The 57671-nt window shown below is 71.3% G+C and carries 47 protein-coding genes (2 of these 47 only partly in view); 21 read left to right on the forward strand and 26 right to left on the reverse strand.

The features are described from left to right. The 11 genes from WMF29_RS09690 to WMF29_RS09740 all read left to right on the forward strand — a co-directional run. Nucleotides 1–503, forward strand: partial view of a HEAT repeat domain-containing protein gene (locus WMF29_RS09690; protein ID WP_437328557.1) — the 3' portion only. It extends 2134 nt beyond the left edge of the window; the window shows 503 of its 2637 coding nt (coding positions 2135–2637); the start codon falls outside the window, past its left edge; its stop codon occupies nt 501–503. A gap of 30 nt (nt 504–533) precedes the next feature. Then, nucleotides 534–2291, forward strand: a complete 1758-nt coding sequence (locus tag WMF29_RS09695) for a hypothetical protein (RefSeq protein ID WP_437328558.1) — start codon at nt 534–536, stop codon at nt 2289–2291. 207 nt (nt 2292–2498) lie between these two features. Beyond that, nucleotides 2499–2825: a TerB family tellurite resistance protein gene (locus WMF29_RS09700; RefSeq protein ID WP_437328559.1), complete on the forward strand. Its 327-nt coding sequence runs from the start codon at nt 2499–2501 to the stop codon at nt 2823–2825. A gap of 132 nt (nt 2826–2957) precedes the next feature. Next, nucleotides 2958–3461, forward strand: a complete 504-nt coding sequence (gene purE, locus WMF29_RS09705) for a 5-(carboxyamino)imidazole ribonucleotide mutase (RefSeq protein WP_173427451.1) — start codon at nt 2958–2960, stop codon at nt 3459–3461. Between the two features lie 55 nt (nt 3462–3516). After that, entirely contained in the window at nt 3517–4725 is a 1209-nt protein-coding gene (purK, locus tag WMF29_RS09710) for a 5-(carboxyamino)imidazole ribonucleotide synthase (protein WP_437328560.1), read from the forward strand. A 354-nt stretch (nt 4726–5079) separates the two neighbouring features. Further along, nucleotides 5080–6459 carry a DUF5050 domain-containing protein gene (locus WMF29_RS09715; RefSeq protein ID WP_437328561.1) on the forward strand — a complete coding sequence of 460 codons (1380 nt, stop codon included), beginning with the start codon at nt 5080–5082 and terminating at the stop codon, nt 6457–6459. Nucleotides 6460–6992: 533 nt separating this feature from the next. After that, nucleotides 6993–8372: a DUF5050 domain-containing protein gene (locus tag WMF29_RS09720; protein WP_437328562.1), complete on the forward strand. Its 1380-nt coding sequence runs from the start codon at nt 6993–6995 to the stop codon at nt 8370–8372. Between the two features lie 220 nt (nt 8373–8592). After that, nucleotides 8593–9306: a hypothetical protein gene (locus WMF29_RS09725; RefSeq protein ID WP_437328563.1), complete on the forward strand. Its 714-nt coding sequence runs from the start codon at nt 8593–8595 to the stop codon at nt 9304–9306. After that, nucleotides 9303–10367 carry a hypothetical protein gene (locus WMF29_RS09730; RefSeq protein WP_437328564.1) on the forward strand — a complete coding sequence of 355 codons (1065 nt, stop codon included), beginning with the start codon at nt 9303–9305 and terminating at the stop codon, nt 10365–10367. Before WMF29_RS09725 ends, WMF29_RS09730 begins: the two co-directional genes overlap by 4 nt. 38 nt (nt 10368–10405) lie before the next feature. Beyond that, nucleotides 10406–11386, forward strand: coding sequence for a hypothetical protein (locus tag WMF29_RS09735; RefSeq protein WP_437328565.1), 981 nt, complete (start codon nt 10406–10408; stop codon nt 11384–11386). A gap of 94 nt (nt 11387–11480) precedes the next feature. Beyond that, entirely contained in the window at nt 11481–11984 is a 504-nt protein-coding gene (locus tag WMF29_RS09740; RefSeq protein ID WP_437328566.1) for a hypothetical protein, read from the forward strand. 210 nt (nt 11985–12194) lie between these two features. Here the strand turns inward: WMF29_RS09740 and WMF29_RS09745 are convergent, their stop codons facing one another. Further along, nucleotides 12195–12764: a hypothetical protein gene (locus tag WMF29_RS09745; RefSeq protein WP_272101493.1), complete on the reverse strand. Its 570-nt coding sequence runs from the start codon at nt 12762–12764 to the stop codon at nt 12195–12197. Between the two features lie 312 nt (nt 12765–13076). On the opposite strand from WMF29_RS09745, the gene WMF29_RS09750 reads away from it, so the two are divergent. Next, a complete protein-coding gene (locus WMF29_RS09750) occupies nt 13077–13481 on the forward strand; it encodes a GFA family protein (RefSeq protein ID WP_437328567.1) in 405 nt (134 codons plus the stop codon). Between the two features lie 92 nt (nt 13482–13573). Here the strand turns inward: WMF29_RS09750 and WMF29_RS09755 are convergent, their stop codons facing one another. Beyond that, nucleotides 13574–15187, reverse strand: coding sequence for a hypothetical protein (locus WMF29_RS09755; protein WP_437328568.1), 1614 nt, complete (start codon nt 15185–15187; stop codon nt 13574–13576). Nucleotides 15188–15335: 148 nt separating this feature from the next. Then, nucleotides 15336–16493 (reverse strand): multiheme c-type cytochrome, encoded by a 1158-nt coding sequence (locus WMF29_RS09760; protein ID WP_437328569.1) that lies wholly within the window; start codon nt 16491–16493, stop codon nt 15336–15338. 151 nt (nt 16494–16644) lie between these two features. Between WMF29_RS09760 and WMF29_RS09765 the strand changes: the two genes are divergently transcribed. Next, nucleotides 16645–17310: a hypothetical protein gene (locus WMF29_RS09765; RefSeq protein WP_437328570.1), complete on the forward strand. Its 666-nt coding sequence runs from the start codon at nt 16645–16647 to the stop codon at nt 17308–17310. 12 nt (nt 17311–17322) lie between these two features. Here WMF29_RS09765 and WMF29_RS09770 read toward each other — a convergent pair whose 3' ends face one another. Beyond that, nucleotides 17323–18303, reverse strand: a complete 981-nt coding sequence (locus WMF29_RS09770) for a 2-dehydropantoate 2-reductase (RefSeq protein WP_437328571.1) — start codon at nt 18301–18303, stop codon at nt 17323–17325. 217 nt (nt 18304–18520) lie between these two features. Between WMF29_RS09770 and WMF29_RS09775 the strand changes: the two genes are divergently transcribed. Next, a complete protein-coding gene (locus WMF29_RS09775; protein ID WP_437328572.1) occupies nt 18521–19759 on the forward strand; it encodes an SMP-30/gluconolactonase/LRE family protein in 1239 nt (412 codons plus the stop codon). Nucleotides 19760–19985: 226 nt separating this feature from the next. Continuing rightward, nucleotides 19986–21392 carry a hypothetical protein gene (locus WMF29_RS09780; protein WP_437328573.1) on the forward strand — a complete coding sequence of 469 codons (1407 nt, stop codon included), beginning with the start codon at nt 19986–19988 and terminating at the stop codon, nt 21390–21392. Between the two features lie 76 nt (nt 21393–21468). Here the strand turns inward: WMF29_RS09780 and WMF29_RS09785 are convergent, their stop codons facing one another. Beyond that, the gene (locus tag WMF29_RS09785; RefSeq protein ID WP_437328574.1) at nt 21469–21894 is read right to left on the reverse strand and encodes a putative metal-binding motif-containing protein; all 426 of its coding nucleotides are present in this window, start codon (nt 21892–21894) and stop codon (nt 21469–21471) included. A 233-nt stretch (nt 21895–22127) separates the two neighbouring features. Here WMF29_RS09785 and WMF29_RS09790 point away from each other — a divergent pair, with 233 nt between their 5' ends. Together WMF29_RS09790 and WMF29_RS09795 are read left to right on the forward strand one after the other, a co-directional pair. Further along, a complete protein-coding gene (locus tag WMF29_RS09790; RefSeq protein WP_437328575.1) occupies nt 22128–23369 on the forward strand; it encodes a radical SAM protein in 1242 nt (413 codons plus the stop codon). 18 nt (nt 23370–23387) lie between these two features. After that, on the forward strand, nt 23388–24209 hold the full coding sequence (locus tag WMF29_RS09795; RefSeq protein ID WP_437328576.1) for a metallophosphoesterase: 822 nt from the start codon (nt 23388–23390) through the stop codon (nt 24207–24209). Between the two features lie 46 nt (nt 24210–24255). Here the strand turns inward: WMF29_RS09795 and WMF29_RS09800 are convergent, their stop codons facing one another. Next, a complete protein-coding gene (locus WMF29_RS09800; protein WP_437328577.1) occupies nt 24256–25041 on the reverse strand; it encodes a hypothetical protein in 786 nt (261 codons plus the stop codon). Nucleotides 25042–25346: 305 nt separating this feature from the next. Here WMF29_RS09800 and WMF29_RS09805 point away from each other — a divergent pair, with 305 nt between their 5' ends. Together WMF29_RS09805 and WMF29_RS09810 are read left to right on the forward strand one after the other, a co-directional pair. Continuing rightward, a complete protein-coding gene (locus WMF29_RS09805; protein ID WP_437328578.1) occupies nt 25347–27026 on the forward strand; it encodes a glycoside hydrolase family 30 protein in 1680 nt (559 codons plus the stop codon). Between the two features lie 284 nt (nt 27027–27310). Continuing rightward, nucleotides 27311–30670: a hypothetical protein gene (locus WMF29_RS09810; protein ID WP_437328579.1), complete on the forward strand. Its 3360-nt coding sequence runs from the start codon at nt 27311–27313 to the stop codon at nt 30668–30670. Nucleotides 30671–30727: 57 nt separating this feature from the next. On the opposite strand, the gene WMF29_RS09815 is transcribed toward WMF29_RS09810, so the two are convergent. From WMF29_RS09815 to WMF29_RS09885, 15 genes are all read right to left on the reverse strand, one after another. Continuing rightward, nucleotides 30728–31600 carry a sterol desaturase family protein gene (locus WMF29_RS09815; RefSeq protein ID WP_437328580.1) on the reverse strand — a complete coding sequence of 291 codons (873 nt, stop codon included), beginning with the start codon at nt 31598–31600 and terminating at the stop codon, nt 30728–30730. 66 nt (nt 31601–31666) lie between these two features. Next, nucleotides 31667–32794 (reverse strand): 2Fe-2S iron-sulfur cluster-binding protein, encoded by a 1128-nt coding sequence (locus WMF29_RS09820; protein WP_437328581.1) that lies wholly within the window; start codon nt 32792–32794, stop codon nt 31667–31669. 123 nt (nt 32795–32917) lie between these two features. Further along, nucleotides 32918–33838: a LysR family transcriptional regulator gene (locus tag WMF29_RS09825; protein ID WP_437328582.1), complete on the reverse strand. Its 921-nt coding sequence runs from the start codon at nt 33836–33838 to the stop codon at nt 32918–32920. A gap of 106 nt (nt 33839–33944) precedes the next feature. After that, complete coding sequence (locus WMF29_RS09830) at nt 33945–36965, reverse strand: carboxypeptidase regulatory-like domain-containing protein (protein WP_437328583.1); 3021 nt, start codon at nt 36963–36965, stop codon at nt 33945–33947. A gap of 180 nt (nt 36966–37145) precedes the next feature. After that, the gene (locus tag WMF29_RS09835; RefSeq protein ID WP_437328584.1) at nt 37146–37805 is read right to left on the reverse strand and encodes a hypothetical protein; all 660 of its coding nucleotides are present in this window, start codon (nt 37803–37805) and stop codon (nt 37146–37148) included. Then, a complete protein-coding gene (locus WMF29_RS09840) occupies nt 37778–38281 on the reverse strand; it encodes a hypothetical protein (RefSeq protein WP_437328585.1) in 504 nt (167 codons plus the stop codon). The genes WMF29_RS09835 and WMF29_RS09840 overlap by 28 nt, the downstream gene beginning before the upstream one ends. Before the next feature lie 10 nt (nt 38282–38291). Next, entirely contained in the window at nt 38292–39005 is a 714-nt protein-coding gene (locus WMF29_RS09845) for a hypothetical protein (RefSeq protein ID WP_437328586.1), read from the reverse strand. Nucleotides 39006–39327: 322 nt separating this feature from the next. After that, a complete protein-coding gene (locus WMF29_RS09850) occupies nt 39328–40476 on the reverse strand; it encodes a hypothetical protein (RefSeq protein ID WP_437328587.1) in 1149 nt (382 codons plus the stop codon). Further along, complete coding sequence (locus WMF29_RS09855) at nt 40473–41540, reverse strand: tetratricopeptide repeat protein (protein ID WP_437328588.1); 1068 nt, start codon at nt 41538–41540, stop codon at nt 40473–40475. Before WMF29_RS09855 ends, WMF29_RS09850 begins: the two co-directional genes overlap by 4 nt. Before the next feature lie 73 nt (nt 41541–41613). Beyond that, nucleotides 41614–43293 (reverse strand): protein kinase domain-containing protein, encoded by a 1680-nt coding sequence (locus WMF29_RS09860; protein ID WP_437328589.1) that lies wholly within the window; start codon nt 43291–43293, stop codon nt 41614–41616. Between the two features lie 153 nt (nt 43294–43446). Continuing rightward, nucleotides 43447–43980 carry a 2'-5' RNA ligase family protein gene (locus WMF29_RS09865; protein ID WP_437328590.1) on the reverse strand — a complete coding sequence of 178 codons (534 nt, stop codon included), beginning with the start codon at nt 43978–43980 and terminating at the stop codon, nt 43447–43449. A 477-nt stretch (nt 43981–44457) separates the two neighbouring features. Beyond that, complete coding sequence (locus tag WMF29_RS09870) at nt 44458–45468, reverse strand: hypothetical protein (RefSeq protein WP_437328591.1); 1011 nt, start codon at nt 45466–45468, stop codon at nt 44458–44460. 60 nt (nt 45469–45528) lie between these two features. Further along, nucleotides 45529–45651, reverse strand: coding sequence for a hypothetical protein (locus WMF29_RS09875; protein WP_437328592.1), 123 nt, complete (start codon nt 45649–45651; stop codon nt 45529–45531). 51 nt (nt 45652–45702) lie between these two features. Further along, entirely contained in the window at nt 45703–46092 is a 390-nt protein-coding gene (locus tag WMF29_RS09880) for a VOC family protein (RefSeq protein WP_437328593.1), read from the reverse strand. An 83-nt stretch (nt 46093–46175) separates the two neighbouring features. Beyond that, complete coding sequence (locus WMF29_RS09885) at nt 46176–47228, reverse strand: NAD(P)H-dependent flavin oxidoreductase (protein ID WP_437328594.1); 1053 nt, start codon at nt 47226–47228, stop codon at nt 46176–46178. A gap of 1601 nt (nt 47229–48829) precedes the next feature. On the opposite strand from WMF29_RS09885, the gene WMF29_RS09890 reads away from it, so the two are divergent. Then, nucleotides 48830–49507 (forward strand): hypothetical protein, encoded by a 678-nt coding sequence (locus tag WMF29_RS09890; protein WP_437328595.1) that lies wholly within the window; start codon nt 48830–48832, stop codon nt 49505–49507. Nucleotides 49508–49540: 33 nt separating this feature from the next. Here the strand turns inward: WMF29_RS09890 and WMF29_RS09895 are convergent, their stop codons facing one another. The 4 genes from WMF29_RS09895 to WMF29_RS09910 all read right to left on the reverse strand — a co-directional run bounded on the left by WMF29_RS09895 (nt 49541) and on the right by WMF29_RS09910 (nt 54976). Beyond that, nucleotides 49541–51118, reverse strand: a complete 1578-nt coding sequence (locus WMF29_RS09895) for a hypothetical protein (protein WP_437328596.1) — start codon at nt 51116–51118, stop codon at nt 49541–49543. A gap of 100 nt (nt 51119–51218) precedes the next feature. Beyond that, nucleotides 51219–52640, reverse strand: coding sequence for a cytochrome P450 (locus WMF29_RS09900; RefSeq protein ID WP_437328597.1), 1422 nt, complete (start codon nt 52638–52640; stop codon nt 51219–51221). A 246-nt stretch (nt 52641–52886) separates the two neighbouring features. Beyond that, the gene (locus WMF29_RS09905) at nt 52887–54167 is read right to left on the reverse strand and encodes a glycosyltransferase (RefSeq protein ID WP_437328598.1); all 1281 of its coding nucleotides are present in this window, start codon (nt 54165–54167) and stop codon (nt 52887–52889) included. Between the two features lie 14 nt (nt 54168–54181). Continuing rightward, complete coding sequence (locus WMF29_RS09910) at nt 54182–54976, reverse strand: OmpA family protein (RefSeq protein WP_437328599.1); 795 nt, start codon at nt 54974–54976, stop codon at nt 54182–54184. Nucleotides 54977–55191: 215 nt separating this feature from the next. On the opposite strand from WMF29_RS09910, the gene WMF29_RS09915 reads away from it, so the two are divergent. Continuing rightward, nucleotides 55192–56604, forward strand: coding sequence for an L-serine ammonia-lyase (locus WMF29_RS09915; RefSeq protein ID WP_437328600.1), 1413 nt, complete (start codon nt 55192–55194; stop codon nt 56602–56604). On the opposite strand, the gene WMF29_RS09920 is transcribed toward WMF29_RS09915, so the two are convergent. Next, on the reverse strand, nt 56585–57671 hold the end of the coding sequence (locus WMF29_RS09920; protein ID WP_437328601.1) for an AAA family ATPase. Its footprint extends 4889 nt past the window's final position; only the last 1087 of its 5976 coding nucleotides appear in the window; its start codon lies off the right edge, out of view; its stop codon occupies nt 56585–56587. The two genes, WMF29_RS09915 and WMF29_RS09920, sit on opposite strands and share 20 nt — an antisense overlap.

Below are 57671 nucleotides of genomic sequence, written 5' to 3' on the forward strand. Positions count from 1 at the left end.
CCCGCGCGGCCGCGGCGCTCTGCGCGGCGCTGCCCGACGCGCGCCCCTACGTGCGGGCCAACGCGCTCGCGGCCCTCACCGTGGCCGGCGCCCGCTGCGACGGCGGCGCGGCCCGCGACCTGCTCGCGCGCGACCCCGCCGAGGCGGTCCGCCTCGCGGCGGCCGACCACCTCGCGCGGAGCGGCGCCGACGACGATCGCCGCGCGCTCGCGCGCTGCGCCGCCGAGGACAGGAACGCCACGGTCGCCGGGCGCTGCGCCCGCCCCGCGCCGCCCCGCGCGCCGGCCGCCGCCGCCGAGGACGTCGTGGTCTTCGTCGTCCCGTTCGACGCGGGCCGGGGCGGCTCGGCCCGCGACGCGCCGGCCCCGCGCGCGCCCTTCGCGCTCGTGCGCGCGGACGGGCTCATGCGCCTCGGCGTCGCGGACCGGCGCGGAGAGCTGTTCGAGCGCGGCGCTCCCCGGGGGCCGATCCGCCTGACCGTCCCGGCCCCGCTCGTGAAGTGAGCCCGCGCCCGCCGCGCTGAGCCGGACACCATGCGAACCCGACCCGACGTCGAGCTCCGGATGTCCAGGACCGTGCACCCGGGCGACGTCGTCCTCGTCGAGCTCGTGCTCCGCTGCCGCGGGAGGACGCCGGTCGACGCGGTCGAGCTCCACCTGGAGGGCATGCAGGTCGCCCGCGTCGAGGAGCGCGTCCTCGTGCCGCCCCACTTCCTCTCGCTCGTCGCCCGCGTCTCGGGGGCGACGACGCTCCCGGAGGGCGAGCAGCGCTACCGCGCGAGCTTCCCGCTCCCGGCCGACGCGCCCTGCTCGTACCTCGGCACGCGCGCCGAGATCCGCTACGGCATCACGCTCTCCATCGCGATCCCGTGGTGGCTCGACGTCCAGGAGTCCTACGAGGTGCTCGTCACGCCCCGCCCCGTCACGCGCCCGGCCCGGTCGCCGGCCGCGGGGACCACGGCGCGTGGCGACAGCCCGTTCGTCGAGGTCTCGCTCGACGATCGCGTCTTCGCGCCGGGCGACGAGATCTCGGGGGCGGTGGCCCTCGGCAACGTGCAGGGCCGCGGCGTGCGCGGGATCGAGATCTCGCTGGTCGGCGTCGAGCGCCTCCTCAGCGCCGACCGCTCCGCGCCGAACCGCGCGACCGAGGCGCACCGCTTCACCGCCTTCCGCCGCGCGGACAGCCGCGACGAGGGGCGGGAGCTGCCCTTCCGGTTCCGGATCCCCCGCTCCGTCGCGCCGTCGTTCGACGCCGGCTGGGTCGCCCTCGTCTGGGGGCTCGAGGTGCGCGTCGACCTGGCGCGCGCGGACGGCGTCGTCCACACGACGCCGCTCGTGCTCGGCGTCTTCGACGCCCCGCCCGGCCTCGGCGCGATGCGGCGGCAGATCGGCTCCGGGCGGTGGCGCGCCGTCTGGGAGGCGGTCGGCGCGCGCCACGGCCTGTCCCTCGACGCGCTGGAGCTCCGCCTCACGGGCACGCTCTCCGGCGCCGCGGCGTCGGTGTCGATCGACGCGGGGTCCTCGTCGAGCGGCGCGCTCGTGGGCGAGCTGCGCTGGCCGTCGTGGGGGCTCGACCTGGAGGTCGGCGTGAAGCGCTTCCTGCTCGCGCTGTCGTCCGAGGACGACGAGGGCTTCGGCCGCCGTTACCGCGTGCGCGGGCGCGATCCCGGCCAGGTGCGCGCCGTCGTCGCGGGGCCGCTGCGCCGGGCGCTGCTCGCCTTCGACGACGTCCGGCTGGACGACGAGCACGTGTCGGTCCGGTCCCGGACGCCGGGCCACGATCAGCCCTGGCTCGGCGCGTTCCTGGAGCACCTCGCCGCGCTGGCGGCCGAGATCGGCGCCGTGAACGAGCGCATCCCGCCCCCCACGCCGATGGCGGGGATGCGCGCGGCCTGGGAGCGGTTCGCGGCCGAGGTCCACGGCCGCTTCGAGGTGGGCCGGATGCGCATCCGGGACGCGCAGGTCGACGGCGCCACGTTCCACGTCGACACCTGCTTCGAGCGAGGCCCCCACCCCGAGCGCTCCGAGATCACGCTGGTGGTGGATCCGCCCCTCGACGCGGCGCTCGACCCCGACGACCCCGAGCAGCTCCGCGCCGCCTCGCCCGGGGCGCGCGAGGCGGTCAAGCGCCTGCAGGCCCGCACGCGCGCGCTCCGGATCGCCCCGCACGCCATCGTGATCACGCTGCCGGCCCCGCTCGAGGACCCGGCGACCCTGCGCGATCTGCTCGGCGCTCAGCTGCACGTGGCGGCGCTCCTGCGCGGCCCGCGCGTCGCCCGCCCGTACCGCTGAGCGGCGAGGAGCGGGCGCCCGGGCGGGGGTTGCGGCGACCGCGCTCGAGCGCGCGGGCCATCATGAGGACGCGCGGGCGGGAACGCGAACGCGGGAGCGCGGCAGCGCGAGCGCGGGAAGGCGCGGAACCGGGAATCCCCTTACGCGGCGCGCGGCTCGCTGATTTCCACACAAAACGCCGGCGGATCCGGGCTAGAGTCCCCGCCCATGCTCGACAAGCTTTCTCGCGAAGAACGCCTCCAGCTGATGCGGTTCATCTGCTCGTTCGCCTGGGCCGACCTCCAGGTGCGCGACCAGGAGCGCGAGTTCGTGCGCAAGATGATCCTGCGGCTCCAGCTGGACGCCGAGGAAGCCAAGCAGGTGCGCGGCTGGCTCGAGCTGCCGCCCGCGGCCGACGACGTGGATCCGATGAAGATCCCGCGCGCGCACCGGCAGCTCTTCCTGGACGCCGCGCGCGAGATGATCTCGTCCGACGGCGAGATCGGCGAGGAAGAGCGCGAGAGCCTGAGCCTGCTGGATCAGCTCACGCGCTGACGCGGGCGCGGGGCGTGCGGTGCGTCGACCGATGACGGATGCCAATGACCGATGGATGAGGAGCCGGTGAGCGGTGGAACGATGAGCACGATGGCGCAGGGAGGGGCCGGCGAGGGCCGGACCCCGGCGGAAATGGGAGCGAGCTCGGCCGAGAAGCCCTGGGTCGGCGTGATCATGGGCGGCAAGAGCGACTACGAGCACCTCGCCGTCACGAGCGAGCTGCTCACGCAGCTCGGCATCCCGCACGAGGTGCGCGTCGTCTCGGCGCACCGCACGCCGGACCGGATGTTCGAGTACGCGAGCACGGCCGCGGAGCGCGGGATCGAGGTGATCATCGCCGCCGCCGGCGGCGCCGCCCACCTGCCCGGGATGGTCGCCGCGAAGACGGTGCTGCCCGTCATCGGCGTCCCCATCCCCGCCACGGCGCTGAACGGCATGGACGCGCTGCTCTCGATCGTCCAGATGCCGAAGGGCGTCCCCGTCGCCACGATGGCGATCGGCAAGCCCGGGGCGGCCAACGCGGCCCTGTTCGCGGCGGCGGTCCTGTCGGGCAAGCACCCGGAGCTCCGCGAGCGCCTCGCCGCCTTCCGCGGCGCCCAGGAGGCGGCGGTGCTACGCGACTCGGTCATCGTCTAGCTCGTCGGGCCTCGTCAGGCCTCCTTTCCCTCCCCCTCGTACAGGTCCTCCGGAAATGCCCATCGCTCCCGGCTCTACGCTCGGTATCCTCGGTGGCGGCCAGCTCGGCCGCATGACGGCGCTGGCCGCCCGCACGCTCGGGTACAAGGTCCACGCCCTCGACCCCGACCCGGACTGCCCGGCCCGTTCGGTGCTCGATCGCTGCATCGTCGCCTCGTTCGACGACGTTGCGCAGGCGGCGGAGCTCGCGTCGCAGTGCGACGTGGTGACGCTCGAGATCGAGAAGGTCGCCACGGACGGCCTCGTGGCCGCCGCCCGGTTCGCGCCGGTGCGCCCGTCGGCCGACGTGCTGGCCATGGTGCAGGACCGCGGCGTCCAGAAGGGGTGGCTGTCGCGCAACGGCTTCCCGGTGGGGCCCTTCCGCGAGGTCGCGACCAGCGAGCAGCTCCTCGAGGCGACGCGGGCCATGGGCGGGGCGTGCTTCGTGAAGTCGTGCGTCGGCGGATACGACGGCCGGGGCCAGCTGCGGCTCTCGGGGAACACCCGCCCGAACGATGGCGCCGACGGCGGCGCCGGCGACCTCGAGCGCGAGGCCGCGGCGCTCTTCGCGTCGCTCGGCGGCCAGCGCTGCGTGGTCGAGCAGGCGCTCGACCTCGAGGCCGAGCTCTCCGTGCTCGTCGCGCGGAGCCCGAGCGGCAAGCTCGCGGTCTACCCGCCGGCGCTGAACCACCACGTCGACCAGATCCTCGACTGGTCGCTGCTGCCGGGCCCGCTCTCGGCCGCGGTGACGGGGCAGGCGGTCCAGATCGCGCTCGACCTCGCTGTCGGCCTGCGCGTCGAGGGGCTGCTCGTCGTCGAGCTCTTCCTGCTCAAGGACGGCCGCCTGCTCATCAACGAGCTCGCCCCGCGGCCCCACAACAGCTACCACGCGTCCGAGGTCGCCTGCGCGACGAGCCAGTTCGAGCAGGCGGTCCGCGCCGTGTGCGACCTACCGCTCGGCTCGGTCGAGATCGTCCGCCCCGCAGCGATCCTCAACCTGCTGGGCGACGTCTGGCTCGGCGGCGCGCCGCCGCCGTTCGAGGCCGCGCTGGAGATCCCCGGCGTCCGGCTCCACCTCTACGGCAAGCGGGTCGCCCGCCCCGGCCGCAAGATGGGCCACCTCTCCGCCACGGGCCGCACGCCGGAGGAGGCGCTCGTCGCCGCGAAGCTCGCGATGGCCCGGCTCTCGGCGCAGGCCGGGCTGCCGCCGCTCTCCGGGCGCTGAAGCGCCGCCAGGCGAGCCTCCGCCGGCTCACGACGCTCTCCACTGCTGCCCATGATGGCGCGGCGCGCGCCGCGCCATCACGTCGACGGATTCGTCCCGTTCGCGTCGATTCATGAGCCGCGGGGGAGCCGCGGCGCAACTGCATGTTCTGGACGGCCCTGTCGGACGAAACATCGATATAGGATGTGTTCGATCCGAACACATGCCCTGGACTTCGACGAATAACTCGCACAGAGGCGCCTCTGTGGCATGTTCGAATCTTAACAGGTCGCGACCGTGGAGACTCCGGTCGTGCCCCTGCTTGCAACCCTGTCCATCGTGGGCGGCGGTGACCGCCCGCGGAGGAGCAAGTCGATGAAAAGAACCTCATTCATGGTGTTGGCGTGCGTGGCGGGCGGGCTGGGCAGCGTGTCGTGCGGGGGGGCGGACGCGGGCGACGACGCCACGCAGGAGACTGAGCCCCAGTTCTCCGTCGACGCTCAGGGCGGGGTCTTCACCGGGGATGATGGCTTCAAGATCGAAGTGCCGCCGGGGGCGGTCAGCGCGGCGACGGAGCTCACCATCGAGAGCATCGAGGACGCCCGCGAGGGCGCGGTAGGCCCCACGTACCGCCTCGGTCCGGAGGGGCAGACGTTCGCCAAGCCGATCAAGCTCACGCTGCCGATCACCGTCGAGCTCGAGGCGGAGCTCGGGGAGAATACCGTCCTCGATGCCTACGGCTTCTCCGCGCCGACGGGCTCCGACCTCTTCACGCCGCTCGAGCGTCACGAGGTCTCTGCCGCTGAGCTCATCACGGAGACCTCCTCCGTTGGCACCTTCTACGCCGGGATGATCCCGGCGGGGGTGATGGCGAGCCAGCACGCCTACCCGATGGCGCTCGCCGCCGACGAGACCTACCTCTACTTCGCGAGCGGTGGCACCGAGGCCACCGCGCCCGCGGACTCGAACGACGGGTACATCTATCGCGTCAAGCCGGGCACCACCGAGGTGGAGGCGATGACCGCAGCGGATCCCGACCCCAAGGCGCTGTGGGTCAACGCCTCCCACGTGTACTGGGCGAGCGGCGGAGACAACGATCCGGTCATCCCCTCGGCGCTCAAGCGCGTCGACAAATCGACCCTGGAGATGGAGACGCTCGTCGAGATCGGCTACGTGCTGAGCGTCACCGGAGACGAGTCGTCCGTCTATTTCGGCGATGGCGACGGACACAACATCTACAAGATGCCCCTCGACGGCGGCGCGCCCGTCGTCCTCGCGGCCGACGCGGGCGCTCCGGAGTACCTGGCGCAGGACGCAGAGAACATCTACTGGACCGGCGGCGCCACGACGAACAAGGTCTACAAGGTGGCGAAAGCGGGCGGGGACGTGACCGTCATCGCCGAGAACGAGGGCGAGCCGGCCGGGATCGCGGTGGACGCGCAGTTCGTCTACTGGGCCAACACCGGTGACGGCGGCGTGTTCAAGGCGCCGATCGCCGGAGGGGCGAAGACGCTGATCTACCAGGGGGGCTCGATGGGGGGGCTGGCCCTCAGGGGCTCGACGCTCTTCTCGACGGACATGAGCCGGAACCGCAGCGTCCAGGCCCACGATCTCGCGAGCAATTCGACCGTCGTGCTCGCGTTGGGCCAGCACTTCGCCTGGCGCATCCTCGCCCCGGAAGGTCAGGACGTGTTCTGGACCAACGGCGGTGACTACCGCTTCGAAGGCCAGATCGTGTCCTACCGCGCTCCTTGAGCGCGCGCGTCCGGCGGCGATGCCGGGCAGCATGACAGCGGGGGCGAACGCGAGGTCGCCCCGTCGCGCCGATTTGTGAGCCGCCGATGAGCCGCGGTGCAACTGCTCCTCCGGGACCAGCGTGACGGGTAGGGGGGTGGTCCCACATGCTCATGCTTGGCTTCGCTTCCGGTGACTCCGGGGCTCCGCTGTCGTGTGGACGCGACGGCGGCGCCGGGGCCGCGTGCTGCGAGCTCGGCACAGTCAATCGTCTTCACTGCCAGCGCGGAGCGCGCTCACGGCGTCTTTGTCTTCATGGCGAGCGCGTGTCGGCCGGGCGGAACCACGCGCGTTGGCCACCGGGACGGACCATCGAACCAGGAAGCAGTTGATCCGACAACACCCGAGCCCAACTCCAACGATCATCTCGTGAGAGGCGCCGCTGTGGCATGTTCGCGCCTCATCGGCTCGCGACCGTGGAGACTCCGGCCGTGCCCCTGCTTGCAACCCTGTCGATCATGGGCGGCGGCGACCGCCCGCGGAGAAGCAAGTCGATGAAAAGAATCTCATTCATGGTGTTGGCGTGCGCGGCGGGCGGGCTGGGCAGCGTGTCGTGCGGGGGGGCGGACGCGGACGACGGCGCCGCGCAGGGGAACGAGCCGCAGTTCTCGGTCGACGCTCAGGGCGGCGTGTTCACCTCGGACGACGGGTTCAAGATCGAAGTGCCGCCGGGCGCGGTCAGCGCGGCGACGGACATCACCATCGAGCGCATCGAGGGCGCACGGGAGGGCAGGGTGGGGCCCATGTACCTCCTCGGCCCGGAGGGACAGACGTTCGACAAGCCGATCACGCTCACGTTGCCGATCACCGTCGAGCTCGAGGCGGAGCTCGGGGAGAATACCTTCCTCGATGCCTATGCCTTCACCGCGCCGGCCGACGCCGATGATTTCACGCGGCTCGGGCGTCATGACGCTTCCCCTGCCGGCGTCATCACGGAGACGCCGCATTTCTCCCGCTTCCAGGCCGGGATGGTCCCGCCGGCGGCGATGGCGAGCCAGCACGCCTACCCGATGGCGCTCGCCGCCGACGAGACCTACCTCTACTTCGCGAGCGGCGGCACCGAGGCCACCGCGCCCGCGGACTCGAACGACGGGTACATCTATCGCGTCAAGCCGGGCACCACCGAGGTGGAGGCGATGACCGCAGCGGATCCCGACCCCAAGGCGCTGTGGGTCAACGCCTCCCACGTGTACTGGGCGAGCGGCGGAGACAACGATCCGGTCATCCCCTCGGCGCTCAAGCGCGTCGACAAATCGACCCTGGAGATGGAGACGCTCGTCGAGATCGGGTACCTGCTGAGCGTCATCGGAGACGAGTCGTCCGTCTATTTCGGCGATGGCGACGGACACAACATCTACAAGATGCCGCTCGACGGCGGCGTGCCCGTGGTCCTCGCGGCTGACGCCGGCATGGCCGAGCACCTGGCGCAGGACGCAGAGAACATCTACTGGACCGGCGGCGCCACGACGAACAAGGTCTACAAGGTGGCGAAAGCGGGCGGGGACGTGACCGTCATCGCCGAGAACGAGGGCGAGCCGGCCGGGATCGCGGTGGACGCGCAGTTCGTCTACTGGGCCAACACCGGTGACGGCGGCGTGTTCAAGGCGCCGATCGCCGGAGGGGCGAAGACGCTGATCTACCAGGGGGGCTCGATGGGGGGGCTGGCCCTCAGGGGCTCGACGCTCTTCTCGACGGACATGAGCCGGAACCGCAGCGTCCAGGCTCACGATCTCGTGACGAACAAGACCACCGTGCTCGCGCTGGGCCAGCACTTCGCCTGGCGCATCATCGCCCCGGAAGGTCAGGACGTGTTCTGGACCAACGGCGGTGACTACCGCTTCGAAGGCGAGATCGTGTCCTATAGCGCCCCTTGAGCGCGCGTCCGGCGGCGATTGCTGGATCAAGACAGCAGGGGCGAACGCGACGGGTGGATCCGTTCGCCCTCACCGCATTGCACCGAGGGTGGCCTCGAGAGCCTGTGGCGAGCGCTCCCGAGTCCGCTCGCCAGCGCGCGCTGCGCCGCCCCTCTGCGCCGGCGTGCGCTGCTTTACGCATTGACCGTGTCCAGCGTCCTGGCGTAGTTCTTCTCATTCGATGCAGATCACCGTCTCGAGGGCCCGGCTCCAGGTCGCGCTGCTCGCCGTGATGGCGGTGATCGCGGGCGCCGGGCTCGCCGTCGAGGTGCTCAAGCCGCTTCTCCACCTGAGGAGCCAGAGCGGCGTCGTCCCGTTGTTCTCGCTGAGCTACGAGCAGAATGTGCCCACCTGGTACACCTCGTCCCTGCTGTTCGTGTGCTCACTCACGCTCGCTGCCATTGCCGTCGGCGCCCGCCGCACGGGCGAGTTCGTGAAGCACTGGTGGGGGCTCTCCGCGGCTTTCCTCTACATCTCGCTCGACGAGGTGGTCGAGATCCATGAAGCGGCGAGCTCCTGGCTCGATCTGGGCGGCGTCCTGTACTTCAGCTGGGTGATCCCGGCGGCCGCCGTGGTGGCGCTGTTCGCGGTCGCATACCTCAAGTTCCTCTCGCACCTCCCGCGAGAGACGCGGAATCGATTCCTCCTCTCGGGAGGGATCTACGTCACCGGCGCCCTCGTCCTGGAGCTGCCGCTCGGGTACTGGACCGAGCGTGCCGGGAGCGACAACCTGATCTACGCGCTCATCGACTTCGTGGAGGAGTCGCTGGAGATGCTCGGCGTGAATCTCTTCCTGCTGGCGCTCGTCGATCACCTCGCCGTGCAGGGGTGGACGATCGGCTTCTCGCAAGCAGCACCGGAGCCGCGGCGCGCGGCGGCACCGAGTCCCACATGAGCGCACGGGCCGAGCCCGCGTCCGCTGCGCCGCTCGGTGTGGGCCGGGCCGCGTACATCGTCGGCCCCTGGTACGATTGGGCCTTCTTCCTGCTCCCGCCGCTCGTCGCGCTGGCCGCGGGCGCCCTGATCGCGGGGACGCCGTTCGCCGACGCGACGTTCAGGCTTCACGGGGAGAAGGTCACGTGGGCGGGGCTCTTCATCGGCACGCTCATCCACGGCCACCTCGCCGCGGTGCTCCTCCGGAGCCACGGCAACGCGGACATCTTCCGGCAGCACCGGCTCCGCTTCCTCGTGGCGCCGGTCGCCCTGTTCGCCGCGATGATGCTGTCCATGTGGGCCGTCGCCTGCGTGTCGGTCCTCGTGGTGTTCTGGGACGTCTACCACTCGGCGCTCCAGACGTTCGGCCTCGGGCGCATCTACGACGCGCGCGCGGGGAACGCGCCAGCGCTCGGCCGCCGGCTGGATCTGTGGCTCAACCTCGTCCTCTATGCCGGCCCCATCCTGGGCGGCGCGACGATGCTCCTCCACTTCCAGAGCTTCGACGCCTTCGAGGGCGTGGGCCCCGCCTTCTTCACCGCGGTCCCTGCGCTGATGACGTCGAGCCACCGCGCCATCAGCTGGGCCGTCATCGCAGCGGGCACGGCATACCTGGTCTATTACGCGCTCGCTTACCGCGCGATGTTCCGCCGGGGTTACCGGGTGTCGTTCCCCAAGGTGTGGCTGCTCGTCAGCACGGGTCTCTGCTCGATCTATACGTGGGGTTTCAACCCCTGGGGACAGGCCTTCTTCATCATGAACCTGTTCCACGCCGTGCAGTACCTGGCGCTCGTCTGGTGGTCGGAGGGCGGGCGCCTCCGCCGCCGGCTGCGGCTCGACGCGCTCCGGGCCGGAGCGCCGATCGCGGTGGCGGTCTTCCTCGGGGGCGTCCTTGTGTACGGGGCCTGGGCCGAGCTCGCGCCGGCGGACGACCGCGCGCTGTGGTCGATCACGCAGACCGTCGCGCTGATGCACTTCTGGTACGACGGCTTCATCTGGTCCGTGACGCGCAAGCAGGTATGAGGCGATCGAGCCTTCAAGGTGTTACCAAAGAGGGGTGTATGCCAATCCAACGTTGTCTCCGATCCATGGTCATCGCGCTCGGGGTCGCCTCCGCGGCGCTCGTCTCGCCGGCTTGCAGCAAGTCGCCGCAGATCACGGCGGAGAGCATCGAGGACAACTGGGCGCTGACGGAGCAGCACGAGCCCGGGTCCGTCGTCATGACGGTGGCCCCGGACGGGCAGGTGACGGCGCTCGTGAAGGATCGCGACGGCAAGCCCATCGCGGCGGATGTGTCGGGCAGCGTCTCGGTCAAGGTGCCTGGCAAGGGCGGAGCCCCCATGAGCGCGGCCCTCGTGCCGGAGCCCAAGGCGGGGGGCGTGCTGCTCGCCAAGCTCCCTCCGCTCGAGGATGACCTGACCGAGGTCAGCTATGAGCTCAAGGTGAAGGGCGAGCCGTTCAACGGGGTGCTGCACGTGCCGCGCGGCGGGACCCGGGAGCTCCAGGAGAGCGCCAGGGAGCACCAGACGACCCAGCTCGACGGGACCAAGGGGCCGAACGGGGGTGTGCTCCAGCCGGTCGGAGACGACGTCGTGGAGATCGTCGCCGACAAGGAGAGCGGCGATCTGCGCGTGTACGTGCTCGATCTCAACCTCAAGCCGGTGCCGATCGGCGAGCGCGAGATCAAGCTCGCGGTCCAGACGCCGTCGGGGCCGGACGTCATCGTGCTCGCGCCCGGGCCCGATCGGCTCTACTTCACCGGCAAGCTCAACGTGAAGGTCAATCCGACCAAGATCACGGTGGTGCTCAAGCAAGGCGGCCACACGCACGTGGTCCTCTGCGGCTACCGTCCAGGCGCGGTGATCGTGGTCGGCCCGAGCGCGCCCGTGATCGGCATCCTGGTGGCCACCACGTGGGCCGTGAAGGTCGACGTCAAGCCGACCGTGGTGGTGCATGACGACGATGACGACGACGGCCGGGTGATCGTCATCCACAAGCACAAGCACAAGGGCAAGGGGAAGGGCAAGTGGCACTGGAAATGACGGGGGAGGAGGGCGCTGCGCTCGGACGGGGCGCGCCGACGCGGTAAGGTGGCGGCGCGGCGCGCCCGCGCCTCCCTCGAGAAAGCCCTCTCCCATGACCGAAGCGCCCGAGATCCCCGACCTCTCCCCCGACGACTGCCACCCCCGGGCCGCCGCTGCCCTCGCCGACCCGTTCTTCTGGTCGCTCACCGACGAGACCGCTCCGTTCGGCAACGAGACCGCGCACGAGACCCTCACCGCCTTCCGCGACTTCCGCGACGAGCACCCGAAGAAGAGCCCGATCGAGCTCCTCGACGCGCTCCTCGAGCGCTGGGAGGTCGGCAATGGCGGCTGGGACGCCGTGGACGCGGCCGAGGTCGAGGCGCTCGGCGAGGAGGACGAGTACGGCCTGCTCACCCGCGACGAGGCGATCCTCGCCCTGGCCTTCAGCCAGATCGTCGTCGAGGGCAGGCTGGATCCGGAGGTCCGCCGCCGCGCGCTGCTGGCGCTGGCCCGGCAGGCGCTCCCCGCGCTCCTGAGCGCCTACGAGGGGCGCGCCCTGGAGAGGGCGCTGCGGATCGACCGGATGAGGGGGATCCTCTCCGGCCGCTGGGATTAGTTCCGGCCACCAGAGGTCCGGCCAGAGATCCGGAGAGAGATTTCAACGCAAAGCCGCAAAGTCGCAAAGTCGCAAAAAAGAGCAGACTACTTGTGTTTTGCGTCTTTGCGCCCTTGGCGCCTTTGCGTTGAAATCTCTCTTCGTTCGCGAGACAGATCCCTGGCGGGATTTGTGACACGCGGAACTGGCCAAGCACCTCGGCGCGGACGGCTACGGGAGCGCCCAGTCCTGCGCGTCCTGTCGGCACACAGGCCCGCAGTCTTTGCCGTTCGGGTACGATGTCCGGTACGCGGGGGTGAAGGTCTGCTCTCCGAGGAGGGCGCCGTTCCGCCGCATGACGACGTCGACGCGCGCCGGCGTGCCTTGAATCGCGAGCACCTGCGTGAACTGCCCGGGGGCCGGGATGCAGCTCTGGGAGACGGCGTCGCCGTGCCTCGTCTCCGTGCAAATTGCCACCGCATTGATCGAGACACTGACGGTCGGGCTGCACTGGACGAACTCGCCGCCGCCGCCGACCTTCGGTGTGTTCGTCCAGCTGTAGGCGCACGACACCGCGTTGCCGTCCACCGTGAGCTCCAGCGTGTACTCTCCCGCTGCCCAGCTCTTGTTCGCCGTCGCGGCAGTGATGGTGAAGGTGTCGCTACAGCCCATCTCGGTGCATGCCTTCGGGTTCATGATGCAGCCGGGCATGGCGGCGGCCATGACGAATCCGGCGGCGAGCGCGGCGGTCGTGCGCGCGCAAGAGCCGAGCGGGACGAGGGAAAAAAGAGACAAGGACATCGGGGGCATCCTCTCTACGGCGGAACCGTCGTCGATGGACGCGCTGGCGTAGCAACGGGCAGGCCACCCGTGCGACGCAAGCAGCTGGCTCTCCGGACGCCTTGTGCCAGGTGCCCGCCGAGCGGCGCATGACAGCTGTGTCAGGGCAACGATCTCGTGGCTCGGCCGACGGGTGCTCCCGCGCCGCCGGCGCAGCGCGTCTCCAGACCGCGCGGCGGCGCTTCGAAGGGGGCTCCCGCCGGTGCGGATTCGGGTACCGTCAGGCCGTCGAGCGTTCGAACGTGAACGCCTGTCCTGCCAGGAGGTTTGTACATGAAGAAGACATACACGGGGAGCTGCCACTGCGGTGCGGTCCGCTTCGAGGCCGAGCTCGACCTGAGCGCTGGGACCAACAAGTGCAACTGCTCTATCTGCACCAAGACGAGGAACTGGAACGTGATCCTGAAGCCGGACGCGTTCCGGCTGCTCGCGGGACAGGACGCGCTGAGCGACTACCAGTTCGGCATGAAGGCCGGGCACCACCTGTTCTGTCGACACTGCGGCGTGCGCTCGTTCGGGCGCGGGTACGTCGAGGAGATCGGCGGCGACTACGTGGCGGTCCAGCTCGCTTCGCTGGACGACGTGGATCCCGCGGAGCTCGTCTCCGCGCCGATCCGGTACGCCGACGGACGCAACAACAACTGGGGCGCGCCGCCGGGAGAGACCCGGCACCTGTGAACGGCGCCGCCGCTGCCTGCGGCGGAAAGCGTCCCACCGACGGATGGCGCCGCTGCACGCCGGCGCCCCCGGCGCGCCGTCTTCACCCGTCTTCACTTCGCGACCTCTCCCGTCTTCAGATCGAGCTTCAGCTCCCGCACCACCTCCGGCTTGGCGCACACGATCTGCGGCGCCGAGCCCTGCACATCGGTCTTGATCCGCTCCTCCAGCTTCTTCGCGAGGTCCCAGGTCGGTACGAACGCCGCGAAGAAGCGCTGCCCCATGTCGCGCGTCACGACGAAGCGCGCCGGCGAGAACTCCGTGCGTCCCTTGAGCGCCTTGCGCGTCAGCGGGAAGTCGTAGTCGTCCGGCGCCGTCTTGCTGAACGTGTAGAGAACCACGAGATTCTGCGGGCATTTCGGCCCGCCGGGCCTCGGCAAGGTCCGGTTCTCCTTGGGCGTCGGCGGCGGCCCCTTCTGGAGCTGGATGGTCCCCGGCGCCGCGCCCGCGGCCTCGCTGGCGCCGCCGTGCTTCAGGATCGCCCCGCCGGCCGCGACCCATACCGCGCCGTCGCTCCCGACGGCCACGTCCCGGGCCTTCACCCCGTCGGGCAGCGGCGCCTGCTCCCAGGCGTCGCCCTTGCGCGCGAACAGCGCGTCGTCCGTGAGCGCCCACAGCGTCCCGTCCGGCGCCGCCGACGCCGTGAGCACGCGCGCGCCCTTCGCCGGCGGCTCGATCTTCTTCGCCTCCCCGCCCTGGTAGCGGAGCACGCCCCCGTCCACGATCCACGCCTCGCCGTCGCCGGGGCCCGGCAGGATCAGCGTGCGCACATCGTCGGCCTTCTGCTCCTCGGACGGCGTCGGGACAGGCACGATGGTCGAGCGTCTCTCGCCGCGCTTCCAGACCTCCAGAGCGCTCTCCCCTTTGCAGTTGCGCCCGTAGCTCAGCGCCGTCCCATCGCGCGTCGCCCCGAATGCCTCCGGGCGGACTTCGGCCTCCGCGTAGGGCGATGCCCCTTCGGAGTCGAACCCGCGGCACTCCCCCTTCTTGGGCGCCGGCGTGATCGTCAGCCCCACCCCGGGTCCGCGCAGCGTGACGAACCTCGAGGGCCCGATCATCGTCGGCCCCGCCAGCCCCACGAGCGAGCTGCCCATCCTTGCCACCCCGGTGAACCACTGGCCCGCGTTGCTCACGCGCCGCTCCCAGCCCTTCGCCCCCAGCGCGTAGTGCTCGGCGACGCCGGTGCGGCCCGTGGTGCCCGTCGCGATCAGGTCGAGCTGGTCGGGATAGCGCCCGTGGACGTCGATCACGGACACCCACCACCCCGGCAGGTGCAGCCGCTTCGGGAACTCGATCTTCCCGTCCTTCAGCACGCCGACCGCGGCGGCCACGCCCGTCTGCTCCCCCTCGATCATCATCAGGTTGGAGGTCGATACGAGCAGCGCCCCCTCCACCGGGTGCAACCGCAGCTCGACGTCCGCCGGGATCTGCGCCACCAGCGCGAACGCCGACTTCGGCGGCGGCGCCGGCTTCGCCGCCTCGTCCGCCTTCACCCCGCCCGCCGCGCCTGCGGTGCTCGATGCGCCCGTCACGCCTGCCGTGCCTGACCCCTGCGCTGCGGCCTCCGCGCGCGGCCCGTCCGCGGCCTGCGGCGCAGGCACAGGGCCGCACCCCGCCATCGTCATCACGAGCCCGCCCAGCCCCCACCACGCCCTTCGCCCGATCATCGCTCGTCCTCCTCCAGGCACGGCCGCGCCGGACTGCCGCGCCGCGCTCTCACGCTCTCCATGCTCGACCCGCCGGCTGCTCCGCCGCCCACCACCCCGGACCGCTCGCCGCGCCGGCCTGCTCCCCCCGCGCCGATCCCTCGTCCGCTCACGGAGCGAGCCTCCCCGACGCCACCCGGATCTCGCCCTCGATCTCCGCGTCGCGCAGGTCCACCCCGTTCGGGTGCGCCACCCGCTGGTAGGCCACCTGCCACGCGATCGCCCGCCCCTCGCCGGCGGCACCGACGTCGAGCTCCACCGTCACGGGCTCCGCGTGCACCCGATCGTCGGCGACGAGCTTCCGCCCGATGGCCCCGGGCCGCAGCGCGAAGTGCCGTGTCAGGTAGCGCTCGGCTTGCCCCAGCACGAGCTCGTCGGGCCCGAGCGCCTCGGCCGACACCTCGAGCCTCCGGAACAGATCCCCCGTCGGGAACGCGTGCCCCGCGTTCGCGGGCGCGAGCGTCACCGCCACGCGCGTCGCCGAGAGCCGCCGCGCCGTCACCGCGACGGCGCTCCGCACGAGCGCTTCGTCCCGCGATCCTGCGAACCCGTGGCCGCGCCGCCCCGCCGGCCCGCGCGGCATGTGGCACGCCGCGCAGGGCTGGTCCGCGGCCGGCGACGCGCGGTGCTCGATGACGGTCGACTGCATCAGCTCCGCGGCCGACCGCCCTCGCGCCGTGGGGAACGCGAACTCGTGGCAGGCCGCGCACGCGTCCGCGCCCCCGAACCGCGCGTCCCGGATCACCGCGTGCGGCGCCGCCGGCGGAGCCCCGCGCCCCGCCCACGGCGCCGCGAGCACCGGCGCCGCCGCCTCCCCCGCGAGCCCGCCCTCGCCGTCGCTGGTCACGTGGCACGTCACGCACCCCACCCCGAGCGCCCCGAGCGCCTCCGGCTCTGGCTCCTCCGGCCTCGCCTCGGGCGCGTGGCAGGCCCGGCAGAACGGCATCGGCTCGATCGCGAACGCCCGCCGGTAGGCCGGCTCGGTGTTCGCCCGGTGGTGGAGCGACGCGCGCCACTCCCGCGCCACCTCCTCGTGGCACCCCTCGCAGGCCTGGTTCGCGACCACCGCCGCCCCGAGCCTCGCCCGCGCCGGCCTCGGCATGGGCACCCGCGCCGCCTCCGCAGGCCCAGGCAGGGCGCTTCCGGCCGGCGCCTCGACGCCGCCTGTAGGCCGCGCGGGCGCGTCCGGCGCGGCAGCGCACGCGCCCGCGAGGGCGCCCGCGATCAGCAGGCCAGGGCCAGGTGCACAGCGCCGCACAGCGATCATTGCGGCTACAACACCCCCGCCGCTGCGTCACCTCCGAGGCACCCGCGCGACGCTGGCCGCTCTGCGGCCGACTCGCACCGATTCGCACCGTTCCGCCGCCGCAGGCGGCGTGGCGCCGTAAGATCCCGCGGGCTTTCGTGTTTCCATGCCCATGCACGCGCTTGCTCTGCTCCTGTGCCCCCTGCTGCTCCTCGCCACGGCCTGCGCCGCCAGGGAGCCCGACCCGGCGGATCCCCCTCGCTCGGGCGCTGACAACCCCTGCGCGCCGGGGGGAACGCCTCGGCCTCCCCGCAAGCACGTCGTGGCCACCACGGTCACGCCGGACGGCCAGATCGTCGACTGGATCCCCATCGAGTCCCAGACGCCCGACGGCAAGATCGCCACGCCTCCCGCGGGGCCGACGGCGCCGGAGGGAGCCAGCCCCCCGCCGCCGGCGAGCCCGGATGGCGCTGCGCCGGCGCGGTCTCCGGACGCGGCTACCGTTCAGCTCGGGCCGAGAGGCCCCGCCGGCACGGTGCCGGTGCTGCGCCCCAGGCGGCCGCAGTGCGACTGCTTGCCCGGGTATGTCCAGCAAGCCGACGGCTCGTGCGCAGCGCTTGCGTCGCACTGCTCGGGCGAAGGAGGGATGGCGTCGAGCAAGTCGTTCACGACCTGCTGCCCGGGTCTCACGCCCATCGAGAGCATGGCGCGGGTCGACGGTGCGTGCGTGACAACGGCGCCTGACGCGCACCTCTGCGCGAAGTGCGGCGACGGCGCCTGCGGCGCGGGGGAGAACGACTGCAATTGCCCCGGCGACTGCGGTGGAGCCCGGCCCTGAGCGACGCTTGGATCATCCGGCATACAAGCCGCGCGTGCGGCCGCACAGGCGCACGAGGCCGAGCAGGCTATCGATGGTCGGCGTCGGCACGCCGGTCAGCTTGCCTATCTCATGGACCACGGTCACCAGCGCATCGATCTCCAGGGACTTGCCCGCTTCCGCGTCCTGCAGCATCGATGTCTTGAACGCGCCGAGCCTGCGCGTGACCTCCATCCGGTCTTCTCCGCTCTGCGCGATCGGGCAACCGATCCTCTCGCCGATCGCCGCCGCTTCCTGCATCGCGTGAAGACAGAAGCCGCGCACCAGCGGATCGTCCAGTATCCGATCGCACGTCGCTCCGGTGAGCACAGACACCGGGTTCATCGTCATGTTGCCCCACAGCTTGTACCAGATGTCGGTCCGGATGTCGGCGCTGGCCTTGGCCTCGAAGCCGGCGCGCCGCAGCAGCTCGACAAGCACGCGCACCCGGTCCGAATGTCCGCCGGCCGGCTCGCCGAGGAGCAGGTGGTTGCCGAGGCCGACGCGCACCAGCCCCGGTTCCGGGCTTGAACCCGACAGGTGCACGACGCAGCCGATCACCTGGCGGAGCCGGATGGCGCGCGGCACGACGTCGCCGGGATCGAGCGACTGGAGCCGAGCGCCGGCATACGGCACGTTCTCGGGGGCGAAGAACCACCACGGCACGCCGTTCATGGCGGGGACGACGATCGTGTCCTCGCGGAGCAGCGGCGCGATGCGCGCGGCGACGTCGGCAAGCGCGGTGGCCTTGACCGCGATGATCACGACGTCCTGCGCGCCGAGCGCGGCCGGATCCTGCGCCGCGCGGATCGGCACGCGGGTGATCTCTCCATCGACTTGCAGCAGCAAGCCGCGCCTCTGCAAGGCGGCGAGGTTCTCTCCGCGCGCGACGGCGCTGACGTCGCAGCCGGCCGTCGCCAGCCGGGCGCCCAGCAAGCCGCCGATGGATCCGAAGCCGTAAACAGCAATTTTCATGATGTCGCTGCATCCTATCGCTGCGGACCGTCGGTTGCCTCCTCGCCCGCCGCCGCCGTTCGCGGCGCACCGCGGCAAGCCCGTTCCTGGCCAGGCGGAGCTCGCGATCGACGTGCTGTGCCGTTCGGTCACCTCGGCCCTTGCGGCGCGAGGCGAGCTGACGATGATGGGCGCGCCCGATCGGCACACCATCCGGGGCGCTTGGAGGAGCTTGCTTATGAAGGCCAGGTATTCGCTCGTTGTCTCTTGGATTGTGCTCGTTGCGGCGAACGGCTGCGGCGGCGACGACCCGCTCGAGTCGGAGGGCGGAGGTGGATCCTCCAGCGATGCCGGGGCCGGCGGGTCGAGCGGCTCTGCGGGCAGCGTGGGTACCACGACCTCGAGCGGCACCAGCGCGGGCAGCGCGGGCGCGGGCGCGAGCAGCGCCACGGCGGGGAGCGGCAGCGGCAGCGGCGGCGCTGCGGCGGGGAGCGGCAGCGGCGGCGCCGGGGCGGGCGGCGCCGGGGCGGGCGGCGCCGGGGCGGGCGGCGCCGGAGCAGGCGGCGCCGGAGCAGGCGGCGGTGATGACGTGTCGGCCGTCTGCCCGGGCGGCCCGTACGCGGCCAATCCGCTGCCGGCGAACGGCAGGCCGCAGCTGGTCCGAGGGGGGTTCACGTACGTCGAGGGCCCGGTCTGGGTCGCCGAGCTCGGGGCGCTGTTCTTCTCGGAGATCAACATGCAGTCGCAGAACGCTCCGCCCCTCAACGGCCCGAAGGCGAAGATCCAGAAGCTCACGCCTCCGAGCACGATCGAGGTGTTCCTCGAGAACAGCGGGACGAACGGGCTGGGCCTCCACAGCGACGGGAACCTCATCGCATGTACCCACGACACGCGCAGCATCTCCGTGTTCGATCTCGGCACGAAGGCGCGGCGCGAGGTCGCCGGGTCGTACATGGGCAAGCGGTTCAGCTCCCCGAACGATGTCGTCGCGCGGAGCGACGGCAACGTCTACTTCACCGATCCCGATTTTCAGCTCAGCGCCGGCAGGCCGGAGTTGCCGACAGCAGCTTACCGCGTGTCCCCGTCGGGCGCGGTGAGCCTCATCGGCACGCTGGAAACCCCCAACGGCGTCGCGCTCTCGCCGGACGAGAGCGTGCTGTACGTGACCGAGTTCACCCCCGGCCGGATCCGTCGTTATCCGCTGAGCGCCGAAGGAGCGCCCGGCGCCTCGTCCGATTTCGCAGCGAACCTGCCGAAGGCCGACGGCATGGGCGTCGACTGCGCGGGCAATATCTACATCGCGTGGCGCGACGGCATGGATGTCCTCGCGCCGAGCGGCGCGAGGCTCGGCTCGATCACGGGGATGGGCGAGGTGTCGAACGTCGCGTTCGGCGGGGCCGATCGAAAGACCCTTTACATCACGGCGGGCGCGTCGCTCTACGCGATGGAGATGAACATCCCCGGATATCCTAACTGAACTTTGCTGGACGCGGGCCGCCGGTGCTCAACCGCGCCGGCGTTCCAGCTGCGAGCGCCCGGCGGCTCGTCCCCGCGCGCGAGCACGTATTTCCCCGCGCGCGAGCACGTATTCTGGGAAATCCGTGATAGCTTGATCGACGCGGAACACCGAGCGGGCGATAGCGCTTGACCGGTCTGGCGGCCCGGCGTAGGTCACGATGTTCGAGGGACTCGAGCCAGTGTGCATGGGAGTGGTTGTCGCCGAGACGCTCGCCGCGCAGCATATCGAGCGCGACGCCGAACGCAGCCTCGACGCGGCGCTCGCCCTGGCGACCACATTGCATGAGCTAGGGCAGCGCGAGCGCTACCGGCGTCTGCTCGAACGCGCGATCGAGCAGGCAGATCGCGCGCTGGCCGCCGCCGAGCAGGAGCGCGCCGCCCTCCAGGGACATGAGGTCGACGCTGGAAGGGAACGACTCCTCGCGACGGCGAGGGGCGCCCGTTCGACCCTGGCGCGGGCTCACGCGGCGCGGGCAGCAGACGCGCTCCATGGAGCGGGCCAGCTCTCGTTGAGCGCGCAGCGCGCTCCGACGCGCGACGCTTGCGACGACGGGTGGCGGCGCGTGGAGGCGATCGTGGCCGGCGCAGACGCCTCGGCCCGCGCGGCCGCGATCTGCGCCGCAGAGCTCGAGGGCGGCTCTCCGCGGTCCAAGGTCGCCCGCGCGGCGCGCGCGGCGGCTCACGAGGCCGAGGCCGCCGCCCGCGCGGCGCGCAGGATCGTCGAGGAGCGAAACCACGCGTATACGTTCCACACGGACAGCGGCTTTTCGTTCGGCGAGGGGTGGTATGTCGCCGCGGCCGCCGTCCTCGCGGGCGCGGCCATCCAGGTCGAGCCAGGCAAGCCGGGGACACCGCAAGCCGAGGCGTTTCTGCGCGATGCTGGCCTGAGCGATCACCTTCAGACGCACCGCTCGCGCCCGCGCGCGGTGAAGCAGACGACGGAGATCGTCGCGCGCGCCTTCAAGGCCGAGCCGTCGTCCGCCCAGCGGAGGCTCCGCGCGGCGTTCCTCGGGGACGCGCCCATTCCGGGATCGGTGATCGCCTGGGTCGATCGCAGGCTCGCGGAGGCGCGCGCGGGAGAGTCACGCCGGAAGAAGGTGCTGCTCTGGATCCGCGAAGGGCTCCATCACCCGCACCGCAACACGACGCTCGCCGAGCTCCTGGAGCTGACGGACCTCGTTCAACGTGCGGGGCTCGTGCCTGTGTTGACCGGCGACGCCCTTCGAGACGCACGGGTCCCCGACGGCGCGGTCGACATGACGCTCTTCTGGAAGGACCCCACCTTCCGGCAGCTCGACATGCGCAGGGCGCAGCTGCAGTTCTTCGAGCACTTGAAGCGCACGCACGACCTCGTCGGTCAGCTCGGCGTCACGACTGCTGGCATGGATGGGCCCGCGCTCATGGGGCTTCCCACGATGTATCTCACCGACGTGTCGAACGTGCGCATGCGGGAGTGGGTCGGCGCGGTGCCGGGATACCAGGAGATCGTGCGCGAGGGGGGGTATCTCGAGCGCGTCAGCCGTGTGTTGTCCGAATGGGCGGCAGCTCCGTTTTCGGGAAAGTTCACAGGGAGGCGGGGAGGCGGGGAGTGAGCCCCCATTCATCTCCCTGTCTCCCCGTCTCCCTGTTCAATTCTCTGTTTAAATGCCAACAGGGTGAGGGGATTTGTCAGGAGGCGCCGCCTGCGCCGCCTCCGCCGCCCGTGCCTCCCGCGCCGCCGGTGCCGAGCGGGGTGTCGTCGCCGCTGCAGTCCTGATCGATGCTGTCACCTGCCACGTCCGTCGCCCCGGGGTGGATGTCCGGATTGCCGTCGTCGCAGTCCTCCTCGGGCCCGTAGCCCTCGCACGTCGCCTGGTAGCCGTCGCCGTCGCTGTCGGTGGCCGGCTCGTCGCACGGGGGCATGCCGTAGCAGGCCATCAGCGTGACAGCCACCATGCCGCCCGACGCCGCCGCGAGCAGCCGGGTCGCGATCCCGTGGCGCGCCTGCGCGCAGGTGACGCGCTCGGCCGTGGCCGTCGCGCCGCAATGCGGGCAGGCGGAAGCGCCGGGAGGAACGAAGCCATCGCAGCAAGGACAAGCGCCGAGGGTGAGCATGAGGATCTCCGCCTTTGGGCCATGCGGCCGAGCCCTGGCGCACGTCGGAAGGCCGAGCCAGGGAGGTGAACCGTTCCGTTCTATGGCAAGGGGCCCCGGCGCCGTGCAAGGAAAATGGAGGGGTATGGCGCAGCGGACCGGCGTGCGCGTGCGCAGATCACCATCCCCCCCCCGCGCGTCGAAAGGGCGCAGGAGCGCAGGAGCCGGCGGCGGAGTTCGCGGTAGGCTCGGGCATGGCGCTGCGCCGTCTCGATGTGGTTCCCGGCGAGTATTTCCCGGCGTACGTCGTCTGGGAGCTGACGCTCCGCTGCGATCAGCCCTGTCGGCACTGCGGCTCCCGGGCAGGGGCCGCGCGGCCCTCGGAGCTCGGCACCGAGGAGGCGCTGGGCGTGGTGCGGCAGCTCGCGGCGATGGGCGCCCGCGAGGTGGTGCTCATCGGCGGCGAGGCCTACCTGCACGACGGCTTTCTGGAGATCATCGCGGCGCTCAAGGCCGCGGGCGTGCGGCCGACCATGACCACCGGGGGGCGCGGGATCACCGCGGAGATCGCGGCGCAGATGAAGGGGGCCGGCCTGCACAGCGTCTCGGTCAGCGTCGACGGGCTGGAGCGCGCCCACGACCTCATCCGCAAGGCCCCGGGCAGCCACCGGAGCGCGCTCTCGGCGCTCGGGCACCTCCGGGGCGCGGGGCTGCTCACCGCGGCCAACACCAACCTCAACCGGGTGAACCAGGGCGATCTGGAGGCGCTCTACGACCTGCTCCGGGAGCAGGGGATCAAGGCGTGGCAGGTGCAGATCACCGCGGCGCTCGGGCGCGCGGCCGACCGGCCGGCGATGCTGCTCCAGCCCTACGACCTGCTCGACGTGCTCCCGCGCATCGCCGCGCTGAAGCGGCGGGCCTTCCAGGATGGGATCACGGTGATGCCCGGCAACAACCTGGGCTATTTCGGCCCGGAGGAGGCGCTCCTGCGCTCGCTGCGCGAGGGCGGCCGCGACCATTTTCGCGGCTGTCAGGCCGGGAAGCTGGTGCTGGGGATCGAGTCCGACGGCGCGGTGAAGGGCTGCCCGTCGCTCCAGAGCGACGCCTACGTGGGCGGCAACCTGCGCGGGCGCGCGCTCCAGGAGATCTGGGACGAGGCGCCGCGCCTCGCGTTCGCGAGGGCGCGCACGGCCGACGATCTCTGGGGCTTCTGCCGGAGCTGCGCGTTCGCGGAGGTGTGCATGGGCGGGTGCAGCTTCACGGCGCACGCGCTCTTCGGGCGGCCGGGGAACAACCCGTACTGCCACTTCCGCGCGCGCACGCTGGCCGCGCAGGGCAAGCGCGAGCGCCTCGTGCCCGCCGAGCCGGCCGCGGGGAGGCCGTTCGACAACGGGCTGTTCGAGCTCGTGCTGGAGGATCTCGACGGCCCCGATCCCGGGCTCGATTCCCCGGAGCGGCTGGTCCAGCTCACGCGCAAGCCGCGGCCCTCGAGCTGAGTTTGCTAAGGTTCCGGGATGGTCCGACCGGTCACCCGCCGAGCCTTCCTCCACGCCAGCTGCTGCGCTGCTGGAATTGCCGCCTTCGATGGGATCGCCATCGAACCTTCGTGGCTCGATGTCGCCGAGCACGATGTCCCGATTCCGCGGCTCCCGGCCGCGCTTCAGGGGTTTCGGATCGCTCACCTCTCCGACATCCACCTGCGCGCGCTCGGCGGTGTGCACGAGAAGGCCATCGACGCCATCCGCAGGCTGGCGCCCGATCTCGTCGTGCTGACCGGCGACTCGATCGAGGGCGAGGGCTCGCTCGGCGCGCTGGAGGAGTTCTGCCGCAGGCTCGCCGCGCCGGGGCGTGAGGTCCTCGCCACCATCGGCAACTGGGAACACTGGGGGCATGTCCCCTTGCAAAGGCTGAGCGAGGTGTACGCGCGCGCCGGAGCCAGGCTCCTCGGGAACGAGTCGGTGCTGCTGAAGCGCGGCCTCTCCGTCGTCGCGACCGACGATTTCTGCAGCGGGAACCACGACCTGCGCGCCGCCCTGACGAACGTGCCATCCGCTCCGGCTCGGCTCTTTCTCACGCACGCGCCCGGCATCTTCGAGGCGCTCTCTCCCGGCGCGCCGCGCTTCGACCTGGGCCTCGCGGGGCATACGCATGGAGGGCAGATCCGAGCGCTCGGAACGGCGGTGTGGGTTCCGCCTGGTTCGGGCCGATTTCGCTCGGGTATGTACGAAACGGCCCATGGCAGGGTGTACGTGAGCCGCGGTGTCGGCACGAGCGTCCTGCCTGTGCGGTTCACATGCCGGCCAGAGCTCCCCGTGTTCCGGCTGATCGCCGGGTGACGTCCTGCCCGACGACGGATGTCCGGGGGGGAGCCGCCGCAGTCCGTCAGTCGCGCTTCGGTTCTGCGGAGAGCGCGTCCAGGCGGCACGCGACCGACAGCGAGAGCCCCACCTCGACGAGCGAGATGGGCCGCTGCTCGATGGCCCCCGGCGGCGCGCAGTCCACGAGCGAGAGCGGCGCAGACGCCGCCTGCGCCGCCTCCGCGAACGACCGAGCCCTCCGGACCCATTGCTCGGTCAGCTGCGCGCGGTGCCCCTCCGGCTCCTTCACCTCGGCCCGAGGCTGCCCGAAGGTGGCCCCGCGCCGCCCGTCCTTCGCGGCCTGGACCGCGGCGCTCACGTCGCGCCGGACCTGCGCCACGGCCGCGGCCAGCCGGCTCCTCGCCCAGAAGTCGAGCTCGGGGGCGAGGCGCACCTCGATCACGCCGTCGACGGCGGCCGATACGGCGTCGCCATCGCTCTCCGCCTTGTCGGTGAAGACCGCGGTGAACGATGCGCCAAGCATCTTCACCGTGGATGCGCCGGCGGTCGCCTCCGTGAGCTGTCGCCCCAGGTCCTCGACCGAAGCCTTCGCCGCGGTGAGGGCGCGCTGCGGATCGGCGTCGGTCTCCTGGAGCGCGAAGCTGAGGACGAGCACGTCGGGGCGGACGACCAGATCGGCCTGGACCGCCCCCCGACTGGGCAACGTCGGCGCGGGCAGCATGCTGGGCATGCTCGCCGACGTGGAGCCCAGGCTCGACGCGTAGGAGGGGGAGAGGGCCGCGCCGGGCGCCGCCCCGGATGCGCCCCCGCAACCGGCCAGGAGGGCGAGGGCGAAAACCGCGGTTCGCATCGGGGGCCGACGCTAACACGCGCATCGAAACCCAGCAATCGTACGGCCGGGTTGGAGCCGCCGTGCACGATCTGGAAGGCGTGCCGCCGTGCCATCCGCGACGTCGGCGCGGGACCTTGGGTACGGGCGGCGTAACGCGAGCGCATGGCGCGTGCGTGCGCCGGGTCATCGACGTGAAGCTTGCCGCCTTTTATCCCACCCGCCCGATCACCGTGGGGCCTTCTGGGCATATAGGACCGCCACTTTCTGACGCCTGCTGCAGGCACCGCCAAGGGGTTGCACTCCTGGGATGGAGGATTTTTGTGATGAACAGGGCACGAGCTTCGACCGTCGGCATATTGCTCGCGTTTCTCTTGGTGGGTTGCGGTTCTTCGAGCGGCCCGGAAGAACCCGAGAGCTCGGGCGGCCCGGGTGCGGGTGCGGGCAGTAGCGGGAGCGGGAGCGGAAACGCGAGCGGGAGCGGAGACGCGAGCGGGAGTGGAGACCCCAGCGGGAGCGGAGACGCGAGCGGGAGCGGCGACGCGAGCGGGAGCGGGACGACAGGCAGCGGCGCGGGGACGGGCGGTTCGGGCGGTGCGGACGGCGATCCGAGCGGAGACGGCGGCGGCGGCTCGTCTTCCGGTACCGGCGGCGGTGAGCCCGACCTGGTCGAGCCCACGTTGATCACCTCGGGCGCGAACGAGTACTGGAAGATCGGGACGCCGACGGAAGTGACGAGCGGCAATGCCGACGTGACCGTCGATGACGCGGCAACGCAGCAGCGATGGGATGGCTTCGGCGGCTCCTTCAACGAGATGGGCTGGAACATGCTCTCGATGCTCAGCGAGTCTGAGCGGCAGCGCGCCATCAAGCTTCTCTTCGACAAGAACGAGGGCGCTGGGTTCGCTTACGGGCGCATCCCCATGGGGGCCAGCGACTATGCGATGGACCGCTATAGCCTCGACGAGAAGAAGGATGATTTCACGATGGAGAGCTTCTCCATCGCGCGGGACAAGGAGAAATTGATCCCGTACATCAAGGCGGCGCTCGCCGTGAGGCCCGGCCTCCACCTCTGGGCCAGCCCCTGGACGCCCCCCACCTGGATGAAGAGCAACGGCGCCTTCGATGGTGGCAAGATGAAGGACGACGCGAACACCCTGAAGGCGCATGCCCTGTACTTCGCGAAGTTCGTGGAGGCGTACGCCGCAGAGGGCATGACCATCGAGGCGGTCCACCCCCAGAACGAGCCGACCTACGAGACGAGGTATCCGAGCTGCGCGTGGACGGGGCAGCTCATGGCCAAGTTCATCGGCACCTACCTCGGGCCGACGTTCGAAGAACGGGGGATCAAGGCTCAGATCTTCCTCGGCACGATGTCCAACGATGCGGCAGACCCGGGGATCCTCAGCGCCGTGACCGGCGATGCCACCGCGATGAAGTACGTCAAGGGCTTCGGGCTGCAGTGGAACATGCGGGGCAGCGCAGCCGGCCTGAAATCGCGCAACCTGCCGATCGTGCAGACGGAGCACCAGTGCGGCAACTACAACTGGAACCCTGCGGGGGCGCCTCCGTACAACCCGAACACGGCAGCGAACGATCACGCCTACGGGCAGGAGAGCTGGGGGCTCATCCGCGACTGGATCAAGGCGGGGGTGAACTCGTACAACGCCTGGAACATGGTGCTGGACCCGGTGGGCAAGAACATCGACTCGCAGCGGCCGTGGCCCCAGAACGCGCTCCTCAACGTGAAAGCCGATACGAAGGAGCTGATACTGACCCCTGCCTACTACGTCTTCCGCCACGTCTCCCAGTACGTCGATCCTGGAGCGATGCGCGTCAACACGACCGGCGGGGACGCGCTGGCCTTCAAGAACCCTGATGGCACCATCGTCACGGTCATCTACAACTCCGGCAGCTCCGCGAAGACGACCACCCTCAGCGTGGCCGGCAAGAAGCTCCAGTTCAGCGTCCCTGCCCGCGGCTGGGCCACCGTCAACTGGAAGTGAGCCGCGCGCGACCCGACCCGGGTTGACCCGTCGCGGCCCGAAGCTGTCGACAGCCTCCCGGGAGAGGTGAAGCTCAAACCGGAGGGTGTCGACAGCCTCCCGGGAGAGGTGAAGCTCAAACCGGAGGGTGTCGACAGCCTGCCGGGAGAGGTGAAACTCAAACCGGAGGGTGTCGACAGCCTCCAGGGAGAGGTGAATCTCAAACCGGAGGGTGTCGACGCTCCGGAGCGTCGCCGCGCTCGGCCTTGCGAGCCTCCGGCCCTGGGGCGCTATGATCGCCCTTCATGGACGCCGCTTCCTTCCTCGCCGAGCTCGAGCCGCAAACGCACCACGACCGTGTCCGCCGCGTGGTGGAGCTGGGCCGCGCCGCCGCGCGCGGCGACGCCGGCGCAAGCGCGCTCCTCGGCGCGCTCTGGAAGAGCGCTCAGCCCTACGAGCGCCTCCTCGCGTTGATGAGCGTCTACGGCTCGGGCGACGGCGCGCGCGTCGCAGCGGCCGTCTCCGACCCGTCCCGCTCCGTGCGGCGGCGCGCAAGCCGCATGGTCGCCCGCTTCTGCGACGACGCGCAGGCGCTCGCGGCGCTGGGCGCCCTCCTCGAGCGGCGCACCCTCCGGCGCACCGTCGCCCAGCTCGCGCGGCGGAAGCGCCAGGCCGCCGTGGACGCCTTCCTCGGCGCGCGCATGCAGGCGGGGCGCGATCCCCTGATCGTGGATCTGCTCCCGTTCGGCTCCGAGGCGCTCGTTTCGGCGCACCGGCGCGCCATCGACGAGGCGGGCGGCCCGAGCTGCCTCGATCGGCTCGGCGTGAGGCACCCCGCGGCCGCGGCGCGCTGGTTCGGGGAGGCGATCGCCCGCTCCCCGTCCCTCGACGTCCGCCAGCGCTACCGCCTCGCGCCGCTGCTCGTCCCGCTCGCCAGGCGCGCGCCCGACGCGGCGCTCCCGCTGATCCAGGCCCTCTTCGAGCGCGGCGAGGAGCCCTCGTTCCTCGCGGGACCGCTGCGCTTGCTGGCCCGATCGCGCCCGGCCGCCACGTTCGACCTCCTCAAGGCGCGCCACGAGAGCGGACGGCCCGCGCGGCCGCCCGGCGCCTTCGAGGTGGTGCGCTTCGACAAGGGCGCGCCCGCCCTCGGCGCCGAGCGCCTCGAGTACCTCATCCGCCACGCCTGGGGCGCGCTGAGCGACGGCAAGCGGGGCCCGCGGTGGTTCCTGCGGCTGCGTCCCGACGACCAGAAGGCGGTCCTGCGGGCCTTCCTGCTCGGAGGGCGAGGGGGCTTCGGCGCCTTCCTGTTCCGCTACGTGAAGGCCGAGTCGGCCGAGGAGCAGGCGCTCCGGGAGCGGGCCTTCGAGCGCTGGTCCTGCGCGGCGCAGGCCGCCGACGGCTCGATCGCGCCCGAGGTGCTCGACGCGCTGCCCCGCGACCTGCGCGAGCGCGAGGCGAGGCGGCACCTCTCGAGCTGCCCGTCGCTCGTCTCGAAGCCGGAGCGGCGGATGAGCTACGCGCGCCTCCTGTCCTTCGCCGAGGCCAAGGAGGTGCTCGCGCCGCTCCTCGGGCACCCGGAGGGCGAAGAGCGGGCGAAGGCGCAGGCGCTGCTCGTCGCGAGCGTCCTGCACGACCGGGGCGCGCTCGCGGACGCCCTCGCGAACGTGCGCGCCCGCAAGTTCGAGCAGGATCCGGTGCGGCGGGCGATGCTCGGCGCCCTCGCCGCGCTGCCCATCGGCCGGTTCGCGCAGGAGCACCTGGAGGCCGCGGGCGCCGTGGCGCAGGACGCGCTCGACGCCGCGGACCTGTCCCACGCCACGGCCTCGGCCGTGGAGCGGCTCGTGGTCCGCCTGTTCCGCATCGACGGGGCGTGGGGGGCGCGCTGGATCGCGAAGATCCTCGCGGTGCGCGGCTCGGTCTCGACGGCGGGGCTCGGAGAGGGGCTGACCCGGGCGGAGGCCGAGCGGCTCAGCCCGGCGCTCGCGCAGCTCGCGGGCGCGTGGTGCACCGGCGAGCGGGCAGGGGCGGTGCTCTCGCTCGCGCAGAGCCTCGGCATCCGCCTCGCCGTGGTCACGCCGCTGCTCGAGGCGCTCGAGCGGCTGTCCCGCGAGCTCCCGTTCGTCGGCGTCGCGGCGGGCGCGCTCGGCCTCCTGCGCGCCCACGACAGGCCGCGGTTCGCGCGGCTCGTGCCCGCGCTGCTGGGCGAGGACAGGAGCTTCGTGCTGATCGGCGCCGTCGCCCGGCACGTGAGCCAGAGGCGCCAGGATCTCCTGGACCCCCTGCTCGACCGGACGCAGCCCATGACCGGCAGGTTCGCCACGGGCAAGACGCGCTGGGTGCTCGATTTCGGCGGGGGCCACGGCCGCTGGACGGCGAGGCAGCAGGAGAGCTACGCCGCCGGCCTCCGCGCGCTGCTCGGCGACGAGACCAGCGACGTCCCCACGCTGCGGTTCGCGATCTCCGCGCTGGTCCGGCTCGCGTACGTCGACGCGTCGGCGATCACCCCGTTCGCCTCCGATCCGAGGCCGCCCCTGCGCGAGATGGCCATCCGGGGCCTGCCGTGGCTCGACGCAGGCCAGGGCGTCCCCGTCCTGATCGAGTGCCTGGGCGACGATCGCGCGCGCTGGGCGATCTACGCGCTCCGGAAGGCCTTCGCCGAGATGTCCCGGGAGCGGGTGCTCGCCGAGCTCCGGGCGGTGCCGACGACGAAGGTGACCGTGGCCAAGGAGGTCGTGCGCCTGCTCGGCGAGCTGGGCGGCGACGACGCCTACCGGGACCTGCTCCGGCTGGACGGCCCGAAGACCCATCGCGACGTGCGGATCGCGCTGCTCCGGGCGCTCTGGGACCACCTGGACAAGCCCGAGACCTGGGACGTGTTCGGCCGCGCCGCCCGGGATCCCGACTGGATCGTGGCCTCGAAGCTCGCGGACATCCCGCTCGGCAGGCTGTCGACCGAGGCCGAGCGGCGCGTGGTGGACCTGCTCGCCGCGATCCTCGGGCGGGCGGAGCCGGAGGCGCGGCTCGACCTGCTGCGGCGCGCCGCGCACCTGCCGCTCCGGGACGACGCGCGGTCGCTCTTCCGCCGGCTGCTCGAGCACATGGCCGCGCCCGCGCCCGAGGAGGCGGCCGAGGCGCTGTCCGCGGCGCTGGCGAGGATGCAGCCGGGGGAGGTCGCGACCGTCGTCCAGCGGCTCGCGGAGCTCTTGCCGAGGCGCCGGCACCTCGTGGCGTTCCTGCCCGCGCTCTCGGCGCGGCTCGGCCCGTACGCCGCGAAGCACCACGTCGCCGTCGGGGAGGGCCTGCTCGCCGCGCTCAAGGCGGACGCCCTGGCCGTGCCCCAGTACCTGGGGCTCGCGGCGCGCCTGCTCCCGTGGAAGGCGCTCGGGCAGGCGCTCGCGGAGCTCGGCCGGCGGGACCTCTTGCACCACGACGCGATGGTCGCGGCGATGTCCGCGGTGCACGGCTGCGTCCACCCGTCGCAGCTCGAGCAGGAGCTCCGCGGGAGCCCCGATCCGCGGCTGCGCCGGCTCGCGCTAGAGGCGCTCGTGCAGGCGGCGTCGCCGAAGAACGGCTGGACCGCGGAGCGGCGCGAGTCGCTGGAGCGCTACCGGAAGGACCCGTCCCCCGCCGTGGCGGGGCCGGCGTCGTTCGTCACGCCGCCGTGAGGGGCGCTCGCCGCGCTGCCGTGAGGCGGCGCGCGGCGGGCGAGCGCCTGGCAGGGCTCATCGCACGACGACAGCGCGGCCGTCGACCGTGGTGATCACCGCCTCCGCCATGGCGAGGTCGGCTGTCGGCGATGTCTGTTCGATCGGGCGGCGGCGATCCGCCCTCTCGTCCTTCTTCGTCGAGCGCACGAACGGCCAGAAGATCTGCTCGGCCCACGGCTCGATCGGCGCGCCCTCGGGCAGCCCGAAGCCCTCCTGGCGCGCGTGCGGGATCATCAGCGTGCCATGGAGCCAGTCGAAGCAGATGAGGGCGGCGCCATAGTTCTTCATGGCATTGCCGTAGCGGCCGACCCCGTGGTGGACCTGGTGCGTGTCGGGAAGCGAGACGATGCGCTCGAGCACCCGCATGACAGGGCGCGTGAAGCGGTTCTGCTGGAGAGGTAGATCCCAGCGGAGATCGCAGTGCTCTATCATCCCGATCAGGGTCCTGAAGGCCGATCCTGCCGCAAAGGCAGCAGGATGGCCGAGCCAGACGACGGCCGGGGCCAGCCACGCGGTCGGCAACAGCAGAAACAATAACCAGTTCTCCCGGTACGTGACGGAGATGTTCAGGTTGCGCGGCACGTGATGCGGCTTGTGGAGACGCCAGAGCCACGGCCATTCATGGCTCTTGCGGTGCAGCCAGTAGGACCCGTATTCGTCGAGGAGCACGTAGAGCGGTAAGGCGAGCCAGAAGCTCACGCCCGCGAGCGCGCCCTCGGAGCGCGGCCAAAGAGCTCCGAGCGCCCAGATCACGGCCCCGGAGGACACGCCGCGTATCAGGAGGGAGGAGGCGAGGGAGAGGAGATTCGCGCCGAGCTCCCGCATGGTGAGCACGCCGGGGCGCCGGTACAGGCCGAACGCGAGCTCCATGGCGGCAAAAAGGGCCATGAAGCCGAGTATGAACAACGTGCTTTTGAGCATGGTAAAAAAACCTTTCGTGCGTCGTGGTCCGGCTCAGACCGCCCGAGAGGCGGCGAGAGCGACCGAGCCACGGTCCAGAAATCTGTCGTAATGCAGGTGCTCCGGAGGGATCCTGCCGCGCAGCAGGTCGAGCGCGGCGTCGATCATCCCGGGCGAGCCGCACAGGTAGGCCGCGCACTCGTCGAGGCTCGCGGCGACCTCGCGGAGGTAGTCGGTGACGTGCCCCTCCCGCCCCGTCCAGCGGGAGCCTTCGGGCTCTTGCGAGAGCACAGGCACGAAGGCAAACCGCCCTCGCCATCGCTCCCTGATCGAGGCGATGGCATCGAGCGCGTAAAGGTCCTTCTGGGTGCGCGCGCCGACGACCAGCGTCACGTCGCGGCCAAGCCCGTCCGAGATCGCTTGCTCGAGGATCGCCTTGATCGGCGCGAGCCCGGTGCCTCCTGCCACGCAGAGGAGCGGCCGCCCGGCCTCGTGGTAGCGGAAGCTGCCGTGTGGCCCCGAGAACCGGATGCGCGCGCCCGTGCGATCGGCCCCGAAGAGCCACTCGGTGAAGGCGCCGCCCGGCACGTGGCGGACATGAAAGAGCGCCCTGCGCGGCGAGGCGCGATCCGGCGCCTCGGCGAACGAGTAGCAGCGCGGCTCGCCGAGCCCCGGGACGCCGGGCACCGTGACCTGTGCGTACTGCCCGGCCACGTAGCGGACCTCCGCGGCGAGGTCGACCTCGAGCGCGAGGACGCTGCGCGCGAGCGGCGTCACGCGCGCGACGCTCGCGTCGATCTGCACCGGCGCTGGACCCGTCGAGCGCCCGCGGCCCATTCCCGGGACCTCGACCGCCACGTCCTCCGACACGGCCAGGCTCTGGCAGGCGAGGACGAAGCCGGCAGAGAGCTCCTCGGGCGCGACGTGGCGCGAGATATCGCTCTTGAGGCGGATATGGCCTCTGATGAGGCGGCACTTGCAGGTGCCGCACTCGCCCACGTTGCACATGTGTGGAAACGAAATGTTCCCGCGCACGGCTGCGCTGAGCAGCGTTTCCCCGGCCTCGATACGGGCCGCGCGATCGCTGCCCAGGACATGGAGTGTGCCGGCTCGACCGCGCGTCCGACCGCCGAATGAGATAGCCTTCACGATGTTATGTTTCCCTCTCGTACGCGGCTTCATGGGGGCGGCCCCCCCGAAAAGCCCAATCAAGAAATGGTATGAGGCAGATTGCCGGCGTGAATATTCCGCCGAATCCACGGCCGCCCGTCTCCCTCTGGGTCGAGCTCGCCCGCCTTGGACGCGTCAGATGCGGCTGCAGAGCTCGATGAGGGATCGCCGCAGCCACTCGTGGGCCGGGTCGCCGTCCTGACAGGCATGCCACATCATGAACAGCGGGATCGGCTGGATGGGGAGCGGACAGCTCACCACCCGCACGGGGAAGTGCTGCTCGAACAGCCGCGCCAGGGGGAGCGGCAACGTGCAGACGAGGTTCGACTGCGAGACGATGAACGGCATCGAGAGATAGCGGGGGACCTGCGCCCGCACGCACCGCGATCGCCCGACGAGGGCCTGAATTTGCTCTGCCAGGTTGGTCTGGCCCTCGCGCGGCTCGATGATGACGTGCTCGAGCGCCATGTACTCGTCGAGGGTCAGCGAGGGGCCCACAGTCGGATGATCCTGGCGCACCAGCGAGACGAGCTCGACGTCGAGCACGCGCGTTCGCCGGAACTCCTCGCCCGGGATGACGATGTGATCCAGGACGAGCTCGACCTTGCCGAGCCGCATCTCGTTCTGCAGCGAGGCCCCGGGCTCGCGGCAGATATCGAGCCGGACGCGGGCGCCGAGCTGCTCGAGCCACTGCAGAAAACGAGGCAAGAGGATGGCCTCTCCGAGGTCGCTGATCCCCAGCCTGAAGGTGTGGCTCGCCGTGCAATCGAAGGCGCCAGTGTGGGCGAATGAGGTATGGATCAGGTCGAGCGCCTTGCGGATCGGGCCGGCGAGCGCGAGGGCGCGCGGCGTCGGGGCCATCTCCTTGCCGCGACGCACGAAGAGATCGTCGTTGAACAGGAGCCGCAGCCGGCCGAGGGCGCTGCTCACGGCCGGCTGCGTCATGCCGAGTCGCTCGGCCGCTCGCGTCACGTTGCGCTCGGTGAGCACGACGTCCAGCACCGTGAGCAGGTTCAGGTCCACGGCGCGCAGGCGCGGCAGCGGCGGTGCGTTCATGCGGGAAGGGTAGCGCCGCCCCGACGCCCGCCGCCGAGAGCCCGAGCGGCGGGCTCTTCAAGGCGCCCGCCGTAAGAGGTAGCGGCCGGCGCCTACGGTGCGGCGCCTACGGTGGCCCGGGCGCGGCTTCGATGCCGCCTGGCCCGACGCCCGGGGGTGGCGGCACCGCCGCGGCCACGAGGGCCACGCTCGCCCCGCGCGAGAGCCCGAGGGTCACCCGGGTCCCCGCAGGCACGCGGATCAGCGTCCCAACCAGATACCCCAGCTTGCCGCTGACATCGTGGCCGTCCACCGAGACGATCACGTCCCCCGCCTGCAGGCCCGCTGCGGCGGCCGGACCGCCGGGGCGCACCTCGATCACCTTGTACGGCCGCATGGCCATCTCCATCGGCGACTGGGGCGGCTCGACCGTGAACCCGAGATCGCCGGGAGGCTCGTCCTGCTTCACCCGGCGCTTCGCCATGAGCAACCGCCCGACGTCGGTCTCCGCGCCCGGCTCCACATCGACCGGGATCATCGCCGCGTCGAACGCCGAGCTCATCGGATCCGCGGGCATGAGCATGAGCACGAGGGGACCTCTGGGGACACGATCGAGGTGAAAATGACCCGCACCGTCCGTGACCTCGCGTTGCTGCACCGGAGAGGGCGCGATTCCGCCGGCGCGCGGGTACGCGTGCACGGTCACCCCGGCCATGGGCGCGCCGTCCTCCAGGGCCACCACCTGACCCCGGATGGCGACGCGCCCGGCGAGCGTGAGCACCACCCCGCTCCGCTGCTCTCCCTGCCCGAGCGTCACCTCGCCCGTGGCCGTCCCCTCCGGGGCGTCGGCTGCGATATCGTACTTGCCCGCCGGCAGATCGCTCATCGTCCAGGCCCCGTCCGTGAACGAGAAGGACTCGCTCCGGAAGAACGGCGCTTCGCGGCCCGTGACGCGGATCGTGAACTGATCGGGCGGCGCGCCGCCGGGGCGGGAGACAGCGCCGGAGACGGTGCCTGTCTCCTGGATCGTGAGCGTCACGGTGTCGCCGATATGGACGTGCTCGACGGCGGCGCGGCCTCCTCCGCGGCGCTGCGCCTGGACCGTGTACGTGCCCCGGCCCAGGTTCCCGATCACGAACTCTCCGTCGGGATCGGTGAGCACCGGCGCGTAGGGCCCCATGCTCTCCAGCGGCGGGGGCGGAGCGGCCGGGGCGCCCCGCTCTCCCGCGCCCTCGGGCTCCCGCTGAACATTGACGAACGCGTCCGCCACCGGCCTGCCGCTCCCGTCGATGACGCGCCCGTGGATCTCGCCGTTCTGGCGCTCCACGACCAGGCTCACGCGCGCGGCCGCTCCTGCCTTCACGTTCACGGCGACCCCGGGGTCGCCGTCGCCGACCTGACCTGGCGCCCTCATGGGCATACCCCCCTGCATGGCCCAGATCCGATACGCACCCGGCGCGACCCCCTTGATCACGAATGTCCCGTCCGCGAGGGACTTTCTCGGAGGGCCGTTCCACCCGGGCTGCTGCGCGCTCAGCATGACGTCCGCGCCCGCAACGGGGCGGCGGTCCTCGTCGGTCACGGTGCCCTCGACGCTGCCCCCGTTATCCATCACGAGGGTGATCTCGGGAGTGCGCTCATCGACGAGCTCGACCAAAGCCGGTTCGGGCGGAATGTGATCGTTCGAGTGCGCCATGACCCTGTGCTTGCCGGGGAGGAGCCCCCGGAGCACGAAGCGGCCGTCGTCGTCGCTCTGCCCGACGGAGCCGGGCGACATCGGCTGCATCCCCCCCATGTCGGTCGGGCTCGCGTGGACCATGGCGCGCACGGGCTTGTCCTCGCGGTCCACCACCCGGCCGCGGAGCGACAGCCCGGCGCGGACGGTCCACACGAGGCCCTCGACGTCCGCCTCGCCGACCTCCACGGCGGGGTAGGTCGGCTCCGACGCGTGATCCTGGCAGAGCACCATCACCTGGTACGAGCCGGGCAGCACGCCCTCGAAGCGCGCTGAACCGTCGGCCCCGAGGACAGCGGGGAGCCAGCCGCTCCCTTCGTGAAACAGGGTGACGGAGCCGCTCGCGCAGGGCCCGCCCCCGGGCGCGACCTCCACGCGGCCGGCCACGCTGCTGGCGGGGTGCATCTCGATCACCACCTCGCTCGAGGTCTGACCGATCCCGAGCACCACGCTCGCGCGCGCCTGGCCATAGCCGCCCGCGGCGCGCGCCGTGGGCTTGTACCGCCCGGGCGCCAGGCCTGGGATGCGGAAGCGCCCCTCCGCGTCGCTCGACGCGGGTTTCACCTCCCCGGGACCCCACCTCTGCTCCATGCCGGGACTGATCTTCGCGCCGGCGATCGGCTCGCCCGACCCTGCCTCGACGACCCGCCCCTCGATGACCGAGCCGGGCGTCAGCAAGATCTCGAGCGGCGGCCCTGGCGCCATGCCGTGCTGCGACCCCTCGGCGTACCCGTCGGCGGTGGCGCGCGCCAGGTAGTATCCCTCCTCGGTCCACGCGGAGAAGGAGCCCTCTGCATCGGAGCGGGTCACCGCGGCGCCCGGGTGCGACCCCAGGAAGCCATGAATCATGACGAGCGCCCCGGCGATGGGCCCGCCGCTGACGTCCTTGACGTGGCCCCGGACTTCGACGCCGCCGCGGACGAGCGTCAGATCGACGCCGGTGCGCGCCTCTCCCTGGCGGAGATCGAGCCAGCCGGCGCGGTCCGGGGCAGGGGAGGTGTAGCCCGCGGGGCGGTGGCCCGGCGCCGAGGCGAAGATGGTGAGGCGCGCGGGGGAGAGATCCGCGATCTGGTAGCGGCCGTCCTCTCCTGCGGGCGCGCATGTCGGCTCGCCCAGATCGAACGGCGTCAGGCCGCCCGCGCCGCCGCTCGCGCTGGCGCACACCAGCGCTCCGGCGACGGGCGTGCCGGCCGCATTGGCGACCCGTCCCGAGATGCTCCCGAGCTGCGGGGGCGGCGCGTCCCTCGCGCGGAGGCGCCGCGCTTCCCGCGTCGAAGCGGCGCTCGCCGGAGGCGCGGGGCCGTCCGCCGGCGCCTCTCCGGCGCGGAGCCACAACAAGAGGCCCAGGATCCCCGCCGCCGCCAGCACGAGCACGACAAGGGGTAGCCACCGTCTCGCTTCCGCTCTCTTCATGGCCTGACAGCCCCTCCTTCGTCCGTCGCCCCCTGCCGCCGGGATTACTAATCCATCCCGTGCGCGCGCGGCGGGGCCTCGTCGTGGGTAGCAGGATGACGGCGCGTTGGACCCTCGGGCACGCGGCGCCGCGGCAGGGCCGGCGTCGTTCGTCATGCCGCCGTGAGGCGGCGCGCGGCGCTACGGCGAGCTCGAAGCGGCATCTCCCTCGAATCGGTCCCATCCCTCGGTGGGTTCGGGTATGCCGAGCGCGTCGAGCACGTCGCGCGCATTCTTCTGGATCGCGGCTGGCACGGTCGCGGCAGGTGTCCAGGCGGCGAAGAGATCGCGGAGCTTGAGCGCGTAGGGTTCTGCCTTGATCGTGGCTTGATTCCCATCATCGTGGGGAGAACGCTTCGCCTCCGCAACCACCTCGAGATAGGCATCGATGCACTGGAGCATCTCCTCTCGGCTTGGAAGGCTCTTCGCGGTGGCGATGACCCGGGGCGCAGCGAAGGCGGACATCGTGTTGGCGAACCCTGCGATCACCATGGCATGCTTGCGCGTACGGTCCATCATGGCCTGAATCTGCGCGGGATCGGTGCCCGCGAGCGCCTCCTGGCCCGCTCCGCTGGCGGCTTTGCCGTCTCGGGGGTCGATCCCATCTCCCGAGTCGGCCGCGCTGCGCGATTCGGCCGGCTCGGCCGGGGCCGGCGAGCTGCCGCCAGGGGGCGCGCAGCCTCCCGCGAGCGCAGACAGGGCAGCGGACAGCGCGGCGGCGCCGGCGAGTTTCATCGAATGCGTGGTCGACATGGAGGGCTCCTGGTTTGGAGTCAACGATTCGAGCGCTTCGGCGGCCATTGGCCCTTTAGGGTGGCGGGCACGCCTTCGGGCCAGAGGAGCGAGTCCTCGAATTTGACCCCGTCTTCCTCCGGGTCTTCAAATGCGTCCCAACCGCACGCGGGCGCCTTGATGCCTTCATGTTCGATGAGAGCCCGGGAAATGTCCACGATCTCCTGGGTTAACTCAGGCTGTGTCCAAACCTCGAAGAGCTCGCGCAAGCGCGTCGCGAGCGGCAGGCGGCGTTCGTAGTGTACGGGCTGAAACTGTGGCGCCGCGACGCGAACGCCCTTCTTTACATAGGAGATGTAAATGTCCAGCTGGCGCAGGATATGCTCGCGGGGAGGCACGCGGCCAAACGTTCTGTAGACCCGCGGCGAGGCGAAGGCCCACAACCAATAGGTGACGTTGATGACGTCGGCCATGTCTTCGACGACTTCTCTACCATCGCCGCTCGTGAGTGTTAGTGTGTTCCCGTCCTCGAAGGTGACCTTCATCGCTCTCTGCTCACCAGTAGGTACAATGCGTATCGCCGGGCCCCCAGAGGCGTGAGACCAAGATGAATGCTCCAGCGACATGGCTGCCGTTCTTGAGGCAACCGTAGACGCACACGGACTTGAAAGCCATGTTCCCGAGCTCCCATGGGCACCACGGACATGAACCTTTGCTACAATATGTTACCATGCAGAATGCCTGTTCGCCGTTGCTCAATGGGCATTCGGTCGTCTGCGGGCAGGCATACGGCTCGTTGAAGCACGCGAAGTCAGGGTAGATCCCGTCCGTCGCGGCTAACGTGACGGCATCCGGCGTTTCCATCCAGGTGTGTGCCGCATCCCATCCTACCGGTGCATATTGCTCGGTCAGTGATTCTATCGCCGCTTCGTCGATGGCCGCTGGATCGAGCACCTGGGATTCGACGAGGCTCGCGACCATCACCGCCGCATAGGAGGTCGCCATGGTCTTGAGAGCGAGCTCTTGGGGGTCGACGTTCAGCAGCTCTTCGTATGCCTGTTCCTCCGGGGACAGCGGCTCGTCGTCGACGTCATCGGCCTCCGGGCCGCCGCCTGGCTCACTGTCCTCGTCAGGGCGCTCCGCCGGCTCGTGCTCCGCGGGCTCGTCTCGATCCGCCGGTCGGAGGTGGATGGTGCATGCTGGGACCAGCACGGCAAGGATCCCCCCCGTCAACACCAGCGCGAGCGCTCGACGCGTCCACACCTGCATGTCGCCTCCTCGGTGCGGCGGACTCTATCGAGGCTCGCGGAGCGCGTCCATGGACGCTCCTCCCGACCGACGTGTCAGGGTTCTCCTGAATCTCCACCCCGCTTCGTCGCGGATCGGCGTGAACTATGGGAACCGCCGTCATTCTCGGCCTCCACGAATGGAGGCGCCCTCGCACATCAGCGCGTTGCCGACGGAGGGCCCGAGGGCGCCCCCTTCGCTCAGAGCACGTCCGTTTGCGTCGTCGAGGGCGTGTCGAGCGGCACGACCCATCTCCGAAACCGCCGACATGCCCTCCCGAATGCGAGGGGCCACCGCGCCCCCATCACGGGCAGGCGGTCCCGTCGGCCAGCGCCGCGCACTCGTCCGGGTTCTCGAACGCGCGGCTCACGTGGAGCAGCCGGCAAGAGACCGTGTCGCCGCCCTCGGCGCTCGCCACGGAGTAGTGGGAATCATGGGCGGCTCCCGCCATCGTGCTGCACTCGCTCTGGCACGCCGCGCCCCAGCCCTCGTACGCCTCGCCGAGGGCCTCCTTGCAGGCCGCCTCGAACAGCGTGCAGTACGACACGCAGTTGCCTGTCACGCCCGAGCCCGGCTCCTCGACCCCGCAATGGCCGTCTCCGCCCGGCCCCGTGTGCGGGCAGTGGGTCGTCGGCGCCAGCATGGCGCTGTAAGCGTGGTACTTGCGGCAGCCCACGGTGTTCTCGGTCCGGTCCTCCGCCCCGCCGGGAGGGAGCGCCGCGCAGACCGCGAGGCACTGCGCTCTCGACTCGTAGACGGCCAATTCCCCCGTGCACGACGTCATGACCACCTGGCAGAAATCCTCGCAGCTCGGCTCGGTCCCGTCCGGATCGGCGCAGGGCTGCACGGGCGTCAGGCTCGCGTGCGGGCAGTGCTCCTCGGGGTCCACCGTCGCGGAGCTCACGTGCACGAGGCGGCACTGCAGCGTGTCGCCTTCGTGGTTCTCGATGACGTCGAACATGTCCACGTCCTTGAGCCCCGCGCACATGGCGACGCAGTCCTCCTCCGTGGGGACCTCGAGCGTGCACGCCGCGGCCCGCAGCGCGCAGTAGCTCTCGCAGTTGCTCCCGCACTCGCCGCCGCCCCCCGGGCCGGCCGCTGGACAGTGCACCTCGACCTCGCCGGTGGCCCCCGCCAGCTCCGCCTGGCGGGCGCGGCACGCGACCGTGTTGTCCACGGGCTCCAGGGGATCGCCCTCGGGGAGCAGCGCGCACACGCCCTGGCACGTCGCCAGCGTGGCATAGACCTGGTGCTCTCCCGTGCAGTTCGCCATCACGTCGGCGCAGTACGACGCGCATTGCTCGCTCACAGGCGCCTGCCCGCCCCCCGTGTCCGCGCCGCCCGGGTCGAAGGTGCGGTCCTCGATGCCGGCGATGGCCTGGCAGCCGAGCCACGCGAGGCTCGAGAGCGGGGCGAGCAGGGCGAGCGACAGGAGCCCTGTCATGCGTCTCATTCGAACGTACCTCCCACGCGCAACCCGACGTTGCGCGCGTCCACGAATGCTCCCACCTGGACGGGCGGGGTCTGCCTCGGCGCGACGACGAACACGAGGACGGCGCCGCCGATCGCCGCCGCCGCGCCGAGCCCGAACGCGACGTTCGACACGGTGGCGGCGCTCTTGGCCTCCTCGGTCAGCGTGACGCCGCGCTCGTCCTCGCACGTGCTGCCGCCCTTGCAGTAGCCCTCCGCGTCGCTGTTCTTCGAGATGGCCTTCACGCCGAAGAACGTCCCGACGCCGAGCCCCACGACGCCCGCGCCGCCCACGACGAGGCCGATCAAGCGCGTCGTGTTGCCCGCGGACGCCGCCGGCGCCGGCGCCGGCGCAGGGGCGCCGCGCGCCGGCGCGGGGCCTGTCCCCTGGGCGGGCGGCGCCGCGAGGGGCGCAGGCGGCGGCCCCTCGAGCCGCTCGAGCGCCGGGACATCGACGCTCGCTGGGCCCTTGTTGTCGCCCCCGAGCTTCACGGTCGTCGTCCAGGTCTCGTGGCCCGGGGCGCTCGCCTCGATCGCGATCTCGCCCGGATCCACGGGGAGCGCGACGCCGAAGACCGCAGGATCGACCGCCTTCCCGGCGGAGCGCACCTTGAACCCCTCGATCGCGAGGTTCTCGGCCGCGACGCCGATGCTCAGCTTCGACAGGCCCGGCTCCAGCCGGGCCGCCCTCGCCTGCGCCTTGCGGGCGCGGTCGGCTTGCCCCGCGGCCTGCGACTCCGACATGGCCTGCCGGAACGTGGCCCAGGCGCTCGCCGTGCGGCCGGTGTTCTCGTAACACTCGGCCAGGTAGAGGAGCGTGCCGATGCCCGGATCGATGCGCTGGCTCTGCTCCAGCCTCGGGCACGCCTCCGCGCTGCGCCCCTGCTTCATCAGGTCGAGCGCCGCGTCGAAGAGCGCCTCCGCCGCCGCCTTGTCGGCGGCGCTCGGCTCCGCCCGCGCGGGGAGGCCCCCGGAGATCAACGCCGCGCACAGGCCCAGGCCGACGCAGTGTGCGATGCTTCGCTGACGACGTTTCAACCGCCTCATACGTCCCGTGTTCTCCTCCAAGCTGGCCACGGCGGCCCCGGGGGCCGTCGCCGGATCGACGCGAGCGCCACGCTCAGCGCCGCCCGCCGAAGTCGCTGATCGAGTTGCCCTGCGTCGGCTCCGGGCGCGCCCCCGCGCCCGGGTGCGAGCGCTCGACGGGCCGGGCCGTGGCGGTCGCCCGCGGAGCGCCCGGCTGCGCGGGCGGTGAGGCAAGGTGCGCCGCTGGGCTGGAGGACGCCGCCGGCGGCGGCGCGGGCGCGCTGGAAGAGGCCGCCGGTGCGGTCGGGGCTGGCGAACCGCCGGCCACCTCGGGCGCGGCGCCGGGAGCCTCGTGCGCGTCGCCCTTGGCCGCGGCTTCGGCGGTGGGCGCCGCCGCGGCCTCGGATGTGTGCGCTGCCGTGGCCTCGGCGGTGGGCGCAGCCGCGGCTGCGGCGGGCTGTCCCGGGTCGGTGGTGAGCCCGGAGCGCAGGAAGAACAGGGCGCCGAGCGAGGCCCCCACCAGCAAGGCGCCGGCGGCGATGGCCAGGGCGACGCGCGCCCCGTTGCGGACCGTTCGCACCGGATGGCCCGAGTTGCTCCACGAGTTGACCGTGGGCCCCGTCTCCGCGTTGGGCGCGGTCGGCGAGGCCGGCACGAAGGACGGCGTGCCGGGCGCGAAGGACGGCGTGCCGGGCGCGAAGGACGGCGAGGACGGTGTGCCGGGCGCGAAGGACGGCGAAGACGGCGAGGCCGGCGCGAAGGGCGGGCCCCCGTGCGGTATCGACGGGCGCGATCCGGTGCCCTGAGCGCCCCCGCTCGGCACGCCCGTCTGGAGGATCGACGGCCGTGCGATGTCCGAGGAGCTGCCGAGCACGCGGCGCGCCCTGTCGACGTGCATGTGGCCCGTGGCGGGGCCGAACGGGAGCAGCGCGGCGGCCAGATCGCCGACGTTCCTCCACCGCTGGTCGCGGTCCTTGGCGAGGCAGTGCATCACCACGGCGTCCAGCTCGCGCGGGACGTCGGGGCGCAGCTGGGCGACGGGGGCAGCGTTCTCGTAGAGCAGCGCGTGGAAGAGCTGAGCGACGGAGTCGCCGTCGTACGGAGTCCGCCCCGTCAGCATCTCGTACAGGATGACGCCGAGAGACCAGATATCCGCGCGCATATCCACGTCCCGCGCGGAGCGCACCTGCTCGGGAGACATGTAGAGCGGCGACCCGAGGAGCGACGCTGTCTGGGTCAGCGCCACCTGATCGCGCGAGATGCCGAGCAGCGACTTCGAGATACCGAAGTCGAGGACCTTGATGACCCGGTCGCCGTCGGGCCGGAGCGAGAGGAACAGGTTGGCCGGCTTGAGATCGCGGTGAACGATCCCCGCGGCGTGCGCCTCGGCCATCGCGTCGAGGGCCTGGAGCATGTACGCGACGGCCTCCACCACGGGCAGCGGGCCGCGCGCGCGTATCTCGTGGGCGAGGTCGTTCCCCTCCAGGAACTCCATCACCATGTAGGGCATCCCGCCCTCCAGCGAGCCGACATCCAGGACGCGCGCCACGTGCTCGCTCTTGATCCTGGCCAGCGCGCGCGCCTCGCGCCGGAACCGCTCCGTCGGGTCGCCGCCGTCCGGCCGCACCGAGTGCAGGAACTTCATCGCGACCCGCTGCTCGAGCTCCAGGTGCCACGCGGCGACGATCGTGCCCATCGCACCGGCGCCAACGATCTGCTCCACGCGGTACTTGCCCGCGAGGACGTCGCCCACAGCAACGGGAGCCATCGCCATGCGCCCCAGGCTAGCCGAGATCCACGAGATCACATACTTCGGCGAGCCGCGCTCTGCGTGGAGGGCGGAAAACCATCGCGGAGGCTGCCGCGGCGGCGGAACCGTGCGCCCGGGCGCGTGGTGGGCAGGCATGACACCTGCGCCGGCGAGATCTCACCGGCGTTCCAGCGCGACGCCCTCGACGCAGCGCCAGCGCTCGGTCTGCCCCTCCACGGTCCACAGCTCCAGCCGGTCGGCCCACCATACGTCGTGGGCGAGCCCACGCACCCGAGGATCCGCGGCGAGCTCCTGGCGGCGCGCCGCCGGCAGCTCGCCGTACACGAGGCTCACGTGCGGCCGGAAGGGGGCCTCGTTCGCGCCGAGCGCGGCCTCGGCCGCGCGGCGCAGCGCCGCGAGCGGCTCGGAGGGCGCCACGTCGAGGAACACGCACTGGTGGCGGGTGCTGCCGGTGGCGGGGCCCCGCGCCTCGAGCGCGACGGGGCGGAGCGCGCCGGCGTCGCCGCGCAGCCTGCCGAGCTTCGCGGCCAGCGCACCGGCGTCGCCGCGCAGCCCGCCGAGCAGGGTGAGGTGAGGCGCGAACGCCGGGCCCCCGGTCTCCCGGGCGAGCGCCTCGATGAGCCCCTCGAGCCGCGCGGCCGGCGCTCCGCCGGGGAGGAGCCACAGGGCGAACGCTGTCTCTTGCGCCATGGCCGACACCCTTTGCGCCGCCGCGCCCCGCGGGCAAGGCGCCGCGCGCCACGAGGGTGTAGAGCGGGCAGCGACCTCGCCCTTCGCTGCTGCGGGCCGATCGTCGAGCAGTTCCGCTGAGAGGTGCGAGCGGCGCGAGGCCGCGGCGCCGCCGCTCACGGGCACGACCAGCGGCGCGCCCGAACCTGGCGCCACGCGCACAGCCGCGGCGCGGCCTCAGCCGCTCACGTCCCAGCGCCGGAACGAGCCTCTCAGCGCGTCCACTCCCAGGCTTCTCGCACGGATAGAACCTCGTGCAGGTGCGGTGAGGCGACCACGAGGCCAGCTGCGTCGGGCGACGGGCCTGCGCCGAGACGGGAAAGCGCTCGGCGGATAGGTGCTTATCCATCGAGGCGAGAGAGAGCGCGCGGGATGACGTCGACGTCGTGGGGGCCATCCTCGAAGCGCGCGGGGCCGGGTGCCCCATGGCCGCCGAGCTCAGCTCTGGGCTGCTCCCTCGACATCGATCGACGCCCCGCACATGATGCAGAGCTTCGCCGACGCGTCGAGCAGGAATTCACAGCTCGAGCAGTACCTCTTTCCGTCGGGAGGCGGCGGCATGGGCTGGCGGGGCGGCGGTGGATTCCAGTTCCACACCATGGGCTCCGGCGGTAGCCAGGGCGGTGGAGATCCCTCCCAGCCGTTCAGCGCGATCTGCGCGCCCGCCCTGTCGCCCGGCACGCAACGTAGCGCCGGCCCGCCGAGCTGGTCTCGGCGCGCCCAGAAATCGCCGTTGCTCATCCGGGACCGCAGCTCCGTGCCGTGCACGCTCGAGGGCAAGAGCGACCGGTGCGCCCCCGCATCATCGCGGTAACGGACCGGCTGGCCCTCGGGCTTCAGGGCCGAGCCAAAGGCGATGTGGTGATCGACCTCGACCGTTGCCCGGAGATCGGGCGGGTTGCCGTCGTGCGCGTCGAGCGCTGGCGCGAAAAGCCACTCCGGGTACCTGGGCTCGTACCACCACAGGAGCGGCTCGGGCTTGAGGTTGCCGTTCCAGCAACAGACCGCCACCGGCCAGCCGGGGTAGTAGGCCTCGAACGCCTGAAGCATGCGATCGTTGATCGCAGGCCGCTTGGGCTCCGGGACCTGCCCGAGGACGGAGAGCACCGCGCGCGGCGACTCGCCGAGCACCACCGCATAGCTGCCCACGTCGAAGACCACGGCCCGCGCGGCGGGGGGCGCGGCGAACGGCGGTGGGCCGTAGCTTGGCGGGATCGGCCGGCGCGTCGCCTGGCGGACGTCCTCGAGGAAGGTGCGGAACGGGCGCGTGTCGACCGCGTTCTGCGGGCCGATCCGCGTGGCCGGGATCGGCAGGATCATGGCGTTCGGGCCGGAGGTCGACGCCGTGTTCTGGTAGGCGAGGACGTGGACGTAAAGGCCGTTCCACTGCGCATCGCCGGCATAGAGGAAGGTGCTGGAAAGCCTCGCGGGGGAGAAGGTGCAGCACATGGCGGCTGCAGGATACACGAAGAGGAGCCTTTCACCCCCTTGCCCTGGCGCGGTGCCCGGTCACCTCCCCGCGCGCGGGTCCAGCCGGAGCCCCTGCGCCGGCGGCATGCCGGGCTTCCTCCTCGAAGGCGCGGTCGGGTGCAGCGGGTTGCTCGGGAACAGGACGAGCGGGGCTGGGAGCATCTCGCAGACTCTATCCGACGACGCGACGGTCGTCACGACGGGAATGAACTGTCAGGCCGCGGCGAGCGCACTGACCATGACGTAATACCCATCAGGATCACGGAGTGCGAATTCGCTGGTGCCGGTATTGGGGTTCAAACGGGGTTCCTCTTCCAATCCGGCGACGAGGGCGCGTGCCCGAAGCAGCGTCTCATTGAAGTCGTCCACACGAAAGAACAAGAGTAGACCATTGCCAGGCTGAGCGTGATCGGGGCTGGTCAGTGGTGGATGCTCGTGGGCTCCCCACTGGTGAACGCAAAGCAAGACCGTTCCATCGGAGTCCCGTATTTGACCGAAATCATCATGGGCGGGATTCGTTTCCGGTTGACCAAACAGCGACTGATACCACTTGAAGCTACGAGCAACATCAGCAACACCGATAATTGTCCACGTGCGTTTCATCGCTTCCTCCTGCGGCCTAGCGTCGGCCGATGCGCTGCGGGCGCCGCAGGCGCCCGTCGGATCCACCGGCAGGTTGGGCGGCGTCAGCGTGCACCTGGGAGTGCACCCGCGAGCTGTCGCGTGAGATCGGCCGCTGGCACTGCCTTACACCCGCTGGCATTTTGCCCCGCCCAGAGCGGCGAGAAGTCGCCGCTGCCCTGGCTTTCGGCCTTGGCGCGCAGGGGCGCGATGGCCGACGTCGCCAAGGGAAAAGCTGGCACGGCGCCGCTCATCGGCCCAAGCTCCCTCATGACGCGGTTCACGATGCCTCGAGCGGGTCGCCCGCTGAAGAGGTTAGTGAGCGCCGTGGTGCGGGCTGCGTCGCTCTCGAGGGCCGCGCGATGCACCCTGCTCGTGGTGGCCTCGGGGCACAACAGGTACGCCGTCCCGATCTGTACGCCGGCCGCACCGAGGGCCATGGCGGCCGCAACACCCCGCGCGTCCGCGATGCCGCCCGCGGCGATGACGGGGATCTTCACGGCGTCCACGATCTGCGGCACCAGCGCGAAGGTGCCGAGCTGGACGCTGAGATCGTCGGACAGGAAGCTGCCGCGATGACCGCCCGCCTCGATGCCCTGGGCGATGACCGCATCGACGCCGCGCGCCTCCAGCCAGCGCGCCTCGTCGACCGTCGTCGCAGAGGACAGGATCTTCGCGCCCCAGCGGCGCACCCGCGAGAGCAAAGCCTCCGAGGGCAGACCGAAGTGAAAGCTCACCACAGCAGGCCTGAGCTCGTCGAGCACGTCAGCGGCCTCATCGCTGAAGGGCAACCGGCCGGGGCCGGTCGGGATGGCGCTCGCATCGACGCCTAGCTCGGCGAAGTACGGCAAGAGCCGGGCACGCCAGATCGCTTCTCGCTCGGCATCGGGCTCGGGCCGCGTGTGACAGAAGAAGTTCACGTTGAACGGCCTCGTTGTCTGCGCTCGGATGGCCGCCAGCTCCTTGCGCAGGGCGTCCGGGCCCAGCACGGCGGCGGGCAGCGAACCGAGCCCACCAGCGCTGGAGACCGCGACCGCGAGCGCGCTGCCCTGCACGCCGGCCATGGGGGCCTGGATGATTGGAAGATCGATTCCAAGGAGCTCCTGCAGCGTCGTCATGAGAATCTCCAGATCCACGGCCGAGGCAGAGTCCAGCTTTTGTCCTTTTTTCGTCCAACAGAGAGCGTTCGGCCGTGGGACCTGAGCGTAAGCGAAGGGCCCATCGGTAGCAACGCCGAGTTGGACGGCTCATGATCACCTGCACGACGCGCTAGTCGTTCCTCTGCCAATACGAAGGTCGACATGAGGTGTTGGGGATGAGCGTGGCTCTGGCGTTCGGGCCTGGATCTCCGAGGGCGCGCTGAACACCGTCAGTTCTCTCGCAACGAACCGGGGCATCGCTCTTGCGGTAGGACTGGGAGCTGGTTTCATAATCGAGGTACCACGTGACGGACCACGTTGAACCATAGGTCCTTGCAAGCCAATCCGGGGCGCCAGTCGCCAGATACTCGGATTCCAGAAAGTAGATCCGCTTCCATCCATTCTTCGATTCAGGCAGAGGCACCACATGGCCAACGCCGTCGAATACGGTGCGAACGCATGCCGGAGGCTCCTGGGACACCACCACGCGCGTTCCCATTTGTGTTGGCGACGCACTGAATGTCACCCTGTGGTCCTCGCGGCCGTCAGCGTTGATGTCACCGATTGACTCGACGCTAGGGGCTTCGCTGTCGAACGGCAAAACCCCAAATAGTGCGTCTTTCGCGGAGCATGGCGCCTCCGCGAGATACCGCGCTTGGAAGAAGACGGTGCAGTTGCTGGTGTCTTTGGGAGCATCCACGTCTGGCCAGCTGAACCCAAGTCGATAAACGCCCGACGGCAGCTCAATCGTGTGCTCTTCCGCGATTCTCGTCAATTCCGTGCTGTCTTGCCGAAGTGACGGCGTGATACCAGCAGCAGGGCACCCTGGCGCCTTGAACCATACCAATGCCCGTTCGCGAAGTCGGAACGCGTGGGAGCCGGGGCTGCTCGCGACAGCGGTGATTTGCAGGCTGACAACGTCTTGCGCAGCAGCGCTCGGCGGGCTTGGCTGTTTCGATGCTGGCAAGCTGCTATTTGATATTTCCTGGGCGGGGGTTGGCGGTCGAGTTGCAGAGCCGTGGGGCAGCGGCGACGGACCATTCCGGGCACAGCCGGCGTGCGACAGTAGTATCACGAGTAGCGGTGCTTGTGTCGTTTTCATACGCAGGCTGGTTTGTCTGTCCAACTATCAGTCGATTGGTCAACCGAAGCCGCCGGATGAGGTCTGTCTAGTCGACAGCTCGGTAAGTCTTTCAACATGGTCGTGGAGCAGAGCCGTCCGATCGCGGCTCGCTGCCGGTGTGCGGGGTCGACTGGCCACCGCGGATTATGTTGAAAAATCTGTCGAACAGTCCACCCGTTCGTTGCCTTTCGTGGCCTCCCCCCACGCGAAGTCCTCCCCCGGGTTGAGTCCGTCGGGACCCCGATCCGGGTTGGGGCCGGCGAAGCCCGTCCCAGCGGCGCGGCTGGAGCTCGCGCCGGGTCGCCGCGGCGAGGTGCGGGTGCTCGACGGTGCCGGCGACCTCATCCTCCGCTGGCCGCCTCGGGGGAGCCCCGCCGTCCCCGCGGGGCTTGACACGGCCGAGAGTTCCCCGGTTTCAGATCCGCGGCGTGCGCGGCGCGGCTACACTGCGCGGCCCGTGGACTCCGTGATGGACCGCATCGAGGCGATGGTCGCCTGGTTCCGGCAGCGCCGGTGGGCGCACCTCGCCGTGGTGAACCTGCGCATCCTGATCGGCTTCGCGTTCCTGCCGGCGGGGCTGAAGAAGATCCTCGGCGAGCCGTTCACGGATCCGGGCAATCGCGGCCCGTTCCACGAGTTCTTGCACGCGTTCCACGCGACCGGGCACTTCTACACGTTCGTGGGCGTGGTCCAGCTGGTGGCCGCGACGCTGCTCATGACGCAGCGGTTCGCGACGGCCGGCGCATTCATGGCGCTGCCGGTGACGGGCGCGATCCTGGCGTTCTGCTGGAGCACGGCGGTCGTCCCGACGGCGGTGGTCGTCACGCTGATGTTCGCGGGCCTGGTCGGGCTGGCGCTGTGGGACGTCGAGCGGTGGCGCGGCGTCCTCGACGCGCCGGACGCCACGCCGCGGGCCGCGCGCGCCTCGTCACCAGCGCCGATCGACCTGCGGCTGTGGAGCCTGTGCGGGGCGGCCATCCTGGTGGCGTACCTCGCGACGTGTCTGCTCAGCGGCGGCATCTACCGGCCGCGCGGGCCCGCGTTCGACGAGCCGGGGTTCTACGTGCTGATGGCGCTGCCGCTGTTCCCGATCGTGACCGCGCTCATCGATCGTCGCCGGCGCGCTGGGCGCTGACCGTGCCGCGGTAGAGGTGCCCCTGCAGCGGTGTCATGCGCCGGCGCCACCCTCCAGCGCCACGACGATGTCGCCGAGCGGCGCAGCGATGTGGAGCCACGCCTCGCCGCCCACGCGCAGCACGGCGAGCACGTCGTCCGCTCGGCCGCGGAACGCGCCCAGCGAGCGGGCCGGGCCGCCCTCGTCGACCGCGAGCACGGCCACCTCGTCGTCAGCGCGCGCCACGACGACGAGCACACCCGGTTCGGTCGCGCCCAGCCAGACAGGGCGGCCGCCGAGCGCGACGTTCCGGGGAGCACCGCGCTTCGGCACCTCGTGCAGGAGCCCGCGCGGAACGTCGCAGCCCCAGAACGAGCGCAGCCGCAGCGCGGCCGGCAGCGGGCCGCCGAATGCCTCGTAGGCGTCGCAGGCGTCGTGGCCGGGGTCGAGCGGGAGCAGATCGGCGTCGTTCGGGACGAGGCGGGCGAGCGCCGCGTCGCGCGCCTCCGTGAAGCGCCGGAGGGCGCGGTGCAGGCGGCCGGATGGCCAATTGAAGAGCGGGCCGATGCGGGAGCGGGTCTCTCCGCCTTCCACCGAGATGCTGTGTACGCCGTTGCGCCGGAGAAAGAAAAGGCTGCCCTCGCGAGCGGCGAGCGGGCTCCCGGAGGCGAGGAGCCTGGCCAGCTCGGTGGTGCCATGGCCTCTCTCCAACCGCGCGAGCTCATGACCATCGATGCCGAATGCGCGGGCGCCATCCGTGCAAAGGCGATTGAACCGCCCCCCCGACGACGCCGCGACAAGCTCGGTTCCCGGCGGGGCGAGGTCGCCCTCGCCGAACAACAGGCGCCTGGCGCGAACGATGTTCTCCTGAGCACCGGAGTCCCGAGCCGCGGCCAGGAGCGCCTCGCGCACCTCCAGCGGCATACGCTGCTCGATCCCCCATCGCGCGCGCCAGGTGATCTGTTCGACCAAGAACCTCGTGATCCCTGCGCGCGCCGCGGCGGGCACACCCGCGAGCGCTGCCTCGAACACCACGTGGGCATCGATGCTGCGAAGCATCGCCTCAGGAACCGCCTCGAAGGCGTACGCCTCGTCCCAGCGACCCCGGCGCGCGCCGTACCAGGCACCGAGCGCCCAGGCCATCTCGGCCGGCTCGCCTCGGGCTGCGCGTAAAGCTTCCAGGGCCGCGCCATGCGCCTCGGCGTCGAGCAGGGCACGCCCCTCCTGCCAGAACGCAGCCACGTACCGGCGGAGCTCCGGCGGCGCGGCGGCACGCCAGGTGCTCAGCACAGAGGCGATCTCGGGAGCGCAGCTCCGCTCCAGCGCTCGCAGCGGCTCGTCGACACCGTGCGCCGCGAGCCACGCCGCGAGCATCTCAGGCTCCTCCACATCGGCGAACTCACTCCACGAGAGCAGCCGCACGGTGCAATTCCCTTCGATCCAGAGCGTGCCAGACGGCCGACAGGCACGTTCGAACGTGAGGGTCACCCGGCGTGCGCGGACCGCGAGGCCAGCATGCGCGCTCTTGCGGAGGCGGAGCAGCTGGCGGAGCGAGCCGAGCTCGGAGCGACTGACGCGGATCCAGCGATGCTCGTCGCGGACGAGCCACGCCGCCGTGGCCTCATCCAGCAAGCGATCGATGTCAGCCTGGTTCGGCGGCGGAGAAGGCGCTGTGGGCCACACTGGCATGAGCTATGACAAAGTCCTTCCCGTCGATCTTCGACCAGAAATGTCATCTGCCCGCGCGTGGCTCCAGCCGGAGCCAAACCCCGCCGGACGTGCGCAGCGTGGTCGCGACGTGCAGCCGCGTCGTCCGCCCGGGCACCGCGCTGATCCGGTAGCGCTGGAGGAGCCGCGCGAGGATGAGCTGCCCTTCCATGAGCGCGAACTCCTTGCCGATGCACTGCCGCTGTCCGATCCCGAACGGGATGAACGCGAGCGGGTGCCGGGCGCGCGCGCGCTCGGGCGTGAACCGGCCTGGGTCGAAGCGCATCGGGGCCTCCCAGTGGTCCGGGTGCCGGTGCAGGACATAACTCATGACGCCGACCAGGGTGCCGGCGGGGATGTGGAAGCCGTCGATCTCGTCGTCCTCGACCGCGGTGCGAGGTATCCAGTACGCTGGCGGGTAGATCCGGAGCGCCTCCTGCACGACCGCGAGCGCGAGCGGCAGCCTGGGGACGTCCGCGAAGGCGGGCCGCCTGTCGCCGAGCGCCGCGTCGACCTCTGCCGCGAGCGCCTGCAGGACGTCGGGGTTCTCGACGAGGAAGTGGAGCGCCCACGCGAGGGCGACCGAGGTCGTCTCGTACCCCGCGAGGAACATCGACACCGCCTCGTCCCGCAGCTGCTGGTTGGACATCTGCTCGCCGGTCTCGGCGTCCACCGTGGCGAGGAGCATCGAGAGCAGATCGCCGCCCCGACCCGGCTGCGCGCGGCGCTGCGCGATGAAGCGAAACACGTTCTCATCGATCGTCTTCACCGACCGCTCGAAGCGGCGCCGCCCAGGGGCCGGCATCCAGCTCGGCAGCGCCCGGAGCGCGGCCCCGAAGATCATGTAGTCGATCGCGTACTGCATCGAGCCGCCGATGGCGTCCGACTCCTCCTTGGTGATCCCCGAGCCGAACATGGTGTTGAGGATGACCTTCATCGTGATGTGCGGGAGCTCCCGCTCGGCGTTGACCGGACGCCCCCCGGCGGCTGCCGCGCCGAAGCCGGCCATGCCGTCGTCGATCGCCTGCACCATGAGGTCGCACATCGCGGCGAGCCGGTCCCGGTGGAACTCCGGCTGGATCATCCGCCGCTGCCGCAGCCAGAGGTCCCCCTCGCTCGTGGGCAGCCCATCGCCGATGAGCGCGCGTATGCTCTCCCATAGCGCACCTCCCTTGCGGTAGTTGCGCGCGTTGTCGCGCAGGACGTGCTGCGCGTGCCTCGGGTGGTTCAGCGCGACGATCCGCGTGAACCCGAGATCGACGGTGTACAGATCGCCGAGCTCGGCTCTGGCCGAGACGAGGTAATCGAGCCGATCCTTGAGCAGGTGCGGGAGCACGCCGACGAGCGGAAAACCGCGCGCCGACGGCGGCGCGCTCGCGCGGGCGGCGGCGCCGGCGCTGCCCGTGGCGCGGGCGGGTGTGCCGGAGAGAAGATCTGGCTGCATCATGGCCTCGTCCAGGTAAGGGGCGTATCCGAGGGAGGGGCGGTATCCGAGGGAGGGGCGGTATCCGAGCCGCTCGCTAGATGGGGCGCCCGCTGCGCTGATCGGACGAGCGTACATGAGCCCGGACCCCGACGACGAGACCTTGGAAAGGCTCTTTCACGGCGCCCGCTCGCTGCCTACAGTGTGGCCGCGAGAGGTACACGCGACGCTGTGGGCGGCCGAGGGTCGATGTCCTCGGACGGCGGATTCCTACGCTGTCACGCCACCGTGCGCCGCGAGGTGCCGCTCGATGTGGCCTATCGCCGTGGCCACGCCGTCCTCGCCGCGGATCCGGCGCCCGAGCTCCTCGGCGCGCTCTTTCATGCCGGCGTCGGTCGCGGCGGTCCGGATCGCGGCCGCGAGCGCGTCGGCGGTGAGGCGTGGCCGCGGGATGGCGCGCGGGCCGACGCGGAGCTCCTCGACGCGGCGCCCCCAGAAGAGCTGGTCCGCGAGGTGCGGGACGACCACCGCGGGCCGCCCGGCGCGCAGGCACGCGGCCACGGTGCCGGCGCCCCCGTGGATCACGGCCGCGGCGACCCGCGGATAGAGCCAGTCGTGCGGCGCGGCGTCGATCCGGAGGATGGTGTCGGGAAGCGCCATGTCGCCGAGCCCGGCCCAGCCGGAGAGCAGGACGGCGCGCTGGCCGCTCCGCGCGACCGCGTCGACGAGGAGCCTCGTCGTGGCGCCGGGATCGTGGGACGTCATGCTGCCGAAGCCGAGGGCGATCGGCGGCTCGCCCGCCGCGAGGAACCGCTCGAGCGCCTCGGGCGGCCGGTACTCTTCGCCCTCGTCGAGGAACCAGTAGCCCGTCGTGTGGTAGCTGGGCGGCCAGTCCGGCGGGTGCGGGACGACGTGGGCGCTGTAGCCGTGGACGACGAGCATGCGGCGCAGCGCGGCCATGTACGCCCGCCGATCCTGCGGCGGCAGGCCGAGCCTCTGCCGCACGCGGGCCGTCACGCCGCGGTACCAGCGCCACACCGTCGGCTCGATCAGGAGCTTTCCGAACAGGAGGTTGAGCAGGCTGTCGCGGCGCGGGACGGGGGCAGCGAGCGCGGTCGGCCCGTGGCGCGTCGCCAGGATGGAGGGCTGGAGCGGCATGCTGACCTGCACCGCGCCGGAGGCCTCGGCGATGGAGGCCGCGTACGTGTCCGAGGTGAAGCTGCTCAGGATGAGCTCGGCGCCCTCGCAGGCGCGCAGGGCGTCGTCGGCCATCTCCGCGCCGAAGCGGTCGATGATCCGCTGCAGGATCCCCGACTGGGCCATGGGGTTCGTGCCGCGCGAGACCCACTCTTTGCCGAGGTCGCTCTCCATGATGTCGACGGAGTCGACGCTCGCCGGGAGGGTGGCGAGCCCGTGCGCCTCGATCCAGGGCAGGAAGCTCTTGCCGGCGAGGACGCGGACAGCGTGGCCGCGGGCCGCGAGCGCCTTGCCGAGCGCGATCGCCGGCTGCACGTCGCCGCGGCTGCCCAGGGCGAGGACGGTGGTCTTCATGGGGCCGCCTCGCCTCATAGCGCCTTCCAGGACGCGTCGCCCGAAGGCAGGCGCGGCGGCTCGACGGACAGGATGTAGTCGACCCGGCGGTTGCGCGGCTCGTCCACCTGGTCTGCGGTCTTCACGAGCGGCGCCGACTCGCCGAGCCCCTCGAAGGCGATGGGGAGCTTCACCCCGCGGCCCTTGAACCACGCGGCGATCGCGCGGGCGCGCTTCCGCGACAGGGCGAGGTTGTGCTCCGCGCTGCCGACCGTGTCCGTGTGGCCGACGATGAACAGCGTGATCTTGCCGAGCTCGCTGGTCTTCGCCACGACCTCCGAGATCTTCTGGACGCTCGCCTCCAGCTTGGGCACCTCGGGGGCGCGGATGACGTCGGAGTTGGTCTCGAACTGCACCTCTTCGTGGGGGATGCTCACGTTCCAGGGGATGATCGCGATCCCCGCCCAGTAACCCTCGGTATCGTAGCCGTACACCTCGATGCGCGCGACGGGCTCGTCGCTCGAGGGCGACCAGGTCACGGCGAGCGGCGAGCCGGCGGCGGCCCCGCCGAACGGCTTCTCCTCTTCGGCCAGGACCGCGCCCGACTGTCCGAGGACCTTGATGCGCACCTTGCCGGCGGCGCGCGACAGCTTCACCTCGATCTGGCGGCCCTTGAGGTCCACCTTGGACCTGTCGATCGTCACCTCGAGCGCGGGCGGCCTCGCCGGGGCGCTCTGCGCGGGCGGGGGCGCGTGCGAGGGGCCGTCGGCGCGCGCGGCGGCGGGGGCGAGCAGGGAGGCGGCGAGGAGCACGGCCGAGGCATGGCGCATGGGGATCCCCATCTCTGGCGGGTGAGGGAAATGCGGGAAGACGTCCCCGAGCATACCAAAAGGCGCGCGTGGTGGAGCGGCGGGGTGACGCGCTGTGTGTTCGCGGTGCGAGCCGCCCTGCGCGCCGGCCTGCACCGGTGTAGGGTGTACCGTGGAGCGTCGAGCGCGCTCCGGCAAAGGCGCCGGAGATCCTGCTGAACGGCGTTCCAGGGCACATGGCAGTCACCATTTTCGACCTCTTCAAGATCGGTATCGGGCCGAGCAGCTCGCACACGGTCGGGCCGATGCGCGCGGCGCGCATGTTCGCGGTGGATCTCGACGAGGCGGGCCTGCTCGCCCGCACCGCGGCGGTCTCGGTCGAGCTGTTCGGGTCGCTCGGCGCCACCGGCCGCGGCCATGGCAGCGACAAGGCCGTGATCCTTGGGCTCATGGGCGAGACGCCGGACGGGGTGGACGTCGAGCGGGCGGGCGCGATCGTCGAGGGCGTGCGGCAGAGCGGCCGGCTGCCGCTGCTCTCGCGCCACGAGATCGGTTTCCAGGTGAAAGGACACCTGGCCTTCCTGCACCGGAGCCTGCCGTTTCATCCGAACGGCATGCGCTTCACGGCGCTGGACGAGGGGGGCGCGCCGCTGCGCGCGCGCGTGTATTACTCGGTGGGCGGCGGTTTCGTGGTGAACGAGGCGGCGGCGAAGGGGGAGAACCCGATCGAAGCGGACACGACGCCGCTCCCGTACCCGTTTCACAGCGCCGCGGAGCTGCTCGCGGCGTGCGCGGCGAGCGGCCTGTCGGTAAGCCAGGTCATGCTGGAGAACGAGAAGGTCTTCCGCCCGGAGGCGGAGACCCGGGCGGGTCTCCTGCGGATCTGGGGGGTGATGCAGGAGTGCGTGCGGCGCGGCTTCCGGGCGGAGGGCGTGTTGCCCGGCGGCCTCAAGGTGGTGCGCCGCGCGCCCGCCCTGTACCGCAAGCTCATCGAGAGCCCCGAGGCGGGGCTCCGGGATCCGCTGACGGCGATGGACTGGGTGAGCCTCTACGCGCTCGCTGTGAGCGAGGAGAACGCCGCCGGGGGCCGCGTCGTGACGGCGCCGACGAACGGCGCGGCGGGGATCATCCCCGCGGTCCTGCACTATTACCGGCGCTTCGTGCCGACGTCGACGGACGAGGGGGTCATCCGGTTCCTGCTGACGGCGGGCGCGATAGGCATTCTCTACAAGGAGAACGCGTCGATCAGCGGCGCGGAGGTGGGGTGTCAGGGCGAGGTGGGCTCGGCGTGCTCGATGGCCGCGGGCGCGCTGGCCGAGGGGCTGGGCGGCACGCCGGAGCAGGCGGAGAACGCGGCCGAGATCGCGATGGAGCACAACCTCGGATTGACGTGCGATCCGGTGGGCGGGCTCGTCCAGGTGCCGTGCATCGAGCGCAACGCGATGGCCGCGATCAAGGCGATCAGCGCGGCGCGCATGGCGCTGCACGGGGACGGGGCGCACTTCGTGAGCCTCGACAAGGTGATCAAGACGATGCGCGACACCGGGGCAGACATGGAGTCGAAGTACAAGGAGACGGCGCGTGGGGGGCTCGCCGTCAACGTGCTCGAGGTGCCGGTGGAGGTGGGGGTCAATTTGCCGGAGTGCTAGCGCTCTTCCTGGGCAGCGCCGTCCCCGCGGCATACCCATCGACGAACTCTTGCAGCTTTCGCATCTGGTACGTCCGCACGAGCCCCCTGAGCTGCTCGAGCCACGGGCCGAGCCGCGGGTCGGCTTCCTCCATCCGCGCCGCCTCTGCCACCACGTTCCGGACGCGCCCCGACGCCACCAGCCGCGACAGGAGCGCGAGCTCCTCGGCCGAAGGCGGCACCAGCGGACCGCTCTGCCGCGCCGCCGTGGCAGGGGCCTTCTCCTCCGAATGAATCCATTCCACGCCGAGGAAGCGGTGAATCTTGTCGAAGAGCGCGCCCGCTTGCACCGGCTTGTGCAAAGCGTCGTTCCAGCCGGCGCTGATGCCCTCCTCGCGTTCGGCTCCGGAGACGTTCGCCGACGAGATCAGGATGACGACCTCGCCGAGCTCGGGCATCTGCCGCAGGCGGCGCGTGGCTTCGCGGCCGTCCATGCCCGGCATGACCAGGTCCATCAAGATGAGCGCCGGCCTCCGCTCCAGGGCCAGCCGGAGCGCCGCCTCACCGTCCTCGGCCTCCACGACCTCGAAGCCGATCGGGGCCAGCAGATCGCTCATCAAGGCACGGTTGTGCGGGTTGTCGTCCACGACGAGGATCGTGCGGCGCTCTCCGCGATACCCGGTGATCGTATGCCATCCGAGGGCTCTGTCGGCGCTCGCGGAGGCAGGCCCCGCGGCGAGCGCCAGCGTCACCGTGAAGGCGCTCCCTCGGCCGAGCTCGCTCTCGACCTCGATCGTGCCGCCCATCTGGTCGACGATCTTCTTCGTGATGGCGAGGCCGAGCCCCGTGCCGGCGCTCTTCGCCTTGTGATCTCCGAGCTGCTCGAAGGGATCGAAGATGCGCGCGACGTGCTCCGCGGCGATCCCTGGGCCCGTGTCCTCGACCCGGAACCGCAACGTGCTCCCTTCATCGGGGCCGCGCTTCAGCTCGTCGATGACGAGGGTGATGCTCCCTCGCTCGGTGAACTTGATGGCGTTGCTCAGGAGGTTCAACAGCACCTGAGTCAGGCGCTTCTCGTCGCCGTAGAAC

Origin of the sequence: Sorangium sp. So ce381, from assembly GCF_051473845.1 — a bacterium.
GTDB lineage: Bacteria > Myxococcota_A > Polyangia > Polyangiales > Polyangiaceae > Sorangium > Sorangium atrum.

Bases quoted from the DNA above. Each gene is read 5' to 3' on its own strand.
- WMF29_RS09790 (WP_437328575.1), top strand. From the start codon at position 22,128: ATGGCGCTGCGCCGTCTCGATGTGGTTCCCGGCGAGTATTTCCCGGCG.
- WMF29_RS09905 (WP_437328598.1), bottom strand. From the start codon at position 54,167: ATGAAGACCACCGTCCTCGCCCTGGGCAGCCGCGGCGACGTGCAGCCG.
- WMF29_RS09700 (WP_437328559.1), top strand. From the start codon at position 2,499: ATGCTCGACAAGCTTTCTCGCGAAGAACGCCTCCAGCTGATGCGGTTC.
- WMF29_RS09900 (WP_437328597.1), bottom strand. From the start codon at position 52,640: ATGATGCAGCCAGATCTTCTCTCCGGCACACCCGCCCGCGCCACGGGC.
- WMF29_RS09870 (WP_437328591.1), bottom strand. From the start codon at position 45,468: ATGTGCTGCACCTTCTCCCCCGCGAGGCTTTCCAGCACCTTCCTCTAT.
- WMF29_RS09805 (WP_437328578.1), top strand. From the start codon at position 25,347: ATGAACAGGGCACGAGCTTCGACCGTCGGCATATTGCTCGCGTTTCTC.
- WMF29_RS09825 (WP_437328582.1), bottom strand. From the start codon at position 33,838: ATGAACGCACCGCCGCTGCCGCGCCTGCGCGCCGTGGACCTGAACCTG.
- WMF29_RS09780 (WP_437328573.1), top strand. From the start codon at position 19,986: ATGGGAGTGGTTGTCGCCGAGACGCTCGCCGCGCAGCATATCGAGCGC.
- WMF29_RS09725 (WP_437328563.1), top strand. From the start codon at position 8,593: ATGCAGATCACCGTCTCGAGGGCCCGGCTCCAGGTCGCGCTGCTCGCC.
- WMF29_RS09830 (WP_437328583.1), bottom strand. From the start codon at position 36,965: ATGAAGAGAGCGGAAGCGAGACGGTGGCTACCCCTTGTCGTGCTCGTG.
- WMF29_RS09695 (WP_437328558.1), top strand. From the start codon at position 534: ATGCGAACCCGACCCGACGTCGAGCTCCGGATGTCCAGGACCGTGCAC.
- WMF29_RS09745 (WP_272101493.1), bottom strand. From the start codon at position 12,764: ATGTCCTTGTCTCTTTTTTCCCTCGTCCCGCTCGGCTCTTGCGCGCGC.
- WMF29_RS09775 (WP_437328572.1), top strand. From the start codon at position 18,521: ATGAAGGCCAGGTATTCGCTCGTTGTCTCTTGGATTGTGCTCGTTGCG.
- WMF29_RS09815 (WP_437328580.1), bottom strand. From the start codon at position 31,600: ATGGCCCTTTTTGCCGCCATGGAGCTCGCGTTCGGCCTGTACCGGCGC.
- WMF29_RS09770 (WP_437328571.1), bottom strand. From the start codon at position 18,303: ATGAAAATTGCTGTTTACGGCTTCGGATCCATCGGCGGCTTGCTGGGC.
- WMF29_RS09800 (WP_437328577.1), bottom strand. From the start codon at position 25,041: ATGCGAACCGCGGTTTTCGCCCTCGCCCTCCTGGCCGGTTGCGGGGGC.
- WMF29_RS09750 (WP_437328567.1), top strand. From the start codon at position 13,077: ATGAAGAAGACATACACGGGGAGCTGCCACTGCGGTGCGGTCCGCTTC.
- WMF29_RS09765 (WP_437328570.1), top strand. From the start codon at position 16,645: ATGCACGCGCTTGCTCTGCTCCTGTGCCCCCTGCTGCTCCTCGCCACG.
- WMF29_RS09845 (WP_437328586.1), bottom strand. From the start codon at position 39,005: ATGCAGGTGTGGACGCGTCGAGCGCTCGCGCTGGTGTTGACGGGGGGG.
- purK (WP_437328560.1), top strand. From the start codon at position 3,517: ATGCCCATCGCTCCCGGCTCTACGCTCGGTATCCTCGGTGGCGGCCAG.
- WMF29_RS09835 (WP_437328584.1), bottom strand. From the start codon at position 37,805: ATGGCCGCCGAAGCGCTCGAATCGTTGACTCCAAACCAGGAGCCCTCC.
- WMF29_RS09910 (WP_437328599.1), bottom strand. From the start codon at position 54,976: ATGCGCCATGCCTCGGCCGTGCTCCTCGCCGCCTCCCTGCTCGCCCCC.
- WMF29_RS09855 (WP_437328588.1), bottom strand. From the start codon at position 41,540: ATGAGGCGGTTGAAACGTCGTCAGCGAAGCATCGCACACTGCGTCGGC.
- WMF29_RS09740 (WP_437328566.1), top strand. From the start codon at position 11,481: ATGACCGAAGCGCCCGAGATCCCCGACCTCTCCCCCGACGACTGCCAC.
- WMF29_RS09850 (WP_437328587.1), bottom strand. From the start codon at position 40,476: ATGAGACGCATGACAGGGCTCCTGTCGCTCGCCCTGCTCGCCCCGCTC.
- WMF29_RS09735 (WP_437328565.1), top strand. From the start codon at position 10,406: ATGCCAATCCAACGTTGTCTCCGATCCATGGTCATCGCGCTCGGGGTC.
- WMF29_RS09860 (WP_437328589.1), bottom strand. From the start codon at position 43,293: ATGGCGATGGCTCCCGTTGCTGTGGGCGACGTCCTCGCGGGCAAGTAC.
- WMF29_RS09875 (WP_437328592.1), bottom strand. From the start codon at position 45,651: ATGCTCCCAGCCCCGCTCGTCCTGTTCCCGAGCAACCCGCTGCACCCG.
- WMF29_RS09760 (WP_437328569.1), bottom strand. From the start codon at position 16,493: ATGATCGCTGTGCGGCGCTGTGCACCTGGCCCTGGCCTGCTGATCGCG.
- WMF29_RS09880 (WP_437328593.1), bottom strand. From the start codon at position 46,092: ATGAAACGCACGTGGACAATTATCGGTGTTGCTGATGTTGCTCGTAGC.
- WMF29_RS09795 (WP_437328576.1), top strand. From the start codon at position 23,388: ATGGTCCGACCGGTCACCCGCCGAGCCTTCCTCCACGCCAGCTGCTGC.
- WMF29_RS09785 (WP_437328574.1), bottom strand. From the start codon at position 21,894: ATGCTCACCCTCGGCGCTTGTCCTTGCTGCGATGGCTTCGTTCCTCCC.
- WMF29_RS09885 (WP_437328594.1), bottom strand. From the start codon at position 47,228: ATGACGACGCTGCAGGAGCTCCTTGGAATCGATCTTCCAATCATCCAG.
- WMF29_RS09730 (WP_437328564.1), top strand. From the start codon at position 9,303: ATGAGCGCACGGGCCGAGCCCGCGTCCGCTGCGCCGCTCGGTGTGGGC.
- WMF29_RS09820 (WP_437328581.1), bottom strand. From the start codon at position 32,794: ATGAAGCCGCGTACGAGAGGGAAACATAACATCGTGAAGGCTATCTCA.
- WMF29_RS09810 (WP_437328579.1), top strand. From the start codon at position 27,311: ATGGACGCCGCTTCCTTCCTCGCCGAGCTCGAGCCGCAAACGCACCAC.
- WMF29_RS09865 (WP_437328590.1), bottom strand. From the start codon at position 43,980: ATGGCGCAAGAGACAGCGTTCGCCCTGTGGCTCCTCCCCGGCGGAGCG.
- WMF29_RS09915 (WP_437328600.1), top strand. From the start codon at position 55,192: ATGGCAGTCACCATTTTCGACCTCTTCAAGATCGGTATCGGGCCGAGC.
- WMF29_RS09715 (WP_437328561.1), top strand. From the start codon at position 5,080: ATGAAAAGAACCTCATTCATGGTGTTGGCGTGCGTGGCGGGCGGGCTG.
- purE (WP_173427451.1), top strand. From the start codon at position 2,958: ATGGGAGCGAGCTCGGCCGAGAAGCCCTGGGTCGGCGTGATCATGGGC.
- WMF29_RS09720 (WP_437328562.1), top strand. From the start codon at position 6,993: ATGAAAAGAATCTCATTCATGGTGTTGGCGTGCGCGGCGGGCGGGCTG.
- WMF29_RS09840 (WP_437328585.1), bottom strand. From the start codon at position 38,281: ATGAAGGTCACCTTCGAGGACGGGAACACACTAACACTCACGAGCGGC.
- WMF29_RS09755 (WP_437328568.1), bottom strand. From the start codon at position 15,187: ATGATCGGGCGAAGGGCGTGGTGGGGGCTGGGCGGGCTCGTGATGACG.